This window comes from Kribbella lupini (assembly GCF_039529595.1).
GTDB classification, from domain to species: domain Bacteria; phylum Actinomycetota; class Actinomycetes; order Propionibacteriales; family Kribbellaceae; genus Kribbella; species Kribbella lupini.
Map to the genome: position 1 here is coordinate 1,581,786 of NZ_BAAANC010000002.1, position 57,671 is coordinate 1,639,456.

The 57,671-nt window shown below is 70.0% G+C and carries 47 protein-coding genes (2 of these 47 cut by a window edge); 18 read left to right on the forward strand and 29 right to left on the reverse strand.

Features of this window, described 5'->3' with window-relative positions; translation table 11 throughout:
* Window positions 1–799: the 5' portion of an MFS transporter gene (locus ABD235_RS20885; protein WP_344176486.1), read on the reverse strand. The gene continues 497 nt to the left of window position 1, outside the view; the window shows 799 of its 1,296 coding nt (coding positions 1–799); the start codon lies at window positions 797–799; its stop codon lies off the left edge, out of view.
* A 159-nt stretch (window positions 800–958) separates the two neighbouring features.
* On the opposite strand from ABD235_RS20885, the gene ABD235_RS20890 reads away from it, so the two are divergent.
* Entirely contained in the window at window positions 959–1,759 is an 801-nt protein-coding gene (locus tag ABD235_RS20890) for a hypothetical protein (protein ID WP_344176487.1), read from the forward strand.
* Window positions 1,760–1,835: 76 nt separating this feature from the next.
* Here ABD235_RS20890 and ABD235_RS20895 read toward each other — a convergent pair whose 3' ends face one another.
* Window positions 1,836–2,462 (reverse strand): SMI1/KNR4 family protein, encoded by a 627-nt coding sequence (locus tag ABD235_RS20895; RefSeq protein WP_344176489.1) that lies wholly within the window; start codon window positions 2,460–2,462, stop codon window positions 1,836–1,838.
* A gap of 63 nt (window positions 2,463–2,525) precedes the next feature.
* Window positions 2,526–2,861: a sterol carrier family protein gene (locus ABD235_RS20900; RefSeq protein ID WP_344176490.1), complete on the reverse strand. Its 336-nt coding sequence runs from the start codon at window positions 2,859–2,861 to the stop codon at window positions 2,526–2,528.
* Window positions 2,862–2,947: 86 nt separating this feature from the next.
* On the opposite strand from ABD235_RS20900, the gene ABD235_RS20905 reads away from it, so the two are divergent.
* The gene (locus ABD235_RS20905) at window positions 2,948–3,568 is read left to right on the forward strand and encodes a hypothetical protein (RefSeq protein ID WP_344176492.1); all 621 of its coding nucleotides are present in this window, start codon (window positions 2,948–2,950) and stop codon (window positions 3,566–3,568) included.
* 20 nt (window positions 3,569–3,588) lie between these two features.
* Here ABD235_RS20905 and ABD235_RS20910 read toward each other — a convergent pair whose 3' ends face one another.
* The 7 genes from ABD235_RS20910 to tmk form a co-directional block, all read right to left on the reverse strand.
* Complete coding sequence (locus ABD235_RS20910) at window positions 3,589–5,121, reverse strand: alpha/beta hydrolase (RefSeq protein WP_344176494.1); 1,533 nt, start codon at window positions 5,119–5,121, stop codon at window positions 3,589–3,591.
* Window positions 5,121–6,206, reverse strand: a complete 1,086-nt coding sequence (locus ABD235_RS20915) for a PSP1 domain-containing protein (RefSeq protein WP_344178701.1) — start codon at window positions 6,204–6,206, stop codon at window positions 5,121–5,123. Before ABD235_RS20915 ends, ABD235_RS20910 begins: the two co-directional genes overlap by 1 nt.
* A 151-nt stretch (window positions 6,207–6,357) precedes the next feature.
* Window positions 6,358–8,028: an alpha-keto acid decarboxylase family protein gene (locus ABD235_RS20920; RefSeq protein ID WP_344176496.1), complete on the reverse strand. Its 1,671-nt coding sequence runs from the start codon at window positions 8,026–8,028 to the stop codon at window positions 6,358–6,360.
* Between the two features lie 106 nt (window positions 8,029–8,134).
* A complete protein-coding gene (locus tag ABD235_RS20925) occupies window positions 8,135–9,058 on the reverse strand; it encodes a DUF4190 domain-containing protein (RefSeq protein WP_344176498.1) in 924 nt (307 codons plus the stop codon).
* An 18-nt stretch (window positions 9,059–9,076) separates the two neighbouring features.
* Window positions 9,077–9,736 (reverse strand): DUF4190 domain-containing protein, encoded by a 660-nt coding sequence (locus ABD235_RS20930; protein ID WP_344176500.1) that lies wholly within the window; start codon window positions 9,734–9,736, stop codon window positions 9,077–9,079.
* A gap of 322 nt (window positions 9,737–10,058) precedes the next feature.
* Complete coding sequence (locus ABD235_RS20935; protein WP_344176501.1) at window positions 10,059–11,228, reverse strand: DNA polymerase III subunit delta'; 1,170 nt, start codon at window positions 11,226–11,228, stop codon at window positions 10,059–10,061.
* The gene (gene tmk, locus ABD235_RS20940) at window positions 11,229–13,214 is read right to left on the reverse strand and encodes a dTMP kinase (RefSeq protein WP_344176503.1); all 1,986 of its coding nucleotides are present in this window, start codon (window positions 13,212–13,214) and stop codon (window positions 11,229–11,231) included. It abuts the gene before it with no gap.
* A gap of 108 nt (window positions 13,215–13,322) precedes the next feature.
* Between tmk and ABD235_RS20945 the strand changes: the two genes are divergently transcribed.
* Window positions 13,323–14,168, forward strand: coding sequence for an SDR family NAD(P)-dependent oxidoreductase (locus ABD235_RS20945; protein WP_344176505.1), 846 nt, complete (start codon window positions 13,323–13,325; stop codon window positions 14,166–14,168).
* 99 nt (window positions 14,169–14,267) lie between these two features.
* Entirely contained in the window at window positions 14,268–14,861 is a 594-nt protein-coding gene (locus tag ABD235_RS20950; RefSeq protein WP_344176506.1) for a biotin transporter BioY, read from the forward strand.
* On the opposite strand, the gene ABD235_RS20955 is transcribed toward ABD235_RS20950, so the two are convergent.
* Complete coding sequence (locus tag ABD235_RS20955; RefSeq protein WP_344176508.1) at window positions 14,862–15,740, reverse strand: LysR family transcriptional regulator; 879 nt, start codon at window positions 15,738–15,740, stop codon at window positions 14,862–14,864.
* Between the two features lie 61 nt (window positions 15,741–15,801).
* On the opposite strand from ABD235_RS20955, the gene ABD235_RS20960 reads away from it, so the two are divergent.
* Window positions 15,802–16,755 carry a zinc-binding dehydrogenase gene (locus tag ABD235_RS20960; protein WP_344176510.1) on the forward strand — a complete coding sequence of 318 codons (954 nt, stop codon included), beginning with the start codon at window positions 15,802–15,804 and terminating at the stop codon, window positions 16,753–16,755.
* Window positions 16,756–16,758: 3 nt separating this feature from the next.
* On the opposite strand, the gene ABD235_RS20965 is transcribed toward ABD235_RS20960, so the two are convergent.
* From ABD235_RS20965 to ABD235_RS20995, 7 genes are all read right to left on the reverse strand, one after another.
* Window positions 16,759–17,133, reverse strand: a complete 375-nt coding sequence (locus tag ABD235_RS20965) for a DUF4913 domain-containing protein (RefSeq protein WP_344176512.1) — start codon at window positions 17,131–17,133, stop codon at window positions 16,759–16,761.
* A gap of 59 nt (window positions 17,134–17,192) precedes the next feature.
* A complete protein-coding gene (locus tag ABD235_RS20970; RefSeq protein WP_344176515.1) occupies window positions 17,193–17,360 on the reverse strand; it encodes a hypothetical protein in 168 nt (55 codons plus the stop codon).
* A 152-nt stretch (window positions 17,361–17,512) separates the two neighbouring features.
* On the reverse strand, window positions 17,513–20,356 hold the full coding sequence (locus ABD235_RS20975) for a glycoside hydrolase family 2 TIM barrel-domain containing protein (protein WP_344176516.1): 2,844 nt from the start codon (window positions 20,354–20,356) through the stop codon (window positions 17,513–17,515).
* A 78-nt stretch (window positions 20,357–20,434) separates the two neighbouring features.
* Entirely contained in the window at window positions 20,435–20,890 is a 456-nt protein-coding gene (locus ABD235_RS20980; RefSeq protein WP_344176518.1) for a hypothetical protein, read from the reverse strand.
* Between the two features lie 16 nt (window positions 20,891–20,906).
* Window positions 20,907–21,365 carry a Fur family transcriptional regulator gene (locus ABD235_RS20985; RefSeq protein ID WP_344176520.1) on the reverse strand — a complete coding sequence of 153 codons (459 nt, stop codon included), beginning with the start codon at window positions 21,363–21,365 and terminating at the stop codon, window positions 20,907–20,909.
* An 11-nt stretch (window positions 21,366–21,376) separates the two neighbouring features.
* Complete coding sequence (topA, locus tag ABD235_RS20990) at window positions 21,377–24,139, reverse strand: type I DNA topoisomerase (protein ID WP_344176522.1); 2,763 nt, start codon at window positions 24,137–24,139, stop codon at window positions 21,377–21,379.
* A gap of 272 nt (window positions 24,140–24,411) precedes the next feature.
* The gene (locus ABD235_RS20995) at window positions 24,412–25,689 is read right to left on the reverse strand and encodes an alpha/beta hydrolase family protein (protein ID WP_344176524.1); all 1,278 of its coding nucleotides are present in this window, start codon (window positions 25,687–25,689) and stop codon (window positions 24,412–24,414) included.
* 184 nt (window positions 25,690–25,873) lie between these two features.
* Between ABD235_RS20995 and ABD235_RS21000 the strand changes: the two genes are divergently transcribed.
* The 4 genes from ABD235_RS21000 to ABD235_RS21015 all read left to right on the forward strand — a co-directional run bounded on the left by ABD235_RS21000 (window position 25,874) and on the right by ABD235_RS21015 (window position 34,649).
* Window positions 25,874–29,584 carry an NPCBM/NEW2 domain-containing protein gene (locus ABD235_RS21000; RefSeq protein WP_344176526.1) on the forward strand — a complete coding sequence of 1,237 codons (3,711 nt, stop codon included), beginning with the start codon at window positions 25,874–25,876 and terminating at the stop codon, window positions 29,582–29,584.
* A 292-nt stretch (window positions 29,585–29,876) separates the two neighbouring features.
* Window positions 29,877–31,181: a cytochrome P450 gene (locus ABD235_RS21005; RefSeq protein ID WP_344176528.1), complete on the forward strand. Its 1,305-nt coding sequence runs from the start codon at window positions 29,877–29,879 to the stop codon at window positions 31,179–31,181.
* A gap of 323 nt (window positions 31,182–31,504) precedes the next feature.
* Window positions 31,505–33,064, forward strand: coding sequence for a GGDEF domain-containing protein (locus tag ABD235_RS21010; RefSeq protein ID WP_344176530.1), 1,560 nt, complete (start codon window positions 31,505–31,507; stop codon window positions 33,062–33,064).
* A gap of 22 nt (window positions 33,065–33,086) precedes the next feature.
* Window positions 33,087–34,649, forward strand: coding sequence for a GGDEF domain-containing protein (locus tag ABD235_RS21015; protein WP_344176532.1), 1,563 nt, complete (start codon window positions 33,087–33,089; stop codon window positions 34,647–34,649).
* On the opposite strand, the gene ABD235_RS21020 is transcribed toward ABD235_RS21015, so the two are convergent.
* The 7 genes from ABD235_RS21020 to ABD235_RS21050 all read right to left on the reverse strand — a co-directional run bounded on the left by ABD235_RS21020 (window position 34,643) and on the right by ABD235_RS21050 (window position 42,833).
* Complete coding sequence (locus tag ABD235_RS21020; protein ID WP_344176534.1) at window positions 34,643–36,079, reverse strand: DUF7059 domain-containing protein; 1,437 nt, start codon at window positions 36,077–36,079, stop codon at window positions 34,643–34,645. The genes ABD235_RS21015 and ABD235_RS21020 overlap by 7 nt on opposite strands.
* A 14-nt stretch (window positions 36,080–36,093) precedes the next feature.
* Entirely contained in the window at window positions 36,094–36,876 is a 783-nt protein-coding gene (locus ABD235_RS21025) for a class I SAM-dependent methyltransferase (protein WP_344176536.1), read from the reverse strand.
* Window positions 36,873–37,661 (reverse strand): DUF2785 domain-containing protein, encoded by a 789-nt coding sequence (locus ABD235_RS21030; RefSeq protein ID WP_344176538.1) that lies wholly within the window; start codon window positions 37,659–37,661, stop codon window positions 36,873–36,875. The genes ABD235_RS21025 and ABD235_RS21030 overlap by 4 nt, the downstream gene beginning before the upstream one ends.
* A 170-nt stretch (window positions 37,662–37,831) precedes the next feature.
* The gene (locus ABD235_RS21035; RefSeq protein WP_344176540.1) at window positions 37,832–38,596 is read right to left on the reverse strand and encodes an ABC transporter permease; all 765 of its coding nucleotides are present in this window, start codon (window positions 38,594–38,596) and stop codon (window positions 37,832–37,834) included.
* Between the two features lies 1 nt (window position 38,597).
* Window positions 38,598–39,596, reverse strand: coding sequence for an ABC transporter ATP-binding protein (locus ABD235_RS21040; RefSeq protein ID WP_344176542.1), 999 nt, complete (start codon window positions 39,594–39,596; stop codon window positions 38,598–38,600).
* A gap of 359 nt (window positions 39,597–39,955) precedes the next feature.
* On the reverse strand, window positions 39,956–42,259 hold the full coding sequence (locus ABD235_RS21045) for a sodium-translocating pyrophosphatase (RefSeq protein ID WP_344176544.1): 2,304 nt from the start codon (window positions 42,257–42,259) through the stop codon (window positions 39,956–39,958).
* A 214-nt stretch (window positions 42,260–42,473) separates the two neighbouring features.
* Complete coding sequence (locus ABD235_RS21050) at window positions 42,474–42,833, reverse strand: STAS domain-containing protein (protein WP_202893186.1); 360 nt, start codon at window positions 42,831–42,833, stop codon at window positions 42,474–42,476.
* A 170-nt stretch (window positions 42,834–43,003) separates the two neighbouring features.
* On the opposite strand from ABD235_RS21050, the gene ABD235_RS21055 reads away from it, so the two are divergent.
* The 9 genes from ABD235_RS21055 (at window position 43,004) to ABD235_RS21095 (ending at window position 54,299) form a co-directional block, all read left to right on the forward strand.
* Window positions 43,004–45,313, forward strand: coding sequence for a DEAD/DEAH box helicase (locus tag ABD235_RS21055; RefSeq protein WP_344176546.1), 2,310 nt, complete (start codon window positions 43,004–43,006; stop codon window positions 45,311–45,313).
* A gap of 39 nt (window positions 45,314–45,352) precedes the next feature.
* Entirely contained in the window at window positions 45,353–45,778 is a 426-nt protein-coding gene (locus ABD235_RS21060) for a hypothetical protein (protein ID WP_344176548.1), read from the forward strand.
* Window positions 45,779–46,163: 385 nt separating this feature from the next.
* On the forward strand, window positions 46,164–46,931 hold the full coding sequence (locus ABD235_RS21065; RefSeq protein ID WP_344176550.1) for a ricin-type beta-trefoil lectin domain protein: 768 nt from the start codon (window positions 46,164–46,166) through the stop codon (window positions 46,929–46,931).
* Window positions 46,932–47,445: 514 nt separating this feature from the next.
* Window positions 47,446–48,873 carry an extracellular solute-binding protein gene (locus tag ABD235_RS21070; RefSeq protein ID WP_344176552.1) on the forward strand — a complete coding sequence of 476 codons (1,428 nt, stop codon included), beginning with the start codon at window positions 47,446–47,448 and terminating at the stop codon, window positions 48,871–48,873.
* A complete protein-coding gene (locus ABD235_RS21075) occupies window positions 48,873–49,796 on the forward strand; it encodes a carbohydrate ABC transporter permease (RefSeq protein WP_344176555.1) in 924 nt (307 codons plus the stop codon). The genes ABD235_RS21070 and ABD235_RS21075 overlap by 1 nt, the downstream gene beginning before the upstream one ends.
* Window positions 49,797–49,833: 37 nt before the next feature.
* Window positions 49,834–50,655, forward strand: a complete 822-nt coding sequence (locus ABD235_RS21080) for a carbohydrate ABC transporter permease (RefSeq protein ID WP_077017833.1) — start codon at window positions 49,834–49,836, stop codon at window positions 50,653–50,655.
* Window positions 50,655–51,866, forward strand: a complete 1,212-nt coding sequence (locus ABD235_RS21085) for an ABC transporter ATP-binding protein (protein WP_344176559.1) — start codon at window positions 50,655–50,657, stop codon at window positions 51,864–51,866. Before ABD235_RS21080 ends, ABD235_RS21085 begins: the two co-directional genes overlap by 1 nt.
* Window positions 51,866–53,116, forward strand: coding sequence for a CehA/McbA family metallohydrolase (locus ABD235_RS21090; RefSeq protein WP_344176562.1), 1,251 nt, complete (start codon window positions 51,866–51,868; stop codon window positions 53,114–53,116). The genes ABD235_RS21085 and ABD235_RS21090 overlap by 1 nt, the downstream gene beginning before the upstream one ends.
* A 562-nt stretch (window positions 53,117–53,678) precedes the next feature.
* On the forward strand, window positions 53,679–54,299 hold the full coding sequence (locus ABD235_RS21095; RefSeq protein ID WP_344176564.1) for a response regulator: 621 nt from the start codon (window positions 53,679–53,681) through the stop codon (window positions 54,297–54,299).
* Window positions 54,300–56,386: 2,087 nt separating this feature from the next.
* On the opposite strand, the gene ABD235_RS21100 is transcribed toward ABD235_RS21095, so the two are convergent.
* The 4 genes from ABD235_RS21100 to ABD235_RS21115 form a co-directional block, all read right to left on the reverse strand.
* Window positions 56,387–56,803: an NYN domain-containing protein gene (locus tag ABD235_RS21100; RefSeq protein WP_344176566.1), complete on the reverse strand. Its 417-nt coding sequence runs from the start codon at window positions 56,801–56,803 to the stop codon at window positions 56,387–56,389.
* A gap of 4 nt (window positions 56,804–56,807) precedes the next feature.
* Entirely contained in the window at window positions 56,808–57,182 is a 375-nt protein-coding gene (locus ABD235_RS21105) for an Rv3654c family TadE-like protein (protein ID WP_344176569.1), read from the reverse strand.
* Window positions 57,179–57,562: a TadE family type IV pilus minor pilin gene (locus ABD235_RS21110; protein ID WP_344176571.1), complete on the reverse strand. Its 384-nt coding sequence runs from the start codon at window positions 57,560–57,562 to the stop codon at window positions 57,179–57,181. The genes ABD235_RS21105 and ABD235_RS21110 overlap by 4 nt, the downstream gene beginning before the upstream one ends.
* 65 nt (window positions 57,563–57,627) lie before the next feature.
* Window positions 57,628–57,671 carry the final stretch of a DUF4244 domain-containing protein gene (locus tag ABD235_RS21115; RefSeq protein ID WP_344176574.1) on the reverse strand. The gene runs 196 nt beyond the window's last position, so 44 of the gene's 240 nt are visible here — the last part of the coding sequence; the start codon falls outside the window, past its right edge; its stop codon occupies window positions 57,628–57,630.

Genomic DNA, 57,671 nt, shown 5'->3' on the forward strand with positions numbered 1-57,671 from the left:
CCAGCAACTTGGGCTCCTTCAGTACTTCGGTCGCGAAGGCCGGGAACAGCACGATCGGCATCGCGAGGAACATGCCGACCATGTCCACGGCGTACGTGCCGAGCAGGTCGCGCCGCCGGAACGCGTACTTGATCCCGTCGCCGATCGCCCGCAGGCTCGGTGGCGTGCTGTGCTCGCTCGGTTTGTACGACCTCAGCAGGAGGAAGAGCAGCGTCGCGATCACCAGGCCGGCCAGCTCCACGGCGTACGCCCACATCACACCGGCCGTTCCGACCAGTACGCCGCCGAGCGCGGGCCCGGCGAGCTGGCCGACCTGCAGGATCAGCGAGTTCAGCGTGACCGCGGCCGGCATGTCCTCGTGCCGGACGACGCGCGGGAACAGCGCCTCGCGCGACGGCCGCTGCAGCGACGACGCGATCGCGTTGAGCGCGCCGCAGACGTAGATCACCCAGACCTGCGGGCTCGCGAGCAGCGTGTTCGCCAGCAGGACCGCGCAGATCGCGACCTGCGCGATGCCGGTCAGGATCAGCATCTTGCGCCGGTCGACGTGGTCGGCCAGCGCACCGCCGTACAGGCCGAAGACGACCAGCGGGGCGATCGTCACCAGGCCCATCGCGCCGACCGCGAAGTTCGATCCGGTCAGCTGGTAGAGCTGGAACGGCAGCGCGACGTACCCGACCATGCCGCCGAGGAAGAACACCGAGCCGGAGATCACCAGGATCCGGAAGTCGCGGGACGCCCGCCACGGGGTCAGATCGACCTTCAGCCGGCCCAGCCGCTCGCGGAAACTTGTTGCCACTGGCACATAGTGGCACCCGGCCGCGCGCCGCGACGACCCTATTTCGGCCCTACCGTCGGCTCTGGACGTGGTCTGGACCGGAACCAAACGGCCGCGGGCAGCGTCAACCACGACGGCGCGGGGGACGGCCCTGCGCCCGGAGCACAGACAGGACACCAGATGATCTCGACCACGACGGTCCGAACCCGGGCCCTCGCCCTTGTCGCCGCAGGCGCGGTCGCGGTGGGAACGGCGCTGCTGGCGCCGGTCGCCGCCGACGCGAGCGTGACGACGGCCGCCGCGCCGATGCAGGTGCAGAGCGGGGTGCCGTTCACGCTGAAGCCCGGCGAGATCCTGCGGCCGGGCCAGTACCGCCGGTCGTGGAACAACAAGTACACGTTCATCATGCAGAAGGACGGCAACGCCGTGCTGTACCAGGGCAAGACGGCCCTGTGGTCGACCGCGACGAACGTCAAGGGCTCGTCGATCTCGCTGCAGCGCGACGGCAACCTGGTCGTCTTCCTGAGCACCCGCGCGATCTGGCACAGCAACACCAACGGCAAGAAGCCGTCCGGCCTGGTCGTCCAGGACGACGGCAACCTGGTCATGTACGACACCGCCAAGCACGCCTACTGGTCGCGCTGGACGATCATCGAGACGCTGAACCCGGGCCGCACGCTGAAGACCGGCCAGCTGCTCTACTCGCGCAACGGCATGTACCGCCTGCAGATGCAGAGCGACGGCAACCTGGTCCTGGTCAAGGCCGGCAAGACCCCGCTGTGGTCCAGCCGCACCACCAAGAAGGGCGCCTTCGCCGTCATGCAGACCGACGGCAACCTGGTCGTCTACGTCGGCAAGACCGCCCTGTGGTCGAGCCGCACGACCAAGAAGGGCTCAATCCTCCAGATGCAGGGCGACGGCAACCTGGTCATCTACTCAGGCCGCACCCCGATCTGGTCCACAGGCACCGGCGGCAAGTAGCCGCAGCATGGTGGGAGGCGCGTACCATCCAACGCGCCTTCCACCTGCGCCGCCGCAAACATCAAAAGCTTGTGACTCAGCCCGTGGCGGCCGGCTGCCACACAAGGCGACCGTCTTCGAGCTGAGGAATGTAGGCCGGGACCTGCCGCCATGGTCGCGTCGCCCGCGCAGCGTAATCCGCGAGGGCCGGCCGTCCGGAGACCAGCGCTTCCGCGACATCGAACAGCATCTCAGTGGTACTCGACCACCACGGCGCCTCGAATCCCTCGGACTCGAGGTCGAATTCGCCGATACATCCGAACTGCTCACCGGCGCGCAGATCGACCACCAGATTCGGGTCCGACCAGGAGTCTCCGATCGGCAGAAAGTCCTCATGCCATTCGATTGACCGAGTGCCTGCCGGGTCGGAATTGCTGGGGCCACCAAGCGCCGCCGTGAGCTGATCTCGTCGTTCCAGCATCCGAGCGCAGGAGAACGGCACGTACAAAGTAGGCAGCAGACTGCCGAACGGAACACGCACCGCCATTCCGTTCACAAGTCGCAGCCAGGTGATCAAGTCCGGCGGCAACTCGCTCCCTGCCGCAGCCGAGACCTCACGAAGATCTTCGGGCGAAGCAGGCGGCTCGATGCATTCGAGCGCCGCCGGCAGGTTCTGCTGTAACCACCCAGTGATGCGGTCCCATGACTGGACGACGGAATCCATAGCCGTAATCACCCCACACAATCTCAACGTTCAGAACCAACGTCAGCCAGGCAGTTGCCTTCTCTAGTCCTCGACCAGCGGGAGGAGTGCGCTGAGATCGGTGCGCTCTCCGCTGGCGCGGAGTTTGCCGCTGTCGCGGGCTTCCGGCCAGGTGATGCGGCCGAGGCCGAGGTCGATCCACAGTTCGGGGGGCATCTCGACGACGGCGCCCGGGGTGCCGCGGGTGTGTCGGGGGCCCTCGATGCACTGGACCGCGCCGTACGGCGGGACGCGCACCTCGACGGCGTGGCCGGGGGCCTTGGCGACCAGCAGCTTCAGCAGTTGTTTCACCAGGAGTTTCAGATCGGCCCGCTCGGCTTCACCTGCCTGGTACCGGCGTAGCGCCGTGTCGAAGTCCACGACGGGCCAGCGTAGCCGCGGTTTCGCTCGCGCCCCCTTCGTGGTCGATAATCAGAGCGCGACGACAATGCGATGCGGAGGTCCGGATGCTCACGCCCAGGCACCAGGCGCTGGTGGCGACACTGGCCGGGATGACCGTCGGCGTCGCCGTCTTCGGCACCGTGCTGGCCATCAACAGTGCTACGGGGAACGACTCCGCGCAGACCGTCGTCGCGACCCCGACGCCGACGCCGAGCCAGAACGCGACGGACGGGTTGCAGCCCGACGCGTTGCAGTTCGTCGCCCAGACGTTCGGCAGCGACCGGTCGCCGATCACCGCCGAGGTCCCCTCGGGCTGGAAGAGCAGCCAGAGCGGCACCAGGCCGCGGTACGTCGATTCGACCGGCGTCTGGCAGGTCCGGTTCGACGCGCGCGGCAGCAAGCAGACGCCGGCGGCCCTGCTCGCGGCCCGGCAGGGCAGCATCGACGAGCCGGACTACAAGGTGCTCAGCACCGAGAACTCCACGCTCGTCTACACCTACACCGACGCGACGCGCGGCCCACGGATGGGCCTGTCGCGCTGGATCCCGGCCGGCGACAGCGACCGGTCGGCGGTCGAGATCACCGTCGGCGGCCGCCCGCAGGACGAGGCCGGGCTGCGCGCCGTACTGGAGCGGGCCACCGAGACCCTGCAACTGCCGGGCTCGGGCGACGACCGACCCAGCTGAGGCCTGTACGTCGTACGGCCTCAGCAGCGAAGGTCCGCCGAGGGCGGTGAGCCCTGCAGCAGGTAGCTCTCCACCGCGGTGTCGACGCACGCGTTGCCGGCCTTGTAGCCGGTGTGACCGTCGCCGTCGCGGGTGATCAGCACACCGCTCTCCAGCTCGCCGGCCAGGCCGACCGCCCATCCGTACGGCGTCGCCGGGTCGCGGGTGGTGCCGATCACGACGATCGGCTTCGCGCCGGGCGCCTTGATCGCGTGCGGCTTGCCGGTCGGCTTCACCGGCCAGTTCGCGCAGCTGAGCGAACCCCAGAGCAGGTACGCGCCGAACCGCGGCGACTCGGCCTGGTACTTCGACGCCAGCGCCTTCGCCTCGGCGACCGACTTGACGTCCTGCCGGTCCAGGCAGTTGACCGCGTAGATCGCCTCGTTCGCGTTGGTCGTGTAGCCGCGCGGGGTGCGGTCGGTGTTCTCGTCGACGATCGCCAGCAGCCGCGAGCCCTTGCCGGCCAGGCCGTCGGCGACGGCCTCTTCGAGCCGCGGCCAGGCCTCCCGCGAGTACAGCGGGTAGATCACGCCGAGTACGGCGAGGGCCTGCGTGACCTCGCGCTCCCCGCCGGTCGGGATCGGCTTGGCGTCGGTCTCGGTGAGCAGCTTGTCGACCGCGGCCAGCACCTCGGCCTTGGTGGTGCCGAGCTGGCAGTTGCGGCTCGCGCAGTCCTCGGCGAACGCGTCGAGCGCGGTGTCGAAGCCCTTGGCCTGGGCGATGTTGTTCTCCTCGGCCGTCTTCGCGGGGTCGACCGCGCCGTCCAGCACCAGCCGGCCGACGTTCTTCGGGAACAGCTCCGCGTAGGTCGCGCCGAGGAAGGTGCCGTACGAGTAGCCGATGTAGTTCAGCTCGACGTCGCCGACCAGCGCCCGCAGTACGTCGATGTCGCGCGCCGCGTCCTCGGTCGAGACGTGCGGCAGGAGCTTGCCCGACCGCTGCTCGCAGGCGTCGGCGAAGCCCTTCGAGACGGTGTTCAGCTCGGTGATCTCGGCCTCGTCGTCCGGGCTGCCGTCGGTCGCGAGGAACTTGTCCTGCTGGGCAGTGTCCAGGCAGCGCACCGGCGTCGAGTCGCCGACACCGCGCGGATCCCAGCCGACCACGTCGAACTTGCGCAGCAGCGCCGGGCCGAGGATGAACGACGCCGCGGCGGCGAACTGGACGCCGGAGGCGCCCGGGCCGCCCGGGTTGAGGAAGAGCGTGCCGATCTTGCCGGTCCGGTCGCGGGCGGGGACCTTCCGCGCGCGCAGCTCGATGGTGTCGCCGGCGGGCTTGGTGTAGTCGAGCGGGACGGTGATCGTCGCGCACTGGCTGCCCGAGCCGCAGCGCTGCCAGGAAGGGGTCTGCTGGTAGAACTTCTCCAGCCCGACGGGGATCGGTCCGGCCGGCGCGTTGGTCGGGTTGCCGCTGCCCGTCGTACCGCCGCTGTCCGCGTCCTGGGCCCGCGTGGCGACCCCGCACCCACCGACCAGCGCCACGACCAGCAGCCCTGCAAACACCCTGCGCGTCTTCACTACGAGCCGTCTCCCGTGTTGTCGTCCGGTCCAGCGGTGGTGGACCCGGTGTCCGTCGACGGATCACTCAAACGCCGCCGCCGGCGGGGCTTGCGCCTCCGCGCGGTGGGCTCGCCGTCCGTGGACTGCTGGTCCGTGGATTGCTCCACCGGGGGTTGCCCGTCCAGCGCCTGCCCGGCTTGCTGGTCCGGGATTGGCTCCGGCGGGGTCGCCTGCCGGGCGACCGGGGTCGGGAGGTCAGCCGGTGCGTCCGGCGTGGTGGTGCTGCTCGCCTCGTACTGCTGGCGAGGTGAGCACACGTCCGCTCGGCTGCACGCGCAACGACGACCAGAGGCAGCAAGCCGTACGACGACGGTGTCGCTCGGGACGTTGTGCCCGACCACGACGCCGTCCCCGGCGGGCGTCTCCACCGGCGTACCGACCGAAGGTGCCTTGGCGTTGAACTCCTGGTACAGCGGGTGCTCGTACTTCAAGCAGCACATCAACCGGCCGCACGCGCCCGAGATCTTCAGTGGGTTCAGCGGCAGGTCCTGGTCCTTCGCCATCCGCACGCTGACCGGCTCGAAGTCCTTCAGGAACGTCGCGCAGCACAGGTCACGCCCGCACGGCCCGATCCCGCCCTGCAGCCGGGCCTCGTCGCGAGCGCCGACCTGGCGCAGCTCGATCCGGGCGCGCAGTCCGCGGGCGAGGTCGCGGACCAGCTCCCGGAAGTCGACGCGGTGCGGTGCGGAGAAGTACACGATCACCAACTGGTCGACGTCGGGCCGCCGGTCGACGAAGTCGATGCCGACCACCTTCATCGGCAACCCGTGCTCGCGGATCAGCCGCTTCGCGGTCAGCCGCGCGTCGGCGCGACGGTCACGGTTCTGCTCGTCGCGCTGCAGGTCGGCCTCGGTCGCGACGCCCGCGCACAGCGGCAGCCCGCCGATCTCCTCGGTCACGTACTGCGGCGCCCACACGCACTCGGCGACCTCGGGCCCGTCGTCGGTCGGGACCAGCACCTTCTCCCCGACCCGCGGCCGGTGCGGACCGGGGTCCAGGTAGTACAGCCGTCCGTAGCGCTCGAACGACACCGCCATCACCATGCCCACGCGGCCAGACTAGGGCATCGCTGGTGAAGGACTGGGAGCGTGAGGCGGGCGGTGCGACGCCCACCACCCACCAACCCTCTGTCGTCAGGTCGGCCTGAGCGTGAGAGGTGGTGGTGACGGGAGGTTGGTGGGTGGTGGGCGTCGGTCAGGCGGCAGTGGCGTCGCGGCCGCCGGCCGCGGCGGCGATCCGGGCGAGCAGCGGCGGGATGTCGTCGAGGTCGGTGTGGACCTCGAGGAAGACCAGCCGGTCGGGAGCCGCGTCGGCTCGGGCGAGTGCTTCGTCGAGCTCGTCGGCGGTGCGGGCGGTCAGGAGCAACGCCTGGTCGTCGGTCATCGCGGCGGCGACGGCCTGCCAGTTCCAGGGCGCGATGTCGTTGTACGCCGCCCGCGGGCCGTTGATCGCGCGCTCGATCGTGTAGCCCTGGTTGTTGATCAGGACGACGATCGGGCTGACGCCGTACCGGACCATGCTGCCGAGCTCCTGAACGGTCATCTGCGCCGCGCCGTCGCCGGTGAGCAGGATGCCGCGGCGGCGATCGTCGGCGAGCTGCGCGCCGAGCAGGGCGGGGAGGGCGTAGCCGATCGAGCCCCACAGGGGCTGGCCGATGAAGCCTGCGCCGGCGGGGAGGGGCTGGGCGGACATGCCGAAGAACGCGGTGCCCTGGTCGGCGACGACGAAGTGGTCGCCGCGGAGGTACGTGGTCAGGTGGCTCCAGAGCTGGTCCTGGGTCAACGGCAGTTCAGTAGGAGAAGCTGCTGCACTTTCCGACTCGAACTCCCGGGCCTCGAAGGGCGGGAGATCGACGAAAAGCTTGGCCAGGCCTGCGAGCGCGGCCTTCAGCGGTACGCCGGCGTACAGGGCGCTGCCGACCTTCGCACTCCCGGGCTGGAGGTCGATCACGCGCGTCGAGTCGAGGTCCTGGCTGAAGAAGCCGCTGGTGGTGTCGGTGAAGCGCACGCCGGCCTGGATCAGCACGTCCGCGGTCTCCACCGCCTGCTTCGTCGCGGGCCGGCTGAAGGCGCCGAAGTACGTGCCGGCGAAGCGCGGATCCGACTCGTCGACGAGGCCCTTGGCCATCGCCAGGTCGGCGTACGGGAGGTTGCTCTCGGCAAGCAACAGGTCGAGCTCGTGCTGCGCGCCATACCGGTCGACCAGGTGGTCCGCGAGAACCACCGCGGTCTGCGCCCTCTCCAGAACGATCTGCGCGTGCCGCAAGAAGCCCTGCAGGGCTTCCTCGTCCACCGGCAGTTCCACGGAGTCCAGCGGCAGCTCGGAGACCGCAGCGTCGATCGGCGCGGTGGCCACATCGGCGGGGATCCGCAGGTAGACCGGCCGCCGGTGCCGCAGCGCCGCGAGCAGCACCCGGTCGATCTCCGCGGCGGCGTTGTCCGGCGTCAGCGTGGCCAGTGCGCAACTGACACTCTCCTGCGCACGGGCGAAGCGCTCGTAGTCGCCGTCAGCCGCCGTGTGGTGAACCGCGGCGCCGGCGCGCTCGAACGTGGACTTCGGGCTGCCGGTGATGTGCACGACCGGCAGCAGCTCGGCGTAGCTGCCGGCCACGCCGTTGAGCGCGCTCAGCTCGCCGACGCCCGAGGTGGTGAGCAGCGCGCCGATCCCCCGCATCCGCGCGTACCCGTCGGCGGCGTACGCCGCGCCCAGCTCGTTCGCCGTACCGACCCACGCGATGTCCGGGTGGGCGACCACCTCGTCGAGCAGCTGCAGGTTGTAGTCACCCGGTACGCCGAACAGGTGGCGGACGCCGAGCGAGGCCAGGCGGTCCAGCAGATATCCCGTCACGGTCGTTCTGGTCGCCACGTTCCCGTCCTCCTGCACCCCGTTGGATCATTCGTTTGACTCATTCAAGATTAGCTCTTGAAAAATCAACGACCCAACCGGGTGGCGAGGACTCGCCAGCGGTGACTCAGCGCTTGCTGTCCTTTACGGTCTTGTCCAGGGCGTCGCCGTACGGGCCGTACACCGAGCAGGACACGTTGCGGTCGCCGCCGTTCCAGCCGGCGCGGTCCGGGAACCAGACGACCGGCTCGAGCTCGGAGTCGTCGGGGTCGATCCCGACGTACGCCGTGAACTTCTCGTCGCAGGCGGCCTCACCGAGGTCGGCAACCTTCTTGTCCCCCGGCCAGGGCTGGGCCGGCAGCGTCACCACGCCGTACAGCTCCGCGTCGTGGTCCTCGGTGCAGGAGGCCCGCGCGACCTCGTCCTCGTCGGACGTGTCGTTGAAGCACTCGCCGACCACCAGCGCGTCGATGTAGACGCCCGTGGGCTCCGACGAGCTGACCGGCGTACCGCCGCTGGAGTACTCGTCGTCGGGCAGCTGCGAGCCGATGATGATCAGGGCGATCACCACCGCCCCGATCACCGAGATCACCGTGCCCACGATCAGGCCGATGACGGCCTGGGCGGTGCCTTCCTCGTTGCGGCGCTTGATCTGGACCAGGGCGGCGATGCCGAGGCCGACCGCGACCGGCGCGGCGATGGTGAAGATGATGCTCGCCAGCCCGGTGACGAGCGCGGCCGTGGCCAGGCCGTTGGTGCGGCGGACGCTGCTGGGGTAGCCGTAGCCGTACGGCACCGGGGGCTGGCCGTAGGCCGGCGGGTACTGCTGGGTCGGGTACTGCTGGTACGGCGCCTGCTGTTGAGGCTGCTGGTACGGCGACGGCTGCTGCGGGACCGACCAGGGCTGCTGGGGCTGCTGCGGCGCGGAGTACGGCGGGACGAACGGCGCCGGAACGTCGTCCTGCGGGCGCTGCTGCTCGGCGTACGAGGGGAAGCTCCGCGGCCGGTCCTGTGGCCGGTTCGGGTCGTGCTGGTACGGCGGTTGTGTCATTTTCGTCTCCCCCAGGACCTAACGCTGCGCGCCGCGCATGGAGCCCACCAGGCGCTCCCCGCCCACCATGCACAGTACGTTGCCATCAGCAACAGCTTGATCTTCCAGCACGACGTAGTACATGTCCAGGTCCGAGCGCTCGTACGGCGTCCCGACGAAATCCTGGAACGCCGTCGCGCAGTGCTGGGTCGCCGACGTGCCCTTCTGCTCGGTCGAGAGGCCGGTCATCGCCGCTTTCACCTTCGCGTACGCCTCACCGGAGTGCGACGCGGCGCAGTCGGCGATCGTGACCGTCCGTAGGGTCTCGGTCGCCAGGTCGGCGTGGAAGCACTGCATCACCCGGACGTCGGCGATCGGGATCGAGCGGCCGATGCCGGCCTGCCGTTCGCCGTACAGGCCGAGCGCGGCGGCGACGCCGATCGCGATCACCCAGCAGGCGGAGATCGCCAGTGCCGCCTGCGCCAGCCGCCGTCCGCGGGTTCCGGCTTTCCTGGTCCGTCGAAGGGCGACCGCCGCCAGCGGGATGCCGACCGGGATCAGCCCGGGCAGGCTGAAGGCCAGCGCGGCGATCGCGAAACGATCCAGCCGCCGCTGCGTCGGCGTCGGCACCCCGGCGAGCCACGACTCAGCCGACGGCAGCGACCGCACAGGCTCGACAGGCTGAGGCGGTTGGGTCATTCAGTTCCTTCGGCGAGGTTCCACGGCTGAATTCCCCAGCCAGCCAGGACATCGCCCGCGTCCCGGGCTTCGTTACACGGAGTCCGCAAGCCAGACCCGTGTCTCACGCCTCGGGCAGGTAGTTGAACGCGGTGTCCGTGGGCGGTCGCTCACCTTTGTCTGAAAGCGTCTTGTGGCTGGGCGCCGCTTGGTCGCCGGGGCACGTTGCTGGAACGTCCCGCCGCTGCCGGCGAAGAGTTGTTGGAGGAGCCTGCCGAGGAGTCGGGCGGTGCCGCCCATCCCCTCCTCCCCACGTTCAGAAGCCCTGTTCCGCCTGTTGTGTTCAGCCTTCGAAGAGGTTGATGGTCATGGCTTCCAGGGCCAGGAGGGGGGCGACGTTGGTTTCGATGGCTTCTCGGCAGGCGGCCAGGGCGTCGATGCGGCGGATGGTGGCCTCGGGGGTGGTGCGGTCGGCGAACTGGGTGATCGACTTGTGCAGCTCGGCGTTGATCAGGTCGCTGCCGGCGCGGGTCTGGACGACCAGGACGTCGCGGTAGAGCGCCATCAGGTCGACCAGCGAGCGGTCGAGGACGTCGCGTTCCCAGCGCTTGGCCCGGGCCTTCTGCTGCTCCTCGAGGTCCTTGACCGCAGCGGCGGCCTCACGCGGCCTGGCGCCCTTCGTGCCGACGCCGAGCGCCTGCTCGAGCGCGGCGCGTTCCTTCTCGTCGACGGCCGCGGCGCTCGCCTTGGCCTCTTCCTTGGCCGCCTCCGCCAACTGCTGCGCCGCCTTCAGGCACGCCCCGAGGTCCCGCAGCGCGAACGGAACCTCCAGCACCTTCGTACGCCGTTCGCGCACCGTCTCATCACGGGCCAGCGCACGCGCCCGCCCGATGTGCCCCTGCGCCGCCCGCGCCGCGAAGCCGGCCTGCGCGGCGTCCACCCCGAGCGTCCGGCTCAGCATCTCCGCGACGGCGTCGACCGGCGGCGTCCGCAGCACCAGCAACCGGCAGCGCGAACGGATCGTCGGAACGACGTCCTCGACCGTCGGCGCGCACAGCACCCACACGGTCCGCGGTGACGGCTCCTCGATGCTCTTCAGCAGCGCGTCGGCCGCCTGCTCGGTGAGCCGGTCGGCGTCCTCGACGACCATCACCTGCCAGTGGCCCTGCGTCGGGCTCATCGCCGCCCGGCGGATCAGTTCTCGGATCTCACTGACCCGGATCGACAACAGCTCGGTACGGATCAGCGACACGTCCGGGTGCGCACCGCTCAGCGCCGTACGGCAGTCGTTGCACTCGCCGCAGCCCTCGTTCGCACACTGCAGCGCCGCCGCGAACGCGCGGCCGGCGTTGGACCGGCCGGAGCCGGGCGGGCCGGTGATCAGCCAGGCGTGCGTCATGCCGGCCGTCGCCGCGCCGCTCTCGCCGCGCAGTCGAGCGGCCGCACCCGACACAGCCCGCCGCAGTACGTCGACCGCAGGCTCCTGCCCGACCAGATCGTCCCAAACAGACATTCAGCCCACCTTCGGCAGCAGAGGAAGCAGTCGGGCCTGGATCTGCGCGGCGATCTGTTCGCGGTCCTGGGTCGCGTCGAGCACCAGGTAGTGCTGCGGCTCGGCGGCCGCGAGCTCCAGGAACGCCGCCCGGACCCGTTCGTGGAAGTCCGCGGACTGGGCCTCGATCCGGTCCCGCTCCTCGAAACGGCTCAGCCCGCTGCGCGGCGGCAGGTCCAGCAGGATGGTCAGGTTCGGCCGGAGGTCGTCCGTGGCCCAGCGGTTCACCCGCTCGACGTCCGACACGTCCAGGTCGCGCCCCGATCCCTGGTAGGCCAGCGCGGAATCGACGTACCGGTCGGTGATCACCACCGAGCCCGCCTTGAGCGCCGGCTTGATCACCGAGTCGACGTGCTCGGCCTTGTCGGCGGCGTAGATCAGCGCCTCGGCCCGGTGCGAGATGTCGCCGGTCGCCGGGTCGAGCACGATCTGCCGCAGCGTCTTGCCGAGATCGGTCGCGCCCGGTTCGCGCGTCAGCAGGACGTGCTGCCCGCGCTCCTCCAGCCACTTCACCAGCAGCGCGGACTGCGTCGACTTGCCAGCACCCTCGCCACCTTCCAGGGCGACGAACAACCCGGTCGTCGGATACACCCCGGGCGTCTTCCCGAAGCTCTTCCGTACGTCGCGCCAGAACGGCACGCCCGGCCGGTCGTCCATCTGCTTCCACGCGACCAGCCCGATCACCCCGGCGAGCACCGCCGCGATCAGCATCGTCAGCGCGGCGCCGTTGTAGCTCAGCGACCGGTCCCCGACGCTCCAGGTCTGCCGCCCGATCGCCCCCGCGATGAACGGCGCCACGGCGAGTGTCAGCGCCAGCACGGTCCGGACCGCCGACTGCACGAACGCGAACGTCCGGCCGCGCACGTTGTCCGGCACCTCCAGCCCGAGCAGCGTGTACCCGGAGACCCACGAGGCGCCGGCGCAGAAGCCGAGCACGATCGCGATCATCGTGGCGATCTCGATCTGCTGGATCAGCGCCAGCCCGGCCAGCCCGATCCCGGACCCGACCAGCCCGGCCGCGAACAGCCGACGCCGCGACAACCCGGAGAAGATCCTGGGCGCGAAACCCATCCCGAGCGCGAGACCGCCGAAGACCGCGCCGAACAGCACGCCGTACCCGGGATCGCCCGCGTCCAGGTCCTCGACGTACGTGCGTCCGAGACCGATCACCACGGCGCCGGCCGCGAACGCGCCGGAGATGCCGACGACCAGGCCGCGCACCACCGGCGTACCGGTGACGTACGACCAGCCCTCGACCATGGTCCGCCACAGCGTCGGGTGCTCCTCGTGGTCGTGCGACCCCGCCCGGCCGATCTCGGCGACGGAGATGATCGCGAAGCCGGAGACCGCGAAGGTCACCGCGTTCACGTAGACGGCCAGGTCGATCGCGACGTCGCCCAGACCACGGCCGACCAGCGTGATCGCGGTGAAGATCGCCGCGGCCGGCAGCGCCGTCCCGTACGTCGTGACGAGGCTCAGCTGGTTGGCCGCCTCGAGCCGGTGCCGGGGCACCAGGTTCGGCACGCTGGCGTCCTTCGACGGGCCCCAGATCAGGCTGACGATCTCGATCAGCACGGTCGCGACCAGCACCCAGGTGAGGGTGCCGACGATCGGGATGCTGACGAAGAACGCCGCCCGGATCATGTCGCCGAGGATCATCGTCCAGCGCCGGTCGAGCCGGTCGGCGACCCAGCCGGCCACCGGGCCCATCACCAAGGCGGGCAGCACGCGCAGGAACAGCACGCCGCCGATCGCGAAGTTGGCCGCCTGGTAGTCGTCCCCGGCGAAGTTCTTGGCCATCGCGGTCAGCGCGAGCAGCCCGATCCAGTCGCCGAGGCTGGACAGCCCGAAAGCGATCCAGAGCCGCCGGAACGCCCGGATCCGCAGCACCGCCCGCACGTCGTGCGCCGGTGCTGGATCGGTCAACGGGTCGTACGGCTCCGGCACGACACAGAGCCTAGTCGGCCGCACGGACACCACCCGACGCCGGCGACTCGGCGGGGTAACTGCTAATCTCGAAGCCACTAACTTCTAAATCAGCAGTAAGGGAGCGACATGCGCACCTGGTTCATCACCGGCGGCACCCCGGGCGGCTTCGGCCCGGCCTTCGCCGAGGCGGCTCTGGACAGCGGCGACCGGGTGGCGATCACCTCCCGCCGCCCCGCCGAGCTGGCCGCCTGGGCCGAGCCGTACGGCGACGCCGTACTCGTCCTGCCGCTGGACGTGACCGACCCGGACCAGATCCGGACCGCCGTGGATGCGGCCGAGCAGCGCTTCGGTGGCATCGACGTGCTGGTGAACAACGCCGGCCGTGGCTGGTACGGGTCGGTCGAAGGGATGCCCGAGGACGACGTACGCCGAGTGCTGGAGCTGAACTTCTTCGCCGTGCTCGCGGTGACCCGGGCGGTCCTGCCCGGGATGCGCGCCCGGGGCAATGGCTGGATCGTGAACCTGTCGTCGGTCGGTGGGCTGCGCGGCGTACCGGGGTTCGGCTTCTACTCGGCGGCGAAGTTCGCGCTGGAAGGCCTCACCGAGGTGCTGCGGCACGAGGTCGCCGAGTTCGGCGTGAAGGTCCTTGCCGTGGAGCCGGGCGCCTTCCGCACCCGTGCCTACGCGGGCTTCGCCGACGAGCCGCCGCAGGAGACGGTCGACGCGTACCTGCCGCAGCTCGAGGCGCTCCGCCGGACGATGATCGACCAGGACGGCGTGCAGCCGGGCGACCCGGCGCGCGGCGCCCGGGCCGTCCTGCAGGCACTCGAGCAGGACCCTCCGCCGCACCGGCTCGTGCTCGGCAGCGCCGGCTTCGACGCCGTCGTCGGCACGCTGGAGGAGACGCTCGCCGACGTCCGCCGGAACGAGAAGCTCTCCCGCGGCGCGGACTATCCACAGAGTGGTCATTGACACAGCACGCACTCGCCGGGCGGGTCCTGAGGCAAACTGAGGCGGTCTGATCCAGAAGGGCCGTCCGTACGCCGGGCGGCCGACCGATGTGGAGGCTTCGTGACCACCGCCGTTCCCCTGCCCGCTCAACGGCCGCTCGTACTCGCCGACGTCCTGGGCAGGTCCCGGACCCGCGACGTCGCGCTGGTCGTCACGGCCGCGCTGTTCACCGCCGCGCTGGCGCAGATCGCGATCCCGGTGCCGGGCTCGCCGGTGCCGATCACCGGGCAGACGCTGGCCGTCGTACTGACCGCTGCCGCGCTCGGGCCGCACCGCGGCCTGGCCGGGCAGGCGCTCTACCTGGTCCTCGGCGCGATCGGCCTGCCGTTCTACAGCGAGGCCTCCGGCGGCTTCGAGGTGATCAGCGGTGCGACCGGCGGCTACATCGTCGGCTTCCTGCCCGCGGCGTACCTGATCGGTCTGGCCGCCAAGCACCAGCTCGACCGGGCCCTGTGGAAGGCGCTGCCGCTGTTCGTGGCCGGCCAGGCGATCATCTTCGCCGTCGGCGTGCCGTGGCTGGCCGTCACCGCCCACCTCGATGCGGGCCAGGCGATCGCCGCCGGCTTCACCCCGTTCATCGTGGGCGGCCTGATCAAGGCCGCCGTCGCCGGTGCGGTCCTGCCGGGCCTGTGGAAGCTCACCGGCCGTAGCTGATCACCCCAGTTGGTCCAGGCCCGCGTCGACGCAGGCCTGGACCAGCCGGCGTACCGCTGCCGACTCCGTGTCGGCCCGCCACGCCAGGACCAGCTCGCTCGGCGGCAGGTCCTCCACCGCGACGATCCGCACACAGGGCCGGGCCAGCACCGGAGTGTTGCCCTCAGCAAGCAGTACGACGCCCTGCCCGGCCGCCACCGCCTCGTACGTCGTCTCGCCGTCCGTCACCACCCCGCCGATCACCGGCGGCACCCCGCCCCGCTGATCGACGGCCAGGAAGTGGTCGCGCAGCGGGCCGGCGGACTCGGGCAGGGCCAGCATCGGCTCGCCCGCGATCTCCGCGAACGTCACCGACTCCCGCCCGGCCAGGGGATGCTTGTCGGCCACCGCGAGCACCCGACGCTCCCGGGCCAGGGTCAACCACCGGTACGCCGAAGGATCCGGCAGCGGCAACCAGCAGAACGCGGCCTCCGTACTCCGGTCCGCCAGCCCGCAGCTGGCGTCTGCCCACGACACCTGCCGCAGCTCCAGCGTGAGCTGCTCGGGCAGTTCGGCCCGGATCCTCGGCAGCAGATTCCGGCCCGGGCTGGTCTGCAGTCCGACCACCACTGAGTTCGCCTGCTGGGCCAGCGCGTTCCAGGCCTTGTCCCAGCGGTCCACCACCTCACGCGCGTGGGGCAGGAACACCGCACCGGCCGGGGTCAGGCAGATGCCGCGGTTGTCCCTGCACAGCAGCGTCTGCCCGAGGCTCTTCTCCAGCGCCCGGACCTGCTTGGACAGCGCCGGCTGGCTGACGTACAGCCGCTCGGCGGCCGCGGTGAAGCTCGCGGCGTCGGCCACCGCCAGGAAGTAGCGCAGATCGCGTACGTGGGCGTCCATAACCATCGGTTGTACCAGCAGGCCTTGGACCCGGCCGCCGCTCGCGCCGGAGGCTGGACACATGACCGTTCCTGCCGCGATGCGCGCGCTCGTCTTCGACCCTCCCCACGGCCTTCGGATGACCAAGGTCGCCGTCCCCGACCCCGGCCCGACGGAGGCCCTGGTCGCCGTCCGGTACTCGAGTCTCAACTGGGTCGAGGTGGCCCGCACCGAGCTGGTGCACCAAGCAGGTGACGTGGTCGGGCGAGACTCCGCCGGCACGGTGGTTCGCGCGGCGGCGGACGGGTCCGGCCCAGCGGTGGGGAGCCGGGTGGTGGGGTTCCGGGCGCCCGGCGCCTGGGCGGACTACCACGCCGTCGGCACCGAGGACCTGGCCGTCGTACCGGACACCGTGGACCTCGCCGCCGCTGCTGCCCTCCCCGGTGCGGCGGTGAGCGCCCTGCAGGCCGTACGCCGGCTCAGCACTCACCTGGACTCGGGCGCCCACGGGCAGCCGCTGGCTGGCCACCGGGTGCTGGTCACCGGCGCCTCAGGTGGCGTGGGGCGGGCCGCAACCCAGCTGGCCGCACTGGCGGGCGCCGAGGTCGTCGCAGCCGTCGGTACGCCGGAGCGCGGCACCGGTCTGTCGGCACTAGGCGCTGCAGAGGTCGTCACCGACCTGGCCGGCGTCCGCCCGGTCGACGGCGTCCTGGACATCGTCGGCGGCCGAACGCTCACCACGGCGTACGAACTGCTGAAACGCGGCGGGCTGGCCCTGTCCATCGGCAGCACCGGCGGCGCCACCACCACCTTTGACTTCGAGGCCGCCCGCCTCCGCGGCGGCCAACGCGCGGTGGAGGCGTTCTCCGTCAGCACGCCGTTCGGCCCGGACCTGGACCACCTGCTCGGCTTGCTGGTCGCCGGCCAGTTCGAGCCCCAGATCGGCTGGCAGGGCTCGTGGCACCAGGTCGACGAAGCCCGCACCGCCCTGCTCACCCGAAAGCTCCGAGGCAAGGCGGTGCTGGCCATCGACTGACGTCTAAGCCGGTATGGCGACTGCCTGGCGCTCGTCCTCGAACAGGCCCTCGGGTGGGTCGATCAGCGGCAGGGACGGGGTCGGGAACTCGGTGTGCTCGCGCCGGCAGCCGCCGAACGGGCCGTCCGGGTCGAGCAGGAACGTCATGTGGTGGTCGGCGTGGTCGCGCCACCAGACCGACATCCCGGTGTCGCCGTCCTGGCGCAGGTACTCCCAGGAACGCCACAGGGCGTCGAGCCGGCACATCGCCTCGAAGTGCCGGTACCACTCCGGGCACCAGACGTGGCTGTGCCCGAGTTTGCGTGCGTAGGCCTTCACCAGGAACTCGGAGACGAAGGCCGCGACGTGCGGATAGTACGGGGTGTACTGCTCGGACATCGATCACTCCAAGGGATCCGCTCCCGCCGTCGCGCGACGGCGGGAGCACGGCAGACGAGTCAGCGGCCCTTCTCGAGCTTCTCGATCTTCTTGTTCAGCTTGCCGAGCTGGTTGGCGCTGTCCTTCATCTGCCGGCTGCTCGCGGACATTCCGGCCTGCCTCATCTCGGACTGGAACTCCTTGAGGTTCTGGTACTGCTCCTTGAGGTCGTCCAGCGAATCCGCCATGCTCGTTTCCCTTTCCAGCAACGGTCTTTGTGGTCTGTGCCGGTTGACACGACCACTCGGACGCGAGCAGGGCACGCACGGGTTCCCGCCGCCGAACGCATTCCGCCTCCGTCGAATAGTTGGACTTCGACGGAGGCGGTTTGCTACTGCGCTTAGCTGAACTTCACCGACAACGACGCCGGGGCGGTGTGGAGTTTGTACTTGTCGGCGAGGGCCGGGCCGCAGGAGTTGGAGCCGATGCCGGCCTGGGCGAGGTCCAGGGTCACGTACGTCGTGTCGCCGGGCTTCACGTCGATCGTGTGCTTGGCGTTCTCCAGGTCGGCGCTGGTCCAGTCGCGGACGGTCAGGCCGAACAGGTCCGGGGCCGCCTCGACGCGCAGCGTGCCCTGGGCGCCGGTCAGGACGGCCCAGCGGGTGTCGATGCGGTGACCGTTCTCCTGCGGGCGCACGTACGGCGTCTGCAGCTGCTCGACGGTCGCCGAGTACTTGCCGACCGCGGCGGCCGACCGGGTGTCGACGTACGCCTCGTTCGGGCCGGCGCCGAACCACTCGACGTTGTCCACCTTCGGCAGCTCGAAGGTGACGCCCAGCCGCGGCAGGGTCGCCGGGAACTGGCCCTCGGGCTTGACGGTGAGATCCAGGTGCAGACCGTCCTCCATCCGGCTCCACACCCAGGTGGTCAGCAGACCCCACTGCAGCGCAGGCGGCGCCGTCCGGGTGACGACCTTCCAGCCGGTCTCGTGCGTGCTCGTCGAGACGACCCGGTGCTGGACCCGGTGGACGCCGGCCTCACGCCACGCCTCGGCGACGCCGGGGATCGTGTCGTTGTCGGTCGGGGCCCGCCAGACGTCGAGCCGCGCGTTGGCGATGCCGCCGACCGTGATCCCGTGCGCCCCGGCGACTCCGTCGGTCGGCGCCTTGCACGCCCCGCCGACGCCCTCGGACCGCGCCGCGGCGGCCGAGCCGGTGGCGGCAGCCGGGCGGGCGACGGCGGCCGGCTCGTCCAGCCGCACCTGCCCCCAGGCGACCCGGTGCCCGGCCTCGGCCCACGCCGTACCGTCGGTCAGCTCGGCGGTGACCGTCACCCAGGCCTCGGCCTGCGTCGCGAACTCCCGCACGGAGGCCGGCAGCTCCACCGACGCGGTCTCGCCTGCAGCGATGACCGGCACCGCCAGGTCACCACCGGCGACCCGCGAGCCCTCGACCTCGACCACGTACCGGAAGGTCAGGTGGCTCGTGTCCAGCACCTCGTACCGGTTGCCGATCGCCACACCATTGCCCTCAGCAACGATCCGCAGCGGCTCGATCACCTTGACGTACTCGAGCATGCCCGGCGACGGCGTCCGGTCCGGGAACAGCAACCCGTCGCAGACGAAGTTGCCGTCGTGGATGGTCTCGCCGAAGTCCCCGCCGTACGCGTAGAACTCCTGCCCGTCCTCGCTCTTGCGCAGCCCGTGGTCGATGAACTCCCAGATGAAACCGCCCTGGCAGCGCGGGTACTTCTCGAACAGCTCCCGGTAGTCCAGCAGCCCGCCCGGACCGTTGCCCATCGCGTGGCCGTACTCGCACAGGATGAACGGCAGTCCCCGGTACGACGTCGGGTCCTCGCCGATCTTCGCGACGTCGTCGGGCGAGGTGTACATCTGCGAGTAGATGTCGACGAACTCCGCGTGCGTGTCGCGCTCGTAGTGCACCGGCCGCGACGGGTCGAGCTCCTTGGCCACGGCGTACATGGCCTTGAGGTTGTCGCCCATGCCGCACTCGTTGCCGAGCGACCAGATCACGATGCTCGGATGATTCTTGTCCCGCTCGACCATCCGGCGCATCCGCTCGACCAGGTCGGGCTTGAAGCGCTCGTCCATCACCGGGTTCGGCAGGTCGGGCGCCTGCGGCTCGTAGCCGAAGCCGTGGGTCTCCAGGTCGCACTCGTCGACGACATACAGGCCGTGCAGGTCGCACAGGTCGAGGAAGTGCGGGTGCGGCGGGTAGTGGCTGGTCCGGACCGCGTTGATACCGGCCCGCTTCATGATCAGGACGTCGTCCAGCATGTCCTGCTCGGTCAGCGCGCGGCCGCGGTCGGGGTGAACCTCGTGCCGGTTGACGCCGTTGAACAGGACCCGGTTGCCGTTCACGGTGAAGACGCCGTCGACGATCGCGACGGTGCGGAAACCGATCCGGATCCGGACCTCGCCGCCCTCGGTGCGCACCACCGCGTCGTACAGGCGTGGGACCTCGGCGCTCCACGGCTCGACGTTCTCGATCCGGGCGTGCTCGCCGGTCGGCAGCTCCAGCCCGAGCTCCGGTACGACGACCGTGCCCGCGACGTCGGACTCGACCACCAGCGTGCCCGCCCCGTCGGTGTGGTCGTACGCCGCCCGCACCGACACGTCGGTTGGCGCGGTCGGCTTCAGCGCGAGCAGGTTGACCTCACGGAAGATCCCGGACAGCCACCACATGTCCTGGTCCTCGACGTAGCTGCCGGTCGACCACTGGTGCACGCGGACGGCGATCCGCGCCTCCTGGCCCGGCGTGACCAGGTCGGTCAGGTCGAACTCGCTCGGCAGCCGCGAGCCGGACGACCAGCCCACGAGCTCACCGTTCACGTACAGGGCGAACCGCGAGTCCACCCCCTCGAACCGCAGCACGATCCGCGCCCCGGCGAAGTCGGCCGGCACCTGCACGGTCCGGACGTAGTCGCCGGTCGGGTTGTCGGTCGGCACGTACGGCGGCTCGAGCGGGAACGGATAGTCGATGTTCGTGTACGCCGGAGCGCCGTAGCCCTGCAACTGCCAGTGGCCCGGCACGCTGATGGTGTCCCAGCCGCTGGTGTCCGGATCCTTCAGGTCGCCGGGCGCCTCCGCCACGCTCGGCGAGAGCCGGAAGCTCCAGTCACCGGTCAGCGAGACCCGGGCGGAGTCGTCGTCCAGCCAGGCCCGCGGGGGCAGCACTCCGGCGGCGGGGGCGAAGTCTTCGACGTAACTGTGGTCGTAGGTCACAGACGACGAGCCTACGACTGATCTGTTCACGAATCCACACCGATGAACAGATATGGACACCTCAGAATCGCACAGGCCTCAGAACGGCCCGCCGCGGTGCAGCCAACCCTCGTCGACGAGCTGAAGGACCGCCGGATGCTCACGGGCCCATCGCTCCGGACGCGGGGCGACCCAGCGCCACCTGACCTGCGGGCGCCGGATCACCTGCCAGAGCCCGAGCCAGGCCAAGGTCCACAGCACCGGAAGCACCAGCTGCCACTCGTCGGCCCACGCCTCGCCGCTCAGCCGGCTGGCACCCGAGGCGACCAGCAGGATCCCGGTGACGGCGGCCGAGACGACCAGCACCCACCAGACCACCCGGTGCACGTCGTGCCCAAGCCGGCACCGATGACAGCGCGGTACGCCGACCGACGTCGCTTTCCATTCGGCGTACATCCCGAGCAGCGCCTCGTCCACGTCGCGGTGCAGGTGCACCTGCCTGGAGTCCAGGACCGAGGCCGGCCGGCCGCAGAACCAGCAGGAGTCGGTGGTCACGTGGACGTGCGGACTGTCAGCCGGCGCAGTCCGCGCAGATGCCGACCAGGGCTACCTGCTCCGGCGCGAGCTTGAAGCCCAGGTCGCGCTGCAGCTTGCGGCGGGTCGGGTCGAGCGTGTCGCCCGGGGCGTCCAGCACCTTGCCGCACTCCGAGCACCGCAGGTGCAGGTGGCGCGGGGCCAGCTCGCCGGACAGGTGGTACGTCGTACCGGCGCGGCCGAGGTGGACGTGCGTGACCAGCCCGAACTCACCGAGCGCATCGAGCGCCCGGTAGACCGTCGCCCGGTGGATGCCCGGGCGGAGCTGCTCGGCGCGCTCGCCGATCTGCTCCGCGCTGAGGTGCTCGTCGGTGCCGGCGAGCACCTCGACGACCGCGAGCCGCGCCGGGGTCACCCGCTCGCCGCGCTCCCGCAGCCGCTGCGCGGTGACCTCGGCCGGTCCCTGCGGAACGGTGTCTTTCCGGATCGGCGCCATGGTCCAGTCTCTCAGGACTTCTTCGCCGTGGCCTTCTTCGCGGTGGTCTTCTTCGCCGCCGCCTTCTTGGTCGTGGTCTTCTTGGCGGCCGTCTTCTTCGCGGTCGTCTTCTTGGCCGCGGTCTTCTTCGCCGGCGACTTCTTGGCCGTCTTCTTCACCGGGCCACGGGCCCGCTTGTCGGCCAGCAGCTCGGCCGCCCGCAGCAGCGAGATGGTGTCGACCGCGTCGTCCTTGCGCAGCGTCGCGTTGGTCTCCCCGTCGGTGACGTAGGGACCGAAGCGGCCCTCTTTCACCACGACCGGCTTGCCGGACTCCGGGTCCTCCCCGAGCTCCTTCAGCGGCGGCGCGGCAGCACGGCGGCCGCGCTGCTTGGGCTCGGCGTAGATCTTCAGCGCCTCGTCGAGGGTGATGTCGAAGATCTGGTCCTCGGTCTGCAGCGACCGCGAGTCGGTGCCCTTCTTCAGGTACGGCCCGTAGCGGCCGTTCTGCGCGGTGATCTCCTCACCGGACTCCGGGTCCTTGCCGACCACCCGCGGCAGCGACAGCAGCTTGAGCGCGTCGTCCAGCGTGACGGTGTCCAGCGTCATCGACTTCAGCAGCGAACCGGTCCGCGGCTTGGCGCTCTTCGGCGCGTCCTCGGGCAGCACCTCGGTCACGTACGGACCGAAGCGGCCCGCCTTCGCGACCACCTGCAGCCCGGTGTCCGGTACGGCGCCCAGCTCGATCTCCACACCCGACGGCTGGCTCAGCAGCTCCCGGGCCTTGTCGACGGTGAGCTCGTCCGGCGGCAGGTCCTCCGGCACGTTCGCGCGGGTCTCGTCCGGCCCTTCGACGTACGGGCCGTAGCGGCCGACGCGGACGACGATGCCGCTGTCCGGCGGGCCGACCGGGAAGGTCGACATCTCCCGGGCGTCGATGTCGCCGAGGTCGCTGACCATCGACTGCAGGCCCTCGAGGTCGTCGTCGCCGAAGTAGAACCGGCCGAGCACGCCCTCACGCTGCAGGTTCCCGGCGGCGACGTCGTCCAGCACGTCCTCCATCGAGGCGGTGAACGCGTAGTCGACCAGGCGGGTGAAGTGCTCCTCCAGCAGCCGGACCACGGCGAAGGCCAGCCACGCCGGAACCAGCGCGTTGCCCTTCTTGTAGACGTAACCACGGGCCTGGATCGTGCCCAGGATCGACGCGTACGTCGACGGCCGGCCGATCTCGCGCTCTTCCAGCTGGGCGATCAGCGTCGCCTCGGTGAAGCGCGACGGCGGCTTGGTCTCGTGCCCGGAGGCGATCACCTCGGTGGCCGGCAGCACGTCGCCCTCGGCCACGTCGGGGATCTGGGTCTCCCGGTCGTCGGTCTCGTGCGACGGGTCGTCCGCGCCCTCGACGTACGCCTTCAGGAAGCCGTGGAAGGTGATCACCCGGCCGGACGAGGTGAACTCGCAGTTCTCCCCGGTCGAGGCCTTGGCGTCGATCTTGATCGAGACGCTGTTGCCGGCCGCGTCCTTCATCTGCGACGCGATCGTGCGCATCCAGATCAGCTCGTACAGCCGGTACTCCGCACCGGACAGCCCGGTCTGCGCCGGGGTCTGGAACTGCTCCCCGGCCGGCCGGATCGCCTCGTGCGCCTCCTGGGCGTTCTTCACCTTGGAGGTGTAGACCCGCGGCTTGTCCGGCAGGTACGACGCGCCGTACAGCTCGCGGACCTGGGCCCGGGCCGCGGTGATCGCGGTGTCCGACAGCGTGACGCTGTCGGTACGCATGTAGGTGATGTTGCCGTTCTCGTACAGCCGCTGCGCGATCTGCATCGTCTGCGAGGCGGACATGTTCAGCTTGCGCCCGGCCTCCTGCTGCAGCGTGGTGGTCCGGAACGGCGCGTACGGCTTGCGGGTGTACGGCTTGGACTCGATCGAGCGGACCGTGAACTGCGAGCTCTGCAGGGCGGCGGCCAGCGCGGTCGCGGTCGACTCGTCCAGGTGGACGGTGTTCTGGCCCTTCAGCTCACCGGTCGGCGCGAAGTCCCGGCCCTGCGCGATCCGCTGACTGTTCACCGAGACCAGCCGCGACGGGAACAGCCGGGGCGTCTTGCCCTCGCCGGCGTCCAGCGTGGCGTCCAGGTCCCAGTACGACGCGCTGCGGAAGGCGATCCGCTCCCGCTCGCGGTCGACGACCATCCGGACGGCGACCGACTGCACCCGGCCCGCCGACAGCTTCGGCATGACCTTCTTCCACAGCACCGGCGAGACCTCGTAGCCGTAGAGCCGGTCGAGGATCCGCCGGGCCTCCTGGGCGTCGACCAGCGCGTCGTTGATCTGCCGCGCGCTGCCGACCGCGTCCTGGATCGCCTTCGGCGTGATCTCGTGGAAGACCATCCGCTTGACCGGGATCTTCGGCTTCAGCTCGTCCAGCAGGTGCCACGCGATGGCCTCGCCCTCGCGGTCCTCGTCTGTCGCGAGGTAGAGCTCGTCGGCGTCCTTCAGCAGGTCCTTCAGCTTGCGGATCTGCGCCTTCTTGTCGGCCGGTACGACGTACAGCGGGTCGAAGTGGTCGTCGATGTTCACGCCGAGCCGGGCCCACGGCAGGCCCTTGTACTTCGCGGGGATCTCGTCGGCCCCCTTCGGCAGGTCCCGGATGTGGCCGAAGCTGGACTCCACCACGTACCCGGCGCCCAGGAAACCGGCGATCATCCGCGCCTTCTTCGGCGACTCGACGATCACCAGCCGGCGCCCGGTCCCCGCTGCCGCGGTTCCGGACGATGTCTTGGTCCCTGCTGCCCCTGCCACTGCGCTCCTTGCTGTTCTACGGCCCGTACGCCCAACCAACGTCTGCGGCCGGACTGCTCATTCCCCGTGAGCACCACCCCGAGCACCGACCCTGCCCGAAGACAGAGTACGGCCGACAGCAACGCATTTCTCAACGCACGGTAACCGGTCGCGCCGCCACGAGCCGCATTCGGGTCACGGAAAGCACGGGAAAGCGACCGCGCCGTACCTCGTACTCCGCCCGCACGTGAGGCGCGCACCCGCACGGTCCCGGATGCCGAGACCGGAACTGTTCAGCGGACGAAACCGATCGCGGGGAACTCGCCCGACTCCTCGCGCAGCAGCGACTGCGGGCGGCCGCGCAGGGTCTGGTCGAAGAACGCGGCCAGGTAGTCGCGCTGGGCGGTGACGGCCTGGGTCTCGTCGCCCTGGCCGACCAGCTTGCCGACGGCGATCGGGATCAGCTCGTCGTCGCCGTACACGTGGTGGAAGAGCTGGGCGAACACGAACCGGAAGTCGCAGAACGCGAAGTTCTCGGATCCCTTCAGCTGCAGGTTCAACTTCCAGCCCTGCTGGGACTTCCAGAACGCCGCCCACGACGCGTCGTAGTGCGCAGCCTTCGGGTCGACACGCTGGCTGGTGTCGGAGCCGAAGAGCAGGAACGGCCGCTTCAGCCCCTTGCGGGCGACCTCACCGACCAGTTGATCGGTCTTGCTGTCCGACAGCGTGCCGTCCAGGTCCGCCCCGGCCTGCACGCGGCGGTCCTGCAGCATCGTGTTCGCGACCGTGTAGCCGCCGAGCGAGTACCCGAACATGCCCGTACGCCGAAGGTCGAGCCCGTTGCGCAGCCCGTGCGGCAGCTTGCGCTGCTCGGCGTCCGGGTTCCGGCCGGCGGCCAGCTGCTCGAGCTGGTTCAGGACGAAACGCGTGTCGGCGGTCCGCGTGTCGACCACGTCGTGGATCAGCTCGGCGGTCGGCGTCTGGTCCGGGTCGTGCCCGGGGACGAACCGGCCGTCGGGGAACTGGACCGGTGTCTCGCCGGTGTGGTCCATGGTGACGACGACGTAGCCCCGGCTGGCCAGGTCCTCGGCCTGCTGGGTGTTGAGGAACCGGCTGAACGGGTACCCCGGCGAGAACACGACAACCGGGTGCTTGCCGGTCCGGACCGGTATGCCGACCCGCGCGTGCGTGTCGGTGTGGGCGAAGTCGAGCACGGTACCCGGCAGCCAGAACGCCTCGGACCACTGGCGTCCGACGTACTCGGCGGTCTTCTGGGGCATGTACTTGGCGAGCGGCGCGTCCCGGCCGATCCCGGCGGCCGGGTACCAGACGCTGACCATCAACTCCCGCTTGCCGCTGGGTGCGGTGGAGTCGGCCCGGGCCTGGTCGACCAGGTGGAGCTCGGTGGTGCCCAGGTCGTAGCGGCCGCTGGGCTCGGGCAGGTCGAAGGTGACCGGCGTGTAGTCGGGGTCCTGCGGCTCGGGATCGGCCTGTGCGGTCAGCGGCGTGGAGAGCAGAGCGACGGCCAGGACGCCGGTCAGCGCCTGGTTGATCCTTCGACGGTTCGCCATGCGCAACATCGTCGCCTCACGCACTGTCACCGCGGATCCACCGTCCGATGGAGGACCCGTCCCAACTTCATGACAGCCGAGCTAGTGACAGCGCGCCCGCGATCGGTTATCAATGGCGAAACTGTTCATAGTTGCTTGAAGTGAGGCCGTCTTGAGCATCTTTCGTAACCTTAAACGTTCAGCTTTGCTGACCACGACGAGTTTGGCGTTAGTAGCGGGTGCCCTGGTCAGCACGTCGGCGGCCGCCACCCAGGCCGCCGGCACCTCGCTGGGAGCGGTGACCGCCTTCGCCGCCGACAACGCGACGTACACACTGACCGCCGGTACGGCGAAGGTCCGCGTGGTCTTCGTCAAGGACGACGTGTTCCGCCTGTGGCTCGCGCCCGACGGCGAGTTCACCGACCCCGCCAACACCCCGCCCACCGACCCGACCGCTCCGGCGTCGAACATCGTCGCCAAGACCGACTACGCCAAGCCGCAGACCAGCTGGCGGGACCGCGGCAGCTACTACTCGCTGACCACCGGCAAGATCGAGGTCCGCGCGAACAAGTCGCCGCTGCGCTTCTCCCTCTACCGCAGCAACGGCCAGCAGGTCTGGTCCGAGACCGCTCCCCTGTCGTGGACCGACAGCTCCGCCAGCCAGTCGCTCAGCCGCGGCGCCACCGAGCAGTTCTTCGGCGGCGGCATGCAGAACGGCCGCTTCTCGCACCGCGACCAGACCGTCACCGTCTCCCGCGACTTCAACTGGGAGGACGGCGGCAACCCGAACGCGTCGCCGTACTACATGAGCACCGCCGGGTACGGCGTACTGCGCAACACCTTCAGCCCCGGCAGCTACTCCTTCACCGAGCCGGTGGTCACCCGCCACGACGAGAAGCGTTTCGACGCGTACTACTTCGTCGGCGACCTCAAGACCTCGCTGGACCGCTACACCGAGCTGACCGGCCGGCCGTTCATGCCACCGGTCTACGGGCTCGAGTACGGCGACTCCGACTGCTACAACCGCGGCCACTACGCGACCGACCCGGACACCAGCAACGACTGGAAGGTGCACCCGGACAAGACCACGACGCTGGACGCGGTGAAGGTGGCCCAGAGGTTCCGCGACGAGGACATGCCCGGCGGCTGGATGCTGGTCAACGACGACTACGGCTGCGGCTACTCCGACGACACCGACTCCGAGCAGGTCGACGGGACCTGGTGGGGCAAGCGGGAGATCCCGCCGCTGAAGCAGACCGGTGAGGAGCTGAACAAGCGCGGCATCCAGATGGGCCTGTGGACGCAGTCCTCGCTGGACCGCCAGCCCGCCGAGGTCGGCGAGGCAGGGGTCCGGGTGCGCAAGCTGGACGTGGCGTGGGTCGGCCCGGGCTATCGGTACGCGTTGAGCGCCTGCGACACCGCGCACGACGGCATCGAGCAGTACAGCAACGCCCGCGGCTTCGCCTGGATGGTGGAGGGCTGGGCCGGAGCGCAGCGCTGCGCGGTGCAGTGGACCGGCGACCACAGCGGTTCGCTGGACGCGATCAAGTGGCAGATCCCCGCGATCACCGGCTCCGGCAACTCCGGCATCGCCTACAGCGCCGGGGACATCGACGGCATCTTCGGCGGCTCCCCCACCAGCTACGTGCGCGACCTGCAGTGGAAGGCGTTCACGCCGGCGCTGATGACGATGTCGGGCTGGGCCACTCCGGCGTACAAGCAGCCCTGGACGTACGGCGCGCCGTACACGGCCATCAACCGCAAGTACCTCAAGCTGCGCGAGCGGCTGCTGCCCTACTTCTACTCCTACGCCGCCGAGGCGCACCGCACCGGCGCTCCGCTGAACCGGTCGCTGGTGCTGGAGTACCCGACCGACCCGAACACCTGGGGTGACGCGGCCAAGTACGAGTTCCTGGCCGGCAAGGAGTTCCTGGTCGCGCCGAGCTGGAGCGCCGACGAGGTGAAGAGCGGCATCTACCTGCCCAAGGGCCGCTGGATCGACTACTGGACCGGCAAGGTCTACCAGGGCCCGACCACGGTCAACGGCTACCACGCTCCGCTGGACACGTTGCCACTGTTCGTCAAGGCCGGGGCGGTCGTCCCGATGTGGAAGAGCGGCATCAACACCGCCGCCGAGCAGGGCTTCGGCGACCGCCTGACGGTCGACGTCTACCCGGAGGGCAAGTCGTCGTTCGACCTGTACGAGGACGACCGCGTCACCCGCAACTACAAGGAGAACAAGTCCGCGACCCAGCAGCTGGCGGTCGACGCTCCGACCACCGGTCAGGGCGACGTGACGGTGAAGATCGGTGAGAGCCGCGGCTCGTACGCCGGCAAGCCGAGCGCCCGCCCGTACGAGCTGACCGTCCACACCGGGACGGCGCCGCGCGACGTGACGCTCAACAGCCGCAAGCTCACCAAGCTGGTCAGCAAGAACGCCTACCTCGCGGCCTCCTCCGGCTGGTACTACGAGAACGGCGTCGTCCTGGTCAAGACCACGGCGATCTCCACCAGCAAGTCCGCCACGGTCCGGCTGTCCGGGACCACCTCCGTCGGGGGTGGCAAGACCGTCACCGACACCTTCGGCACTCCGGAGCTCAGCAGCCCGTCGCTCTGGAACGCCCCCGGCCAGGCCACCGAGGTCACGGCCTCGTTCAAGAACGCCGGTACGGCGACCATGCGCGACGTCCGGCTGGTCCCGAGCCTGCCGGCCGGATGGACCGTCAGCGGAAACAGCACGTTCGCCGCGGTCGACCCGGGAAAGACCGTCACCACCAAGCTCCAGGTGACGCCGGCCGCGTCGGTGAAACCCGCCGCGTTCACCCTGCGACTCGACGCCACCTACAAGGTGGGAAGCGCGACGTACACGAACAGCACAGTCGCGACCGCTCAACTGCCGTACGCGTCGCTGTCCCAGGCAGCGACCGTGGTCGGGGTGACTGACGCGAACACCTATGCCCAGGGCAACTTCGACGGTTCCGGCAACAGCTTCAACGGTGAGGCACTCGCCGCGGCCGGCTACACCCCGGGCGCCAAGGTCACCGTCCAGGGCGCCGAGTTCACCTGGCCGACCGGCGCTCCCGGTACGGCGAACCTGGTGAAGAACCAGTCGGCGCCGATCCTCGTCTCGGGCAGCGGCTCGCACCTGGCGCTGCTCGGCGCCGGGGCCAGCTTGAATGCCAAGGGCAACGTCACCGTCATCTACACCGACGGCACCGAGTCCCAGGCGCCGCTGCAGCTGCCGAACTGGTGCTGCCAGGACCCGACCACCGGCGGCGCCAAGGTCGCGGTGTCGGTGAAGGGCCGCTACACCGCGAGCGGCCTGGCCAACACGACCACCGACTACCGGGTCTTCTACACCGCCGTACCGCTGACGCCAGGCAAGACGGTCAGGGCGATCAAGCTGCCCGGTGGTGGTCTCGGCTTCTTCGCGGCCACCCTGGCGGACAAGCCTTTGCCCCCGGCACCGACCGGTCAGCCGTGGGTGAGCGACCTGGAGTGGACCGACTCGACCAACGGCTGGGGACCGTCCGAGCGGGACCAGAGCAACGGTGAGGACGGCGCCGGTGACGGCGGACCGCTCACGCTGGCCGGGACGCAGTATGCAAAGGGCATCGGGACGCACGCGCCGAGCTCGATCAGCGTCCGGCTCGGCGGCAACTGCAGCACCTTCACCGCTCAGGTCGGGATCGACGACGAGATGGAGGACCGGGGCAAGGTGAGCTTCAAGGTCGCCGTCGACGGTGTGGTGAAGTACACATCGGATCTGCTCACCGGAACCTCTCCCACCGTGCCCGTCGCGGTGGACGTGACCGGCGGCCAGAACCTGACACTGCAGGTGACCGATGCCGGTGACGGTGTCACCAGCGACCACGCCGACTGGGCCGACGCGCGGCTGACCTGCAAGGACTCCTGACCGAAGGGGCAACGACCCCACGCGCATCCGTCTTTCGGCTGGACTTTCCCTGAGACCACCCCCGGAACCCACCTGCCCCCGCTAAGGGGGAACAACAGGTGGGTTCCGGTGGCAGTGGGGCCCTCCGGCATGACACGCTTCGTGCTGGCACGGCCGTGGCCCCCTCCCATGGTGGTGCCAACGCCACCATTCAAGTGGTGCCAACACCATCAGTTCTGGTCCTCGCGACGGCTACTTTCGAAGCAGTCAGAGTCGTTGCCGGGCAGCTGTTCAGAGAGGGCGCGTGGGAGTCATGGTTGCGACATACCTGAAGAAATGGGTCGGCAGCCGGTTGCTGAGCAGGACCAGTCGCAGGGGTGGTCTGGACCTGTCGAAGATGAAGATGTTCCCCCGCCAGGTGTCGATGCCGCTGCGCCGCGAAGGTCTCGACCCGGTGCCGGAGATGCAGCGGATCCGCGAGACCGCGCCGGTGCACAAGCTGGCCCACCTGTTCGGCATGAACGTCTTCATGGTCAGCGGGTACGCCGAGGCCAAGGCCGTGCTGGCCGACAGCACGAACTTCAGCAACGACATCCGACCGCTGGTCGGCTCGGACCCGAACAAGCCGTCCGAGGGCATCGGCGGGCTGGGCTTCACCGACCCGCCGGACCACACCCGGCTGCGCAAGCTGCTCACCCCGGAGTTCACCAAGCGCCGGCTGGCCCGGCTGGAGCCGGCGATCGAGAAGATCGTCAACGACCAGCTCGACCTGATGGAGGCCAAGGGCCCGGTCGCCGACATCGTCGCGGACTTCGCCTTCAACGTGCCGTTCCTGCTGATCGCCGACCTGCTCGGCGTCGAGGAGGACGACCGCGACCGGTTCCGCGCGCTCGGCCCGGCCCGGTTCGACCTGTCCGGCGGCGGGATCGGCGTGTTCGGCTCGGCGAGCGAGTCGCGCGACTTCCTGTTCGAGATCGTCCGCAAGCAGCGCAAGAACCCCGGCGACGGACTGATCGGCTCGATCATCCGCGAGCAGGGCGACACCATCGACGACATCGAGCTCGGCGGCCTGGCCGACGGCGTCTTCCTCGGCGGGTACGAGACCTCGGCCAGCATGCTCGCGCTCGGCACGCTGGTGCTGCTGCGCGACCCGGAGAACTTCGCCCGGATCCGCACCGAGCCGGGCGCCGTCGACGCGATCGTCGAGGAGCTGCTGCGCTACCTGACCGTCGTCCAGGTGGCCTTCCCGCGGTTCGCCAAGCACGACCAGGAGCTGTTCGGGCACCAGGTGAAGAAGGGCGACCTGGTCGCGGTGTCGCTGTCCGGCGCCGACCGGGACAAGGAGATCTTCGGCCCCAACGCCGAGAACTTCTGGCCCGAGCGGGCGCCCGCCGCGCACCTCGCGTTCGGGCACGGCATGCACCGCTGCGTCGGCGCCGAGCTGGCCCGGATGGAGCTGCGCGCCGCGTTCAGCGCGCTGGCCCACCGCTTCCCCGACCTGTCCCTCGCGGTTTCCGAGGAGCAGCTGCGGTTCCGCGACTTCTCGATCGTGTACGGCGTCGAGTCGCTGCCGGTGCAGCTGCACGCGAGCGCCGGCAGCCGCCAAGCGGCCGGCTAGGGCGTGGCGGTCAGTTCCCCGCCGTAGCGAGCAGGTGCTCGGCGCGGTAGCTCGGTGCGCGGGAGACGAGCGCTGCGATGCGCAGCATCGTGAGCTTGGCTCCCGTGCAGCGAGATGCCGTGCCGAGTGCCGCGCAGTAGGCGGGGAACTGACCGCCACGCCCTACGTTTCACAATCCCTGGTGACGCAACGGATTCGTAAGACTGCGTCAAGTCAGGGGCGGGTAATCGGCTGACCCCGTGACAGCGCGGTGACTCAGGACCACAATGGGCGGTCCGGCTCGACCCTGCGAGCTGGGCCAGACCAGGAGGGCCTGCAGCACGATGGGGATGGACGGGGGTCCGTACACAGCCCGGATCGCGGCGGCGATGACGCTGGCCCAGTCCGGTGGTCACCATGCCGCGGCCGTCGAGATCGAGGCGATCCGGACCGAGCTCGGTCCGGAACCCAGCTACGCGCTGGCCGCCGCGGAGTACGTCCGCGGCGTCACCGCCCACCACGCGAGCGACGCCGACGAGGCGCTCGCGGCGGTCGACGCCTGCCTGGAGGTCGCACGCGCGATCGACGAGCCCGGCTGGGAGGCCAACGCCTTCCCGATCAGGATCATCAACCTCGCCCGCAGCGGCCGCGGCGGCGACACGGTGGCCGACCTGGTCGCGGCCGAAGCGGCCCTCAGCCGTACGACGGACGCCGGGCTCGCCGCCTGGGCCCACACCGGCCTCGGCTACGCGTACGACGTGCTGCGGCTGTTCGAGCTGTGCATCCCGCACTACGAGGCCGCGACGCAGACTGACGCCGACGTGTTCGAGCTGGCCGAGTCGGCCGCGATCGACCGGCTGAACCTGGCCGAGACCTACCTGCGCTGGTCGCACGAGCTGGAGCGGCTCGGCGATCCGTCGTACCAGCAGGAGATCTGGGAGCGACTCGCGTCGGCGGCCTACTGGGCAAGGGATGCCACGCGGGTCCTCGTCGACGACGAGAACCAGGAGTACTGGCGGGTGAGCGCCCGGATCTGGCTGGCCGCAGCGCAGATCGTCGACGACCCGGCGGCCGCTGTGGAAGAGCTGACCGAGTGCCGCGACCAGATCTGCAAGCTGGGCGAGACGGAGCGACTGGCGATCGCCGGCGCCTACCTGGCAAGAGCTTTGGAACAGTCGGGCGAGCTGGACAAGGCCCAGGCCGCTGCTGCCCGGGCGGTCGACGACCTGATCCCGTTGGCCGATCCGGCGACGCAGATGCTGGTCCTGCAGGTCAGGTCGGAGCTGGCCGCGGTCGTCGGTGAACCAGGAGCCCTTGCAGGGTTGGGCTACGCGCACTCGGTGGCCCGTGCGTGGTGGAAGGAACGGCGGCGCGCGCTGAACGCCGTACTGTACGCACTGGAGGCGCACGACCTGTCCGCGCGCCACGACGCCGAGTGGCACGCGGCCCGGCAGGACCCGCTGACCGGGATCGGCAACCGCCGGGCGATGGACGAGCGGCTCACCGCGGCCCGGGACTCGCAGCGCGCGGTCACCTTGCTGGCCATCGACGTGGACCGGCTGAAGATCGTCAACGACACCTTCGGGCACGCCTGCGGGGACGAATTGCTGCAGGTTGTTGCAAACCTCCTGGTAGAACAGGCCCGGTCGACCGACGCCGTGATTCGATCGGGAGGCGACGAGTTCTTCGTGGTGCTGGACCAGCCGGACGCGAAGGGCGGCTACCAGCTGGCCGAGCGGATCCGGGCGGCGGTGTCCGGGATCGCCGCCGGAACGAGCAAGCCGTGGCTGGCGGAGCTCGGCCTGAGCATCGGGTACGCGGCGACCGCCGAAGGGGTGCCGGTGGACCGGCTCGTCCCCCTGGCCGACAGCCGGCTGTACGAGGACAAACGCCGCCACCGGTGAGCGAACTGAGAGTGGAGGGTGGGTGCGGGAGACGTCGGGGGTGACCGCGCGGATCGCAGCGGCGATGGCGCGGGCCCAGTCGGGCAGTCCGGCCGAGGCGATGCAGGACATCCGGCGGCTGCTGACCGAGCTCGGGCCGGAGCCGACGCCGGAGCGCGCCGCGGCCGAGTACGTCCGCGCCGTCGCGGCCCACCACGGCACCGACGCGGAAGAGGCGCTGGACGCGGTCGACGGCTGCATCCGGATCGCCCGCACCATCGACGAACCCGGCTGGGAGGCGAACGCGCTGGCGCTGCGGATCGTCACGCTGATCCGCACCGGTGAGGGCGGCGACTCGGTCACCGACCTGGTCGCGGCCGAGAACGCCCTGTCCCGCACGCACGACGCCGGACTGGCCAGCTGGGCCCATACCGGACTCGGCTATGCCTACGACCTGCTCCGGCTGTTCGAGCTGTGCATCCCCCACTTCGAGGAGGCCGCCGCGACCGCCAGCGACCCGCTCGGGCTGCCGGAGGCGCCGGCGATCGACCGGCTCAACCTGGCCGAGTCCAACCTGCGCTGGGCCCACGAGATGGAGCGGCTGGGCGACCCGTCGTACGACGAGCAGATCGCGGTACGGCGCTCCGAGGCCCGGCGGTGGGCGGCCGAAGCCAACGAGGCGATCGTCGGGGCGGACCTGCTGGGCTACTGGCCGATGGCCGGGCGGATGTGGCTGGCGGCGAGCAACTGGGACGCCGAGCCGGCCGAGGCGGCGGTGATCCTCAAGGACTGCCGGGACCAGCTCGCCAAGCTCGGTGACCTGGAGCTGGCGGCGATCGCCGGGGCCTACCTCGCCAAGACGTACGCGTCGCTCGGCCAGCTCGACCACGCGATCGAGGCGGCCGCCCAGGCCGGCACCGATCTCCCGCCGACGTCGGACCCACCGGTCGAGGCGCTGGTCCGGCACACCGCCGTACAGATCGTCGCTGACTCAGGTGACGCCGGCGCGGCTGCCGGGCTGCAGTACGCGCGAGCGATCACCAGGGGCTGGTGGGCCGAGCGCCTGCGCGGCCTGTACGCCGTACGGAGCGCACTGGCGACGCACGAGCTGTCCATCCGGCACGACGCCGAGTGGCGCGCGGCCCGGGAGGACCCGTTGACCGGCGTGGGCAACCGGCGCGCCCTGGACGAGCGGATGAGCGCCGCGCTGGACTCCGGCCGCTCGATCGCCGTGATCGCGATCGACGTCGACAACCTCAAGGTCGTCAACGACAGCCACGGCCACGCTTCCGGCGACGAAGTGCTGCGCCGCGTCGCCCAACTGCTCACCGAGCAGTCCCGCGCCGAGGACGTCGTGGTCCGTGCCGGCGGCGACGAGTTCGTGGTCGTCCTCGACAACCCCGACGAACGCGGCGCCCGCGAACTGGTCGAACGCATCCGCACCGCCGCCGAACGCGTCGCGGCGAGCGCCGCCGAGCCCTGGTTCGCCATGCTCCGCCTCAGCATCGGCCAGGCCTCCAGCACCGACGGAGTCCCCATCACCGAGCTCCTCACCGAGGCCGACCGCCGCATGTACGCCGAAAAGCGCAACCGCCGCCGTCAGTAGTCCAGGAAGCCTTCCACGACGAGGTTCTCGATCTGGGGCAGGTACTCGGCGTGCAGGTCGTCGCGGTCGAGGAGGGTGGCCAGGGCGTCGAGGATCTGGCCGGTGCTGAGGTCGCCGTCGCAGGCGCCCACGAAGCCGGCCAGGACGGTGTCGGCCTGTTCGGCGCGGCGCATACCGCGTTGGCGGCGCAGGACGATGGTGGCCGGGTCCTCGGCGCCGGGCGGGCCCGCGGTCTCCTGGACCACGTCGTCGGCCACCTTCAGGTACAGGCCGGTCAGGTCGTCGGGCAGGCCTTCCTGGCGCTCGAAGCGGTGCAGGACGTGCGGGCCGATCGGCTGCTCGATCTCGTACGGCCAGGGCTCGGCGTACGTCGTACCGGCGACGTTGTGCAGGTTGATCCAGCCCATGCCGATCGCCTCCACCTGCTGGTCGTCCAGCCAGGCCAGCCACTCGTCGTACCGCTGCGTGTACTCCGGCCGGCCGTGCAGACCCGCGTCCCGCAGCCACAGCTCGACGTACTCCGCGGGGTCCAACTGCTCGCGCTGCACGGCCCAGCTGGACCGATCGCCAGTCCAGCCGGCAATGCGTTCCTGCCAGTCCTGGCCGCGCACGCAGGTCCAGTTGGCCAGCAGCTGGCACCAGCCGCCGTCAGTGAGGTGCTGCGGCGCCTGCCGAACCAGCTGCTCCACCACAGCGTCGCCGGCGAACCCTGTCTCCCGGTAGGTCAGCTTGCCGTCGCTCGGCGGGGCGATCACGTACGGCGGGTTGCTGACGATCAGGTCGAACCGCTGACCCTCCACCGGCTCGTACAGCGACCCGTCGCGCACGTCCAGCTCGATCCGGTTCAGCGCGGCGGTCCAGCGCGTCAGCTGCAGCGCACGCGGGTTCACGTCGGTGGCGACGATGTGGTTCGCCCGGTCGGACAGGTGCAGCGCCTGGATGCCGCAGCCGGTGCCCAGGTCGAGCGCGCTCTCCACCTTCAGCGGCACGGTCAGCTTCACCAGGCTCAAGCTCGCCGGAGCGATCCCGAGCACGTAGTCGGACCGCATCGGCGCCCGCCGGCCGTCCAGTCCGGGCGTCGGGTCGGCGACCACCCACCAGGCCCGGTCGTCCTCGGCGTACGGGCGGATGTCGATCGCTGCGCGAACCTCGTCACCGGCGGCCGTGACGATGCCTAGGGCAAGCAAATCCGGAAGGATCTCCTTGTCCAGCAGGGATCCTGGCACCGGCCGCTGCAGGAGGAACAGCCGGATCAGTGTGTCGAGCGTGTCGCCACCACTGGTCTGCCGGTACGCCAGCGTGGTCTCGTTGCGCGCCAGCGCCGCGTTGGCCCGGCTGCCCAGCCGCTCGGCGACGCCTTCGACGGTGTAGTCCGCCGTCTCGAACAGTCCACGCAGCCGATCCACCAGACCGCTCGACAGGTCACTCATGGACCCATCCTCGCTCAAGCGGCCCGGGCGGTGCTGTAGAGGATGGTGCCCGACTCGACGAAGTCCTCCGGCACCAGCTCGGCCAGGGCTTCCTCAGCAGCCGCCAGGCACGCCGTACGACGCTCGGCCGGCAGCAGGTCGAGCCGCCGGGCCATCGACCCGATCACCCGCGAGTGGGCCAGGAACTCCGCGGCCGTCGGCTGGTGCCGGAACCGCTCGACGGTGATGTCGACCTGACCGAAGCCGGCCGTGGTCAGCGCGGCCGCCAGCTTCTCCGGGTCCGACGTCACGCCGTTGGAGGGCATCTGCGGCGACGGGTCCGCTGGAGCGCCGTACTCGTTGATCACCCGGACCCACACGTCGTACGCCGGGTGCGGGTCGTGCCCGGACCAGGTGACCGCGCCGAACGACCCACCGGTCGCCAGCGCCCGCCGTACGGCAGCCAGGCCACGTGGCAGGTCAGGCAGGTGGAACAGCACGAACGGCATCACCACGGCCTCCAGCGACCCAGCAGCGAACGGCAGAGCCTGTACGTCGGCCACCACGCGCCCGTACTGCGCCGGTGCACGCCGGATCATCGCCTCGGTGAGGTCCGCCCCGAGCACGCGGGCCTGTGGCGCCAGCGTGGCCAGGTGGTCGAGCAGGCGACCCGGTCCGCAGCCCAGCTCGGCTACGCGGCCCGCGCTGGTCAGCGGCAGGCGGTCGGCGACGGCCTTGGCGTGAACGGCGAGCACGTCGGCCCACTTGCCGTCGTACGTCGCCGCGATGCGCGCGTAGTTGCTCCGGATGTCTGTCACAGGAAGTAGGGAGTCGCCGTCCGGAGGACCTCGGCGAGCTTGGCCCGGACCAGGTCGCGGTGCGGGACCTGGTGCACCGTGTCGCCGATCCGCACGCCCTGATCGACCAGCACGTAAACGGCTCGCAGCGTCCGCATGGTGTTGGTGACCTCCGGGCGGACGCCGTCCGGAGGCGGGCTGCCGAGCGCCCGGCCTGCCGGATCGAGCCAGCCGGTCACGTCGGCCTCGAGCAGGTCGGCGCGGGTCAGCGTCACCGCCAGCGCGTGGCCCAGCCGGTCGTCCTCCAGGTCGCGCAGCACGTAGTCGGTCGGGGTCAGAATCCGCCCGATGCCGAGCCGGAGCATCTCCACCGGCTCCACCGCGAGGACCCGCCCGAGCGTGCCGAGCAGGTCAGCTCCGTGGGCGATCGCGTGCAGCCAGCCGAGCTCCGGGTCGTACCCGCGCAGATCCTCCTCCGCGACGTACCAGCGCTCGAACGGTGGGACCCAGCTCGGCTCGAAGATTCCGACCGACACGATCGAGTCGAGGATCAACGGCGCGAACGTCCGGACCTGGATCTGCGGGTCGGTGAACCGCTCGGCCATCTCGTCGCCGAGCGCGCGCAGCAGGTCCGGGGAGAGCATGCCCTTGGCGATCCAGGTCGCCAGGGTCGCGTACGCCAGCCCGTCGCGCACCGCCGGGTCCGGGGACCGGAGCAGCCCCGACAGCTCCGCCACCAACTCGGGCAACGGTCGGTCGGCCGGAACCTCGAAACCCTCAGCACGCACCCGCGCCCAGTCGGTCATGGGAGGGAACCTAACGAATCAGCTACCCCGGTCGCCAGTCGGACCCGAGACAGAAACCAGCCCGTGGGGTGTCCGGTTTCGCGGACACTCCACGGGCTGTCGGCCAAGACCCCTCAGCCTGGCCGGGTGGTTGGCCGCCGGGTCCCCTGATCCGGCGGCCGTCCAGGGGGTTACGCGTCGCGCTTGCTCGCGGTGAACAGTGCGATCACCAGCAGTCCGACGCCCCAGGCCGCGAAGTAGACGAGCGCCCACCACGGGTCCAGTCCGGTGCTCGGACCGGCCGAGTCCCCACCGGCCAGGCCCATGTCCTGGCCGCCGTTGATGAACTGGTTCGCGTTCGTGAACGGCGACCACTTCTGCAGGTCGTCGCCGATCCTCGGGATCAGCGTCAGCAGGTTCTCGACCAGCAGCGGCCAGAGGATCAGGATCGCGATCGCCCCCGCGCTCTGCCGGATCAGGATGCCGACCGCGACCGCGAAGATCGCGGCGATGCCGTAGACCAGGGCCTGACCGAAGAGCAGCCGCCACTCCGCCGCAGTGTTGATCGCCATGTCGGCGTTGCCGGCCAGCAGGTAGCCGACCGCCCACGAACCCCAGGACGCGATCAGGCCGACCAGCGCGGCCAGTCCGGCGACGACGAAGGTCTTGTTGAGCAGCAGGGCGACCCGCTGCGGAACGGCCTGGAAGCTGGTCCGGATGGTGCCGAACCGGTACTCGGTGGTGACGGCCAGCGCGGCCATCACCATGATCACCATCTGCCCCAGGTTCACACCGAACTGCGACATCGCGGGGGTGACCTGGAGCTCGTCCGCGCCGCTGGCCAGACCGGTGGCCAGCGCGGCCAGCCCGATCGAGAGGGCAGCGGCGATGATCATGCACCACCACGGCGACCGGGTGGAGAAGAGCTTGATCCGCTCGACGTTGATCAGCGACATGTCAGTTGTCCTCCTGCGGCCCGGCGGCCATCTCGGCGGCGGAGACCGGCGGCACCGCCGGGTGGCCCGGTACGGCCTGGGCACCGTCCTGCGCGTGGTACTGGACCGAGTCACCGGTCATCTGCATGAACGCCTGCTCGAGCGAACCGCGCTGCTGGGTCAGCTCGTGCAGCACGATCTGCTGCGACGCCGCGAGCTCGCCGACCTGATCGGTGGTGACGTTGCCGTCGACGTACAGGACCTTGTGGTGGTCCGCCTCCTCGACCCGGGTCACCAGTTGCTGCTGCTGGAGCAGCGTCTGGAACTGGTCGAGCTGCGGGCTGCGCACCTTGATCGTGCTGCCGCTGGCGCGGTCCACGAACTCGGCGGTCGAGCTCTGGGCGATCAGCCGGCCGCGGCCGATCACGATCAGTTCCTCGGCGGTCAGCGCCATCTCCGACAGCAGGTGGCTGGAGACCAGCACCGTGCGGCCTTCCGCGGCCAGCCGCTGCATGAAGGTCCGGATCCAGACGATGCCCTCGGGGTCGAGGCCGTTGACCGGCTCGTCGAACAGCAGGATCCGCGGGTCGCCGAGCAGGGCGCCGGCGATCCCGAGCCGCTGCGACATCCCGAGCGAGTACGCACCCGCCCGCTTGTTCGCGACCTCGGTCAGGCCGACCATGTCGAGCACGCGGTCGACGCTGGTCTTCGGCAGCTTGTTCGAGGCCGCCATCCACGACAGGTGGGCCCGGGCGGACCGGTTCGGGTGCACCCACTTGGCGTCCAGCAGCGCGCCGATCTCGGTCAGCGGCTGCCGCAGGTCGCGGTAGCGCTTGCCGTCGATCCGGACGTCGCCGGACGTCGGGGTGTCGAGCCCGAGGATCATCCGCATGGTGGTCGACTTGCCGGCCCCGTTCGGGCCGAGGAAGCCGGTCACCTTGCCGGGTTTCACCTCGAAGGACAGGTTGTCAACGGCAACGGTTGCGCCGTATCGCTTGGTGAGGCTGTGGGCCTCGATCATCGCCGTACTCCTCGTTCGGTAGCGCGCCGGATGTCAGGGCGGGCAGTCCATCTCAGTATCGAGCCGGGATCTGCCCGGTCGCATCGGACCCGGGACGGATCCGGTGTGTCCACCTGGGGATGGAGTCTTCCGTTCCACCCGCCCGGCAGCCATCGGGCAAGTCCCTGACCGTCCCCCTGAGCATCCCGTACGGCGGGGTCGCGGGGCATCAGCCGAAAGTCGACGCGCCGGAGACGAAAGACCGGGAGTCACTGCCACTTGACGGCGTACGCCGGAAGTCCGGCTGCCCTTTCAGGCAAGGAAAACGCACAACGGCCCGCCGGAGAGCTCCGGCGGGCCGTTGTGGTGGTGCGGGTGGATCAGGCGGCGACGTTCGCCTCGGCCGGGGTGTCGGAGATGACCGACTCCCGGCGCTTGGAGACGATCACCGCGACGGCGATGACGACCACGGCCACGAGGGCGATGATCACCCGCAGCGCGGTGTTGGTGTCCTCGCCGATGCTGGACAGTCCGACGACGGCCGGGGCGATCAGCACCGAGACCAGGTTCATCACCTTGATCAGCGGGTTGATGGCCGGACCGGCGGTGTCCTTGAACGGGTCGCCCACGGTGTCACCGATGATGGTGGCCTCGTGCGCCGGCGAGCCCTTGCCGCCGTGGTTGCCGTCCTCGACCAGCTTCTTCGCGTTGTCCCAGGCGCCACCGGAGTTGGCCAGGAACACCGCCATCAGCGTGCCGGACGCGATCGCACCGGCCAGGTAACCGGCCAGCGCCGAGGCGCCGAGGCCGAAGCCGACGGCGATCGGGGCCGCGATCGCCAGCAGACCCGGGGTCGCCAGCTCGCGCAGCGAGTCGCGGGTGCAGATGTCGACGACCTTGCCGTACTCCGGCTTGCCGGTGCCCTCCATGATCCCGGGGATGTCGCGGAACTGGCGACGGACCTCGTAGACGACCGCACCGGCGGCGCGGCCGACGGCGTTGATCGCGAGCCCGGAGAACATGAACACGACCGCGGCACCGATGATCAGACCGACCAGCGTCGACGGGTCGAACACCAGCGCGTCGGCGTTGAACGCGGCGTCGCCGGCGTCGTTCAGGACCGAGTAGATCGAGTCGGTGTACGAACCGAACAGCGCGGTCGCCGCCAGCACGGCGGTGGCGATCGCGATGCCCTTGGTGATCGCCTTGGTGGTGTTGCCGACGGCGTCCAGCTCGGTCAGGATCTGGGCGGCCTCGCCGTCCACGTCGCCGGACATCTCGGCGATGCCCTGGGCGTTGTCCGAGACCGGGCCGAAGGTGTCCATCGCGACGATGACGCCGACGGTGGTGAGCAGACCACAACCGGCCAGCGCGATCGCGAACAGCGCGACCACACCGCCGCCGCCGACCAGGAACGCGCCGTACACGGCGGCGGCGATCACCAGGGCGGTGTAGACGGCCGACTCGAAGCCGACCGAGATGCCGGACAGGATCACCGTGGCGGCACCGGTCAGCGACGTCTTGCCGACGTCCTTGACCGGCTTGTCCTCGGTGCCGGTGTAGTAGCCGGTGATGGCCAGGATGACCGCGGCCAGCACGATGCCGATCAGCACCGAGACGGTGGCGATGACCCGCGGGTCACCGTCGTTGGCGGCGATCGCCTCGGTCGCACCGGTCAGGTCCGCGAACGAGCCCGGCAGGTAGACGAAGGCGGCGATCGCACAGAGCACCGCCGAGACCAGGGCCGAGATGTAGAAGGCCCGGTTGATCGTGCGCAGACCGTTCTCGCCGGTCCGCGGGCGGGTCAGGAAGACACCCAGGACCGCGGTGACCGCGCCGATGGCCGGCACGATCAGCGGGAAGATCAGGCCCTGCTCGCCGAAGGCGGCCTTGCCCAGGATCAGCGAGGCGACCAGCATCACGGCGTAGGACTCGAACAGGTCCGCGGCCATACCGGCGCAGTCACCGACGTTGTCGCCCACGTTGTCGGCGATGGTCGCCGCGTTGCGGGGGTCGTCCTCGGGGATGTTCTGCTCGACCTTGCCGACCAGGTCGGCGCCGACGTCGGCGGCCTTGGTGAAGATACCGCCGCCGACCCGCATGAACATGGCGAGCATGGCGGCGCCGAAGCCGAAGCCCTCGAGCACGGTCGGGGCGTCACCCTTGAAGACCAGGACGACGACCGCGGCGCCCAGCAGGCCGAGGCCCACCGTCGCCATACCGACCGTGCCGCCGGTCCGGAAGGCGACGCGCATGGCAGGTTCGCGTCCCTCGTCCCGGGCGGCCGCGGCGACCCGCACGTTGGCGCGGGTGGCCAGCCACATGCCCAGGTAACCGATGGTGGCGGAGAAGCCCGCACCCACCAGGAAGAAGATCGACCGCCACACCTTCAGCCAGGTCTCGTTGTCGCCGTCGCTGTGCGCCGGCAGCAGGAACAGCAGCAGGAAGGCCGCCAGGGCGAACCCGGCCAGCGTCTTGAACTGGCGGTTCAGATACGCTGACGCTCCTTCCTGCACTGCCTGGGCGATCGTCTTCATGCTCTCGGTGCCGTCGTTCGCGGCAAGCACCTGGCTGCGGAACACCATCGCGATGATGACCGCAAGTAACGCGATCACTCCGACGACGACCACCAACATGGTGTTGCTCGACGACAGATCCACCGCTTGTACAGAAAGCGCGGACATCCGTCCTCCTTGTAGGCAACCCTCAGGACATGACGGCCCCCGTCCTGCCGCACCCGAAGGGTTGGGGAATACGAAACAACGCCAATCACCTGGCGCGGTGGGTCACTCTAACGGGTCCGGGACCAGACCTGACGACAGGGTGGTCTACGTAACCCGTGTACCCACAGGCGGAAACGTCACCGACGGTAGTGACGGGGACACCGTTTCGGACGGTTCAGATCGCCGAGGCGACGTCCGGGTGGATCTCGAAGACCTTGGTCAGGCCGGTGATCCGGAAGATCTTCAGCAGTCGTTCCTGCGTGCAGACCAGCGACAGCGAACCGTCGTGGGTCCGCACCCGTTTCAGTCCTCCGACCAGGACGCCGAGCCCGGTGGAGTCCAGGAACTCCACTCTTTCCAGGTCGACGACGAGGTCGTACTGCCCCGCGTCGACCAGCGAGACGATCGTCTCGCGCAGTTTCGGCGCGGTGTAGACGTCGATCTCCCCACCCACCTCGACGACGGTGCGCCCGCCCTCCGGACGCGTCGTCAGCGACAGATCCACTTCGGCCTCCGATCCCGTGAACCGTTGCATTCAACCATGTACGGACCGTGAGTAGGGCCGCTTGCAAAACTCTTTCATCCCGGCGCGTGCCGCGTCGACCTACCCCGGCGAAAAGCCGCGTGCATCCGGCGGCGGCGTTCGCTCGTGCATCGCTTGACGGCCTTTCTCCGCGCCGGAGCGGGACGGCTAGGCTCGTCGGCATGAGTGGTGAGGCGGCTGTCGTGCTGAAAAGACTCGCCTCCGGTCCAGACCGCATCGACCGGCTCACTCACGTCGAGCAGGTGCCGCCGAGGATCGGCCGGACGGGCGAATGGCCCCGGTGGGTTCCGCCCGAGGTGCTGAGCCAGCTGGCCGATGCCGGGGTCCACAGTCCGTGGATCCACCAGGTCGCCACCGCCGAAGCGGCGTACAGCGGCAAGCACGTCGTCGTCGCCACCGGTACGGCGTCCGGCAAGTCGCTCGGCTACCTGCTGCCGTCGTTCGCGACGCTGAGCATCGCGCATGCGGCGTCACCGCATCGGCGGGCCGCCTCGGTGCTGTACCTGTCGCCGACGAAGGCGTTGGCCCACGACCAGCTGCGCGCACTGTCGCAGTACAAGGTGGACGGCCTGCGCGCGACCACGCTGGACGGCGACTCCGAGCGGACCGAGCGCGACTGGGCGCGCGACCACGCGACGTACGTGCTGAGCAATCCGGACATGCTGCACCGTTCGGTGCTGCCGAACCACCAGCGCTGGGCCAGGTTCCTCGGCTGCCTGCAGTACGTCGTGGTCGACGAGTGCCACCACTACCGCGGCGTCTTCGGTGCCCACGTCGCCGGCGTGCTGCGGCGGCTGCGGCGGATCTGCGCGCAGTACGGCGCGCACCCGATCTTCATCTGCGCTTCGGCGACTGTTGCCGAGCCCGCCGTGTCCGGCGAACGGCTGACCGGGCTGCCGATGGTCGAGGTGCTCGACGACGGCTCTCCGCGCGGCGGCATCTCCTTCGGCCTGTGGGAGCCGCCGCTGACCTCGCTGCGCGGAGAGAACGGAGCACCGGTACGACGGTCCGCCCCGGCCGAGGTGGCGGAGCTGTTGACCGACCTGGTGGTGTCGGGCGTTCGCACTGTCGCCTTCGTCCGCTCGCGGCGTGGAGCCGAACAGGTGGCGATGACGGCCCGGGACAACCTGGCCGAAGTGGACCCGGCCCTGGCTGAGCAGGTGTCGGCGTACCGGGCCGGGTACCTGCCGGAGGAACGGCGCCGGCTGGAGAGCATGCTGCAGAGCGGCGAGCTCACCGGCGTCGCCGCGACCAACGCACTCGAGCTGGGCATCGACATCGCCGGGCTGGACGCCGTCCTGCTGTCCGGCTGGCCTGGTACTCGCGCATCTCTCTGGCAGCAGGCGGGCCGGGCCGGTCGCGCAGGTGGCGATGCACTGGCGTTGCTGGTCGCGCGGGACGATCCGCTGGACACCTACCTCGTCCGGCACCCGCAGGCGATCTTCGGACGGCCGGTCGAGGCGACGGTGTTCAACCCGGAGAACCCGTACGTGCTCGGCCCGCAGCTGTGCGCCGCGGCGCAGGAGCTGCCGCTGACCGAGGCGGACTACGAGGTGTTCGGCGCCACGACGCCGTCGGTGATCGCACAGCTCGTCCGGCAGGGCCTGCTGCGCGAGCGGCCGCACGGCTGGTTCTGGACCCGGCGGGAGCGGGCTGTCGACGCGATCGACATCCGGTCGGCCGGCGGCAAGACCGTGCAGATCGTCGAGGACCAGACCGGTCGCCTGCTCGGCACTGTCGACGGCGGCTCGGCCCACGCGTCGGTGCACGAGGGCGCGGTCTACGTGCACGCCGGCGAGTCGTACCTGGTCCGCACCCTCGACCTGGAGAACCACGCGGCGATCGTCGAGCAGGCCTCCCCCGACTACACGACGTTCGCCCGGGACGTCACCGAGATCAGCATCCTGGCCACCGAGGCGACCGAGACCTGGGGATCGGCCGAGCTGTCCCGCGGCTGGGTCCAGGTGACGAACCAGGTGGTGTCGTTCCAGCGCAAGCAGCTGGCCACCGGCGACGTACTGGACGAGCAGCCGCTTGACCTGCCGGAGCGGACGCTGCGGACCAAGGCGGTCTGGTGGACGATGCCGGACACCGTCGTCGCCGCCCTCGGGCTGGACGACGTACCGGGTGCCGCGCACGCGGCCGAGCACGCGTCGATCGGGCTGCTTCCCCTGTTCGCGACCTGCGACCGCTGGGACATCGGTGGGGTGTCGACGGCCAAGCACGCCGACACCGGCCAGCTGACCGTCTTCGTGTACGACGGGCACCCGGGCGGGGCCGGGTTCGCCGAGCACGGGTACGCCGCGGCGCGCGAGTGGTTGACCGCGACACGGGAGGCGATAGCACACTGTGAGTGCACGGAAGGATGCCCGTCGTGCGTACAGTCGCCCAAATGTGGGAACGGGAACAACCCACTCGACAAGGGCGGCGCCGTGGCGCTGCTCACCGCACTACTCCGCAGTGAGGCCTGAAGGATCCAGCAGGTGCTGCTGGAAGAGAGGCAGCAAACCATGGCCGTTCTCGGAATCGTCCTGATCGTCGTCGCGGTCCTGTTCGGACTCGGCGTGGCGGTCTCGTCCGGCGCCTCGACCACGATGGAGGTCTTCGGCGTCGACTTCGGCGTCGTCGTGGCCACCGTCTTCTTCCTCGGCGCCGCGGCCGGCGCCGTCCTGATCGTCGGCCTGTGGCTGACGAAGAAGGGACTCAGCCGCGGTTACCGCCGGCACAAGGAGGTGCGCGAGCTGCGCCAGCAGGTCGCCACAGCTCCTGACAGCTCAACCACTTCCGGCTACGCGACGACCGTCGACGGCGACGACACCGCACCCGTCGGCAAGCACGCGGCCGACGTACCGGCCGACGTCCCGCCGGCCGACGAGCGACTGGCCGAGGAGCGGCACACCGTTGCCGAGGGCCCCGAAACCAGGCAGCCGCACTGACCCCGGGAACTGAAGGTTCTTCCGGAGAACGCCGCTTTGTCTCGATCGTGACGCGGCCACCGCACAGCCGCCGCTCGACCAGGACGCAGCGGGATATCGATGCCCTGCGCAACGATTCCGGACTGGCAGTTAGTTGCCAATGGCATCAAGTACCGGCCGATCTCCGTAACCACGATCCAGCGGTCTGTGCCTTACTGGTCGTGGCGTCAACGTCGCGTTGAGTCACCGCCGCCTTCCGGGTCACACCGCCTCCTCACGGGGGACCGACCCGCCGCGCCACCCCACGCGCAAGGGGTGCTGCCGCGGTTCCCGGAACCGGCCCGCTCCGCGCCTCGGGGTCCCGACGACCTGACGCCGCGAGATGGCACGACCTCTGGAGGTTGTCTTGATCGTCCGTAGCATTCTCAGTCGCACCGGTGTCGCAGTCCTGGCCGTCAGCGTCGCGCTGGCCACCGCACTGCCGGCCCGCGCCGCAGCACCGGCCCCGACGGCGGCCCCACCGGGCATCGTCGAGGTCGGCGCGGTGAAGCAGATCACCAGCAGCGCCGACACCCGGTACTGCCTGACCTTCGTGGCCGCCGAGAAGATCCCGATGGCGGTGATGATGGCCTGCGCTCCGGGCAAGGAGGGCAAGACCCAGGAGTGGGTCTACACCGGCAAGGGCCAGCTGCAGGTCGCGATGAGCAAGAGCGTCGGTGGCGCCCTGGCCAAGAGCGGCGCCTGCCTGGACACCGGGGCCGACCTGGTCACGGTGCCCAAGAACGCACCGGTGCTGGTGCTGCCCTGCCGTGACGGCGACGGGCAGAAGTGGAACTACGACGAGTCGACCGGGTCGTTCGTCAACGCGGCGAGCGGACTGGCACTCAGCTCGCTGATGGGTCAGGGCAAGGCGAAGCAGGCCCAGCCGACCGGCACGTCGGCTGCTGTGGGTGCTGCGAACCAGGGCTGGAAGGCCCTGCCGCTGCCCGGTCTCGACATCCTGGGTGCGGTCCTGGCACTCGTGAACGCGCTGCTGGCGTCCCTGGGCCTGGCCCTGCCGCTGCCGATCGCGAACGCCGCGTCCAGCCTGCTCGAACTGGTCCGGGGCAAGACTCCGGTGCCGGCCGAGATGTCGGTGATGCCGAAGCAGATGATGCAGCTGGCCCAGAAGTAACCGCTGCACCCCACAGAAGGGCGGCCCCGACGATGTCGGGGCCGCCCGTTTTCCTTTCAGTTCGAGTGGTCGGTCTGGAGGCCGGAGCCGGTGGACCGGGAGGGTTCCGCTGCTTGCGCGTCAGCGGAGAGTCCGGTCACCGCCGGCGCCTCACCACCAGCAGTCGTGCCAGTGGTGCCAGTGGTGCCAGTGGTGACCCCCACCGAGAAGGCCGTAGAGCAGATCTCCGAGCATGTCCTTCACCTCCGTTTCCAGTGTTCCGAACGCTGCAGACGCTACCTCGCGCCATCACGGTCTGTATCTACCCAGCTACTCTTTGAGACCCAACCGCGAGCGAGCTTTAACTCTTCCGCAATGCGTCCCGGTGGTGCCGGATTTGACGAGATCGGCCGTGACCTGGGATGGCCGCACGAAGTAGCCCAGGGCAACCGGGTAAAAGTCTTCACAAAGTCACCTACGGGTGTAAAAGTGTTCCGGCGTACCTCCCCGCACTTCCCTGCAAGGAGTCCTCCTGATGCGACCCATCTCGCGTGTGATCCCGCCGGCCGCCCTGGGCGTGGCCGCCGCGCTGCTGCTGACCGGCTGTCTGGGGTCGTCGGACTCCGGCAGCGGCGACCAGGACAGCAACCGCAACGCCGACGCCAAGAAGGTCGAGCTGGTGATCGGTGCCAACTCGGTCAAGGGCGGCAAGAACAGCGCCGGCGCGACCTTCACCTCCGACGTCCTGATCCCGAAGTTCGTCGAGGCGCAGAAGGCCAAGGGCGTCGACGTCACCGTCCGCTTCGAGGGCGACGGCTCCGACGACGAGGTCTACAAGCAGAAGCTCGCGCTCAGCCTGTCCAACAAGGCCGGCCCCGACCTGATGAACATGGACGGCATCTGGGTCGGCGAGTTCGCCCAGGCCGGCTACGTGAAGCCGCTCACCGACACCGTCGGCGACGCCGCCAAGGTGGACGACTGGGACGGCTGGAAGCAGATCCCGGACTCGGTGCAGCAGCTCGGCAGCTTCGAGGGCAAGCGGTACGGCGTACCGGCCGGCACCGACGGCCGGGTGCTGTACTTCAACAAGAAGCTGTTCGCCCAGGCCGGGCTGCCGGCCGACTGGCAGCCGAAGTCGTGGGACGACATCCTCGCCGCGGGCCAGAAGCTGAAGACGCTGTCCGGGGTGACCCCGATCCAGATCAACGGCGGCACCGCGATGGGCGAGGCGACCTCGATGCAGGGCGTGCTGCCGCTGCTGGTCGGCACCGGCGCGGCGATCAACACCGACGGCAAGTGGCTGGGCAACACGGCCCAGACCCGCCAGGTGCTGGAGTTCTACCAGAAGATCTACGGCAGCGGCCTGGGCGACCCGGTGCTGCAGCGCGAGGCCAAGGGCCGCGACAAGTCGTTCGCCGAGTTCGCCGCGAACAAGATCGGCATCCTGCTCGAGGGCGACTACTTCTGGCGCAGCGTCGTCGAGCCCAAGGAGGGCGTCGCCAAGATGGCCGACCGCGACACCGCCGTCGGGTACGCGCTGATCCCGGCCTCCAAGCCCGGCGCCGGCGTCAAGGGCCAGGACTTCGTCTCGATGTCCGGCGGTGGCGTGGTCGCGATCAACCCGAACACCAAGTTCCCCCAGCAGGCCTGGGAGCTGCTGCAGTTCATGAACTCCGCCGAGATGGTCGAGGCCGGCCTGAACGGCGCCGCCAAGATCACCCAACGCACCGACGTCAACGCCAAGGTGCTGGCCGGTGACCCGATGCTGAACTTCGTCGCCACCAAGGTGCTGCCGCTGACGCAGTACCGGCCGGGCCTGGCGGAGTACCCGAAGATCTCGGCCGCGCTGCAGCAGGCGACCGCCGACGTGATCGGCGGCAAGTCCCCCGCCGACGCGGCCAAGGCGTACCAGACCGCCGTCGAGTCCGCCGCCGGCGGCAAGGACAAGGTCACCAGCAACTGATGGCGGCCACCACCGAACCCGCGCCGGGTCGCCCGGCGCGGGTGCGCGGGCCGGCCCAGGACGTCGCGGGGCTCGGCGTAGGCCGGGCGCTCGGCTTCGTCGCGCCCGCGCTGCTGCTGATCGGCGCGTTCCTGGTCTTCCCCGCGGTCTGGACGATCTACATCGGCATCACCAACTACCGGCTCACCGGGGTCGAGGCCGTGTCGCCGTCGATCGTCGGGCTGTCGAACTACACCAAGGCACTGAACGACGCGCTGTTCCACAACGCGTTGTGGCTGACGCTGCTGTTCGTGCTGGGTTCGGCGATCATCGGTCAGAACATCCTCGGCTTCGCGCTGGCGTGGACGATGCGCAAGGCGCGGCCGGCGGTCCGCCGTACGGTCGAAGGCCTGGTGCTGCTGGCCTGGATCCTGCCGTCGACCGTCGTCGCGTACCTGTGGATCGCGTTCTTCGACCGCGACACCGGCACGCTGAACAGCATCCTCGGGCAGCAAGGGACAGCTTGGCTGATCGAGTACCCGATGGTCTGCCTGGTGCTGTTCAACACCTGGCGGGGTACGGCGTTCTCGATGATGCTCTACTCGTCCGCGCTGCAGGCCGTCCCGCCGTCGCAGCTGGAGTCGGCGCGGATGGTCGGGGCATCTGGTTGGCAGACGCTGCGCGACGTCGTGTTCCCGCACATCCGGGGCCACGTGCTGACCAACACGCTGCTGATCTCGCTGTGGACCGCGAACGACTTCTCCCCGTTCCTGCTCACCAAGGGCGGCCCGAACCACGAGTCCGAGACCGTGCCGGTCTACATCTACAACGTCGCGCTGCAGGGCGGTGAGCTCGGCTACTCGTCGGCGATCTCGTTCCTGCTGCTGATCGCGAACCTGCTGGTCGCGCTGCTGTACCTGCGACTGCTGAGGAGGCGCTCGTGAACCCGCTGCCTGCGCCCGCCGGCCTGAGGAGGTGCTCGTGAACCCGGCGTACGTCGTACGGCGGATCGGCTTCTACGTGCTGATCTGCGCGATCACCCTGTTCTTCGCGGTCCCGATGCTGTGGATCGCGTCGGCGCCCTTCGACGCCTCTCCCGGCCTGGGCGTGCGCTGGCCGGACTGGACGCTGGACAACGTCCGCAAGACGCTCGACCACCCGTACGCGTTGCACTCGATGGTCAACTCGCTGCTGATCTGCGTGACGACCGCCGTGGCCGTCACGGCGTTTGCCGCTTTGGCGTCGTACGCGCTGTCGCGGGTGCGGATCCCGGGCCGGGACGCCTTGCTGTACGGGCTTCTGCTGCTGTCGTCGGTGGTCACCGGGACGGCGGCGATGGTGCCGATCTTCGTGATGATGTTCCAGCTCGGGCTGATCGACTCCCGCTTCGGCGTCGCGCTGGTGATGACCGGCGGGTTGTTGCCGGCGGCCATCTTCATCCTGAAGGACTTCGTCGATGCCGTACCGAAGTCGTACGAGGAGTCCGCACGGGTGTTCGGTGCTTCCACCGGCCAGATCCTGCGCGACGTGGTGCTGCCGGTCGCCCGGCCCGGCCTGGCCACGATCCTGGTCTGGGCGTTCGTGAACTCGTGGGGCAACTTCCTGGTGCCCTTCCTGCTGATCCGGTCGATCGACAAGCAGCCCGGCGCGGTGCTGCTGCAGACCTTCACCGACGAGGGCGGCAGCGCCAACCTCTCGGTGATCCCGGTCTTCTCGTTGCTGTTCTCGATCCCGGTCGTCGTGCTGTACCTGTTGGTGAACTCGAGGTACGGGTTCCGCTTCCACGGAGGAATCAAGAGCTGATGGCTGGCATCGACATCGAAGGCCTGGCGACGGTCTACCCGAACGGCGTCCGCGCCGTCGACGGACTGGACCTGAGCGTGGCCGACGGCGAGTTCTTCGCCCTGCTCGGTCCGTCCGGGTGCGGCAAGACGACCCTGCTGCGGACCATCGCGGGCCTGGAGAACGCCTCCGAGGGAACCGTCCGGATCGACGGCGCGGACGTGACGCGGCTCGAACCCGGGAAGCGTGGGGTGGCGATGGTCTTCCAGGACTACGCGCTGTTCCCGCACATGACCGTGTCGGAGAACATCACCTATCCGCTGAAGGTCCGGCGGGTCGCCGCCACCACGCGGGCCTCGGTCGCGGAGAAGACCTCCGCCGAGCTGTCGCTGCAAGGGCTGCTCGAGCGTCGTCCGGGGCAGCTGTCCGGTGGTCAGCAGCAGCGGGTCGCGCTGGCGCGGGCGATCGCGTCCGAGGGCAAGGTGCTGCTGCTCGACGAGCCGCTGTCCAACCTGGACGCGCGGCTGCGACTCGAGGCGCGGACGTTCCTGAAGAAGCTGCAGCGGGACCTGGGGATCACCACGGTCTTCGTCACCCACGACCAGGCCGAGGCTCTGGCGTTGGCGGACAAGATCGCCGTGATGCAGACCGGCAAGCTGGTCCAGCTCGGTTCTCCACGCGAGGTGTTCGCCCGCCCGGCGAACACCTTCGTGGCCAACTTCATCGGGTCCACGCCGATGAACCTGCTGGAAGGGGAGGTCGGCGCCACCGACGGCATCACCGCTCCGGCCGACGGCTCGGCGTACGGCGTGGTGGAGGTCGCCGGCGGGCGCTTGCCGGCAGCAACCGGCTCGGTCCCGGCCGGCGCGAAGGTGACGGTCGGCATCCGGCCGGAGTACCTGACGCTCTCGACCGGCGACGCCACCGGTCCGTCGATCCGCGGCACTGTGGTCGTTGCCGAGAACCTCGGTACGTCGTCCCTGGTGTCCGTCGACTGCTCCGGCACGTTGATCGGCGTCACCGTGCCCGAAGAGGACGAACCCGCCCCCGGTACTCCGGTCAGCCTCACCGCTCCGGCCCAACGGGTCCTTCTCTACGACCAGGACTCCGGTGAGCTCCTCGCCCGCCAGCCCACCCCCGCCGACTCGGTCGGTGCCGGCTCCCGCTCCGAGTCCGGCTCTCGCTCCGCGTCCGGCACTCGCTCCGGCCCCGGTGAGGTGGCGGACGCCTGATGGCTGTCACTTCCTTCAAGCGCCGTTGGACTCTCGACGACCGGGCGGAGTCGGTCTGGCACTCGCTGCCGGTCGACATCCCGCCCGGCTGCGAGGGCCTGCTCGTCACGCTGACGGTTCCTTCGGTGGACGGCGTAGTCATCGACCTCGGCTGCGAGGGCGCCGGCGGCTGGCGCGGCTGGTCGGGCGGCGCTCGCCAGACCTTCGCCATCACGCCCACCGCGGCGACTCCCGGCTACCTGGCCGGCGAACTCGAACCAGGCACCTGGTGGGTCGTCCTCGGCCTCCACCGCCTCCCGGTCGAGGGCGCCGAACTGATCGTCGAAGCCGTCACCGGCCCGGTCTCCGTCGTACCAGGGCTGGACGAGTACGCCGCAGCAACGGCAGCCGTCGCCGTACCGGCTCGCCCACCGCGCCGCACCCTCCCCGCCGCCGACGGCCTCCGCTGGATCGCGGGCGACTTCCACGCCCACTCGCTGCACTCCGACGGTTCCACCCCGATCGCAAACCTCGCCGCCCTCGGCGTCGCCGCCGGCCTCGACGTACTGGCCTGCACCGACCACAACACCGAGGCACACCACCTCGAACTCCCGTCGGTAGGCAACCGCTTCGGCATCGGCCTGATCCCCGGCCAGGAAGTCACCACCGACACCGGCCACGCCAACGCCTTCGGCGCCATCGGAGTCATCGACTTCCGCCGCCCAGCCGCCGAGTGGGTCCCCGAAGTCGCCCGCCGCGGCGGCCTCCTCTCGATCAACCACCCCCTCAGCGGCGACTGCTCCTGGCGCCAACCCCTGTGGGGCACTCACCCACCCCTGGCCGAAATCTGGCACTCCTCCTGGCTGGACCGCCGCTGGGGCGGCCCCATCGCCTGGTGGGAGTCGTGGAGCCTGTCCACCACCCCCATCGGCGGCAGCGACTGGCACAACCCGTCCTCCCTCTCGTTGCCCGGAGCCCCCACCACCTGGCTGGCCGTAGACGCGGATGCCGAAACCCCCGACGAGCTGGTCCCCGCAGCCCTGGAAGCCCTCTCCGCCGGCCGCACCGCCATCTCCGCCGGCTACAACGCCCCGGTAGTCCTCCGCAACGCCAACGAGTTCGTAGTCCTCGACGCTCCCAACACCATCCTCATCGCCCCCGACGGCACCCGCCGCCCCATCCGCACCCCCACCGAAACCCTCCCCGCAAACCAACCAGGCGGCCACGTACTAGCCACCCACGACGGCGAGTTCATCTCCGTCACGCACTAGCTGCCCAGGCCACCCACTACCCGCTTGCCTTGAGTCAGTCAGACCACGAGCCCCGTCTCCGCCCGGTTCCGGCCCCCCGGCCTCTGCGCCACGCCCCGCCCCACCTTGCAGAACCCACAGGCCACGCCCCGCCCCACCTTGCAGAACCCACAGGCCACACGCCGCCCACCCCGGAACCCACAGCCCACTCCACGGCCCATCTCCGGCCCATCCCCATAATTCTTCCCGGCCGCCGCAACCTCACTGCAGACAACCGAGTCCGGCCGCATCGCCGTCTGTCTCACCCGGCACCTCTTCACCAAGCCCACAAGGCGTCTTGGCGTACCGCGCGGCTCCTCGAACGAACCTTCGTGTGCCTGCCCAGCTGGAAGAAAGAGCGGATGCACAGACCACCATCAGAGAAGTGACGGGGTGGGTGGATAGCGATCTGGTCGCAATCTGGTAGAGATACCGCGTTGATGTGGACGGCATCCGTCAGCTGGATCCATGATCTTCAACCGAAGTCCTGCTCATCCTCCCGGACGCACTTCCCCGGCGCCCGGACGGAACCCCGGAGGCTCGTTTGCCCGACCGCATCCGGCTGCTGCTGGTCGACGACCAGATCCTCAGCCGAGGCGTCCTCAGAAGCGGTCTGGAACGCGAACGCGACCTCGAGATCGTCGCCGAACTGAAGCGCTCCGACGACGTCGTCGCGGCCGCCAAACGGCACCGCGCGAACATCGCCCTGCTCGACGCCGCCGGTTCCGGCCACGACAGCATCACCGTCACGACCCAGCTCCGCACCTCGATGCCCGAGTGCCGGGTCGTCATGCTCACGACGTACGGCCGCCCCGGCCATCTCCGCCGAGGCCTCGAAGCCGGCGCCAAAGGCTTTGCCCTCAAGAACAGCCCCACCCCCCAACTGGCCGACGCCGTACGCCGGGTCCACCTGGGCCTGCGCGTGGTCGACGCCAACCTCGCCGCCGAGACCCTGCACTACACCCAAACCCCTCTCACCGAAGGCGAAACCACCACCCTCCGCGCCGCCCGCGAAGGCGGCACCGTCGCCACCATGGCCGAAAAACTCGCCGTCTCCGAACGCGTCGTCCGCACCCGCCTCTGGTCCGCCATCGGCAAAACCGGCGCCCGAACCCGAGCCGACGCCATCACCATCGCCGAACGCAACGGCTGGCTCTACGACTGATCCCTCAGCAGCCCGGCCCCAGCGCCCTTGCCAGCACCGCGAGGTCGTCGATCGATGGAGCTGAGTACGCCGCCGTCTAGCCCGAGCGCGACGCGAGCCCGAACTTCCCGCACGTCCCCTTGCCACCCACAACAACCGTCCGCCTCGAGGAACCGGTGGGCTGGGCCGCCAGTGTGGACGACCTTCCGTACAAGTGGTCCACAGCACGCGTTCGCGGACGATCAGCTGCCTAGCACCGTCGCACCACCGGCATCGGGCACGGGCCCGGCCCAGGGCCTGCAACCTCCACAGCTTCGTACAAGCCCACGCCATTCGGGGAAGCGGGAACACGCGGCTGGCGGACCGGTGGGCTGGCGGGCTGGCGGGCTGGCGGGCTGGCGGGCTGGCGGGCTGGCGGGCTGGCGGGCTGGCGGGAGCAGCCTCGCTCGGCGGGCTGGCGCGCAAGCGGGCCAACAGGCATGCAGGGCAACGAACAGGCTCCCGGCCTGCGCTCGCCGGATTGCCGTCCGTACGGCGGGATCGGCGGTCCGGGTCTCGCGCAACAGTCGCGGCTGGCAGGCGCCAGCCAGGCGCCGACGGCCAAGCGAAACCCCGCACCCGTCCAGCAGGAGCTGCCAATGGAACGGGCCATCGCCGGGCCTGGTCCTGATCGCCAAGTGGACGGCCGTTCGACGCGAAAGTGGCGGACAGGCGGTTCGGCCAGCAGGCGGGTAGATGCGGGCTGCCGGGCTGACAGTGGGTTGAGCGGCATTGGGCTGGGGTGGGTGGTGATGCGGCCGGACTCGGTTGGTTGGGGTGAGGTTGGGGCGGCCGGGAAGAAGGACGGGAGTAGGCCCGGGGATGGGTGGCCGGGCCGGGTTGACCTGGCGGGCCGCGCTGCCGGCGGCCGACCGGGCGCGTGTCCGCGGGCTGGCGGGCTGGCGGGCTGGCGTCCCGCCGGCTGGCCGACGGCTGATGGGCTGACAACCAAGTGGGTAGCGGATGCCGACGGCAGGCCTGAGCCGGCGTCGCCCGCTGGAGGCGGCTCCTGCGTTGAAGGCGCACGGTGCTTGGGCCCTGGTCAGCGAGGGCGGGCCTGTGGGCAGGGGGCCGGTGGACTGGTGAGCTGGGGCGGCTCAGCGGACCGGTCGGCTGGTGGGCTGGCGGCCCGGCGGACTGGTCGGCTGCTCGGCTGGTGGGCTGGCGGCCTGGTGGGCTGCTCGGCTGGTGGGCTGGTTGTCGACGTCTACGAGGTGCGCGAGGTGCTGGGGACGCGCCGGGGTGACTCTGTTCGACAACTCGACAACTCGGCAACTCGGCAACTCGGCAACTCGGCGGAGCGGTGGCGGGCTGGTTGGCGACGCTGGTGTTCGTGCTGCGCGGCGGGGGCGTGCAGCTTGTGCAGCGCGTTGGGGTTCGGCTGGTTGCGCTCGCTGCCGGGGAGGGTTGGGGGCTGCTGCTGATCACGTGGTGGGGTGCGCTAGTGATGTTGGTGGGTTGTGCTGGGGTTGTTGGGGGCCATTGGTTCGGAGGGTTTGTTGGTGGGATGAAAGGGTGGCAGGTGGGGTGGTTGTGGGTGACCATGTGCCATGGAGAGCGTGTGGTTGACCATGTCTCGGCGGTGGTTGGGGCCGGGGGTTGGGGTGTTGGTCGGGCTGGTGGTTGGGGTGGGGATGGTTGGGGTTGGGCCCTGGGTGCTGGCTTTGAGTTGTGGGGTGTTGGTGGGGGCGCTTGCTGGTGGGTTGGCGGATCATCACGCTCGGACGCAGCGGGAGCAGGTGCGGGCGGCGGTGGGTGAGCTGCCGGTGGGTGTGCGGGTGGCTGCTTATCGGGCTACTCGGCGGGGGCCGGTGCCGAGTGGGGCTGGGGTTGTTGCGGCGGCGGTGAGGATTGCGGAGTACCAGTTGAGCTTGGTGCCTCGGCGGAACTCGATTTATCCGTTGGTTCCGCTTTGGGTGGTGGTCGTGCCAGGGGTGCTTGCTGGTGTGGCGATGGTGCCTGAGTTCTCGGATGTGTTTGTGGTGCTCGGTGTGATGATCGTGCTCTGTGGGGTGGCTGTGGTGGCTCAGGTTGTCTGGGCGCCCCGGCGGCTTCGGGAGCGGCTGCGGTTACTGGGGGTCGAGGAGGGCGTAGAGCGTGCTGGGGCCGGTGGTCTGGGCTCCTAGGGGTTCTACTCGGGCTCTCAGGCCTCGGTCCGCGGTTACTACGGTGATTTCGCGGGCTGGGCTTTCCGTGGCGGCGTTGGCTACTACGTCGACGATGGTGTCGTCGCCTGAGTGAGGGGCCAGGACTACCTGCAGGGGTTGGTCGGGGGTGATGGCGTCTGCGGCGGGGCGGGCTGCTCCTTCCAGGATGACGGTGATGTCGATGTCGGCGCCTGGGCCTTCCTGGTAGGTGGCGAGGTTGGTGAGGAGGCGGCGGGCTGCGCCGGCTCGGTCCTTCCACCAGCCGTCGGGGCGGGAACCGATGACGTTGGCCGCGTCGACGACCAGCAGAGGACGAGGGGTGTTGGGATCGCGGGTCACGTGGTCAGTTTGCCTCCGGGGCGGGGTTGTCGGTGGGACCTGCTCGGGACGTGCTGGTGAGCGTGGGGGCACCAAGGACGCCTAGGTCCAAGGCAATGGCGACCTTGATGGTGGCCGTGTCGGAGGTAAGGGTGCAGGTGGTCAGGGTTGCGCGGTTGGTGGTGGCGATGTCGCGGGCTACGGCGCAGGGGTCGGGTGATCCCGCCTGGATGGCTTGGGCGGTGCTGAGGGCAGTGAGGTCCGCGGCGGATGTGGCTCGGTGGGTGGCGAGGGAGATCGCCGACCAGAGGGTGGCGATGGTTCCTGCGGCGAACAGGAGCATGGCGGTCCAGAGAACGAGGAGGGTGGCGCCGCCTTCTTCCGCACGGGTTCTGGTCATTGTTCTCCTGGTTCGGACTGGAGGGTGGCTTGGGCCTTCAGGGGGACGGCGGGCAGGGCGGCGAACAGGGGCCAGTCGAGGCTTCGGGTGGCTTCGACGGTGACCCGGACCTCGCCGTCGGTGGTGAGGATGTCGATGGAGGCGTCCTTGGGGGCGGCTCTTCGGCCGATGGTTTGCGCGGTCTCTTCGGTTTCTCCTCGGGCTACGGCCCGGGCCACGTCGCGGGCGGCGTCGATGCAGCGGATGTTGGTGATCACCAGTCCGACCGCCCAGACGCCGGCGACGATCGTGGCCATCAGGACCGGGAAGAGCATGGCCAGTTCGGCAGTGACGGTGCCGCGTTCGGTACGGCGTACAGCAACGCGGTGAGGGCGGCTCACAAGGGATGACTCCATGGGACCGGGCGAGCCGGCCCGGACCTCGTGGTCCGGGCCGGTGAGCGCCCTCAGACCTGGACGCCTTCGATGCCCGCCGACTGCAGGGCCCAGT

Bases quoted from the DNA above. Each gene is read 5' to 3' on its own strand.
- ABD235_RS20890 (WP_344176487.1), top strand. From the start codon at position 959: ATGATCTCGACCACGACGGTCCGAACCCGGGCCCTCGCCCTTGTCGCC.
- ABD235_RS20895 (WP_344176489.1), bottom strand. From the start codon at position 2,462: ATGGATTCCGTCGTCCAGTCATGGGACCGCATCACTGGGTGGTTACAG.
- ABD235_RS20905 (WP_344176492.1), top strand. From the start codon at position 2,948: ATGCTCACGCCCAGGCACCAGGCGCTGGTGGCGACACTGGCCGGGATG.
- ABD235_RS20915 (WP_344178701.1), bottom strand. From the start codon at position 6,206: ATGGTGATGGCGGTGTCGTTCGAGCGCTACGGACGGCTGTACTACCTG.
- ABD235_RS20925 (WP_344176498.1), bottom strand. From the start codon at position 9,058: ATGACACAACCGCCGTACCAGCACGACCCGAACCGGCCACAGGACCGG.
- ABD235_RS20930 (WP_344176500.1), bottom strand. From the start codon at position 9,736: ATGACCCAACCGCCTCAGCCTGTCGAGCCTGTGCGGTCGCTGCCGTCG.
- ABD235_RS20935 (WP_344176501.1), bottom strand. From the start codon at position 11,228: ATGTCTGTTTGGGACGATCTGGTCGGGCAGGAGCCTGCGGTCGACGTA.
- ABD235_RS20945 (WP_344176505.1), top strand. From the start codon at position 13,323: ATGCGCACCTGGTTCATCACCGGCGGCACCCCGGGCGGCTTCGGCCCG.
- ABD235_RS20955 (WP_344176508.1), bottom strand. From the start codon at position 15,740: ATGGACGCCCACGTACGCGATCTGCGCTACTTCCTGGCGGTGGCCGAC.
- ABD235_RS20960 (WP_344176510.1), top strand. From the start codon at position 15,802: ATGACCGTTCCTGCCGCGATGCGCGCGCTCGTCTTCGACCCTCCCCAC.
- ABD235_RS20965 (WP_344176512.1), bottom strand. From the start codon at position 17,133: ATGTCCGAGCAGTACACCCCGTACTATCCGCACGTCGCGGCCTTCGTC.
- ABD235_RS20970 (WP_344176515.1), bottom strand. From the start codon at position 17,360: ATGGCGGATTCGCTGGACGACCTCAAGGAGCAGTACCAGAACCTCAAG.
- ABD235_RS20985 (WP_344176520.1), bottom strand. From the start codon at position 21,365: ATGGCGCCGATCCGGAAAGACACCGTTCCGCAGGGACCGGCCGAGGTC.
- ABD235_RS20995 (WP_344176524.1), bottom strand. From the start codon at position 25,689: ATGGCGAACCGTCGAAGGATCAACCAGGCGCTGACCGGCGTCCTGGCC.
- ABD235_RS21005 (WP_344176528.1), top strand. From the start codon at position 29,877: ATGGTTGCGACATACCTGAAGAAATGGGTCGGCAGCCGGTTGCTGAGC.
- ABD235_RS21010 (WP_344176530.1), top strand. From the start codon at position 31,505: ATGGGGATGGACGGGGGTCCGTACACAGCCCGGATCGCGGCGGCGATG.
- ABD235_RS21020 (WP_344176534.1), bottom strand. From the start codon at position 36,079: ATGAGTGACCTGTCGAGCGGTCTGGTGGATCGGCTGCGTGGACTGTTC.
- ABD235_RS21030 (WP_344176538.1), bottom strand. From the start codon at position 37,661: ATGACCGACTGGGCGCGGGTGCGTGCTGAGGGTTTCGAGGTTCCGGCC.
- ABD235_RS21035 (WP_344176540.1), bottom strand. From the start codon at position 38,596: ATGTCGCTGATCAACGTCGAGCGGATCAAGCTCTTCTCCACCCGGTCG.
- ABD235_RS21040 (WP_344176542.1), bottom strand. From the start codon at position 39,596: ATGATCGAGGCCCACAGCCTCACCAAGCGATACGGCGCAACCGTTGCC.
- ABD235_RS21045 (WP_344176544.1), bottom strand. From the start codon at position 42,259: ATGTCCGCGCTTTCTGTACAAGCGGTGGATCTGTCGTCGAGCAACACC.
- ABD235_RS21050 (WP_202893186.1), bottom strand. From the start codon at position 42,833: ATGCAACGGTTCACGGGATCGGAGGCCGAAGTGGATCTGTCGCTGACG.
- ABD235_RS21055 (WP_344176546.1), top strand. From the start codon at position 43,004: ATGAGTGGTGAGGCGGCTGTCGTGCTGAAAAGACTCGCCTCCGGTCCA.
- ABD235_RS21060 (WP_344176548.1), top strand. From the start codon at position 45,353: ATGGCCGTTCTCGGAATCGTCCTGATCGTCGTCGCGGTCCTGTTCGGA.
- ABD235_RS21070 (WP_344176552.1), top strand. From the start codon at position 47,446: ATGCGACCCATCTCGCGTGTGATCCCGCCGGCCGCCCTGGGCGTGGCC.
- ABD235_RS21075 (WP_344176555.1), top strand. From the start codon at position 48,873: ATGGCGGCCACCACCGAACCCGCGCCGGGTCGCCCGGCGCGGGTGCGC.
- ABD235_RS21085 (WP_344176559.1), top strand. From the start codon at position 50,655: ATGGCTGGCATCGACATCGAAGGCCTGGCGACGGTCTACCCGAACGGC.
- ABD235_RS21090 (WP_344176562.1), top strand. From the start codon at position 51,866: ATGGCTGTCACTTCCTTCAAGCGCCGTTGGACTCTCGACGACCGGGCG.
- ABD235_RS21105 (WP_344176569.1), bottom strand. From the start codon at position 57,182: ATGACCAGAACCCGTGCGGAAGAAGGCGGCGCCACCCTCCTCGTTCTC.